The organism is Streptomyces sp. NPDC042102 (assembly GCF_055582305.1).
Genome location: NZ_JBVJDL010000012.1, coordinates 114,639 through 161,633, shown reverse-complemented (window position 1 = coordinate 161,633; position 46,995 = coordinate 114,639). Strand labels below are relative to the sequence as shown.

45 protein-coding genes (1 of these 45 cut by a window edge) are annotated in these 46,995 nt (G+C 72.4%); 28 read left to right on the top strand and 17 right to left on the bottom strand.

All coding sequences use genetic code 11. The annotated features are described in order from the left end of the window. Positions 1–2,454 precede the first annotated feature (2,454 nt). Both ACZ6KO_RS30910 and ACZ6KO_RS30905 read left to right on the top strand, forming a co-directional pair. Positions 2,455–3,171 (top strand): hypothetical protein, encoded by a 717-nt coding sequence (locus ACZ6KO_RS30910; protein ID WP_401456089.1) that lies wholly within the window; start codon positions 2,455–2,457, stop codon positions 3,169–3,171. After that, a complete protein-coding gene (locus ACZ6KO_RS30905; RefSeq protein ID WP_401456087.1) occupies positions 3,168–3,641 on the top strand; it encodes a MarR family transcriptional regulator in 474 nt (157 codons plus the stop codon). The genes ACZ6KO_RS30910 and ACZ6KO_RS30905 overlap by 4 nt, the downstream gene beginning before the upstream one ends. Before the next feature lie 139 nt (positions 3,642–3,780). Here the strand turns inward: ACZ6KO_RS30905 and tpg are convergent, their stop codons facing one another. The 6 genes from tpg to ACZ6KO_RS30875 all read right to left on the bottom strand — a co-directional run bounded on the left by tpg (position 3,781) and on the right by ACZ6KO_RS30875 (position 11,163). After that, positions 3,781–4,335 carry a telomere-protecting terminal protein Tpg gene (tpg, locus tag ACZ6KO_RS30900; protein ID WP_469307290.1) on the bottom strand — a complete coding sequence of 185 codons (555 nt, stop codon included), beginning with the start codon at positions 4,333–4,335 and terminating at the stop codon, positions 3,781–3,783. A 29-nt stretch (positions 4,336–4,364) separates the two neighbouring features. Next, a complete protein-coding gene (gene tap / locus ACZ6KO_RS30895) occupies positions 4,365–6,509 on the bottom strand; it encodes a telomere-associated protein Tap (RefSeq protein WP_469307289.1) in 2,145 nt (714 codons plus the stop codon). Positions 6,510–6,623: 114 nt separating this feature from the next. Further along, on the bottom strand, positions 6,624–7,592 hold the full coding sequence (locus ACZ6KO_RS30890) for a ParB/RepB/Spo0J family partition protein (protein ID WP_469307288.1): 969 nt from the start codon (positions 7,590–7,592) through the stop codon (positions 6,624–6,626). Continuing rightward, complete coding sequence (locus ACZ6KO_RS30885) at positions 7,589–8,836, bottom strand: ParA family protein (protein ID WP_469307287.1); 1,248 nt, start codon at positions 8,834–8,836, stop codon at positions 7,589–7,591. The genes ACZ6KO_RS30890 and ACZ6KO_RS30885 overlap by 4 nt, the downstream gene beginning before the upstream one ends. A gap of 202 nt (positions 8,837–9,038) precedes the next feature. After that, positions 9,039–9,713, bottom strand: a complete 675-nt coding sequence (locus tag ACZ6KO_RS30880; RefSeq protein ID WP_469307286.1) for a ScbR family autoregulator-binding transcription factor — start codon at positions 9,711–9,713, stop codon at positions 9,039–9,041. Positions 9,714–9,915: 202 nt separating this feature from the next. Then, positions 9,916–11,163, bottom strand: coding sequence for an FAD-dependent monooxygenase (locus ACZ6KO_RS30875; protein WP_469307285.1), 1,248 nt, complete (start codon positions 11,161–11,163; stop codon positions 9,916–9,918). Between the two features lie 115 nt (positions 11,164–11,278). Here ACZ6KO_RS30875 and ACZ6KO_RS30870 point away from each other — a divergent pair, with 115 nt between their 5' ends. Continuing rightward, positions 11,279–12,067, top strand: coding sequence for a TetR/AcrR family transcriptional regulator (locus ACZ6KO_RS30870; RefSeq protein ID WP_469307284.1), 789 nt, complete (start codon positions 11,279–11,281; stop codon positions 12,065–12,067). A gap of 39 nt (positions 12,068–12,106) precedes the next feature. Here ACZ6KO_RS30870 and ACZ6KO_RS30865 read toward each other — a convergent pair whose 3' ends face one another. Further along, on the bottom strand, positions 12,107–12,877 hold the full coding sequence (locus ACZ6KO_RS30865) for a glucose 1-dehydrogenase (RefSeq protein WP_469307295.1): 771 nt from the start codon (positions 12,875–12,877) through the stop codon (positions 12,107–12,109). 159 nt (positions 12,878–13,036) lie between these two features. Next, entirely contained in the window at positions 13,037–13,990 is a 954-nt protein-coding gene (locus ACZ6KO_RS30860) for a ScbA/BarX family gamma-butyrolactone biosynthesis protein (protein WP_469307283.1), read from the bottom strand. A 496-nt stretch (positions 13,991–14,486) separates the two neighbouring features. Between ACZ6KO_RS30860 and ACZ6KO_RS30855 the strand changes: the two genes are divergently transcribed. The 8 genes from ACZ6KO_RS30855 (at position 14,487) to ACZ6KO_RS30820 (ending at position 23,473) form a co-directional block, all read left to right on the top strand. Next, a complete protein-coding gene (locus ACZ6KO_RS30855) occupies positions 14,487–15,794 on the top strand; it encodes a cytochrome P450 family protein (protein ID WP_469307282.1) in 1,308 nt (435 codons plus the stop codon). A 157-nt stretch (positions 15,795–15,951) separates the two neighbouring features. Then, positions 15,952–16,695 (top strand): ScbR family autoregulator-binding transcription factor, encoded by a 744-nt coding sequence (locus tag ACZ6KO_RS30850; protein ID WP_469307281.1) that lies wholly within the window; start codon positions 15,952–15,954, stop codon positions 16,693–16,695. A gap of 263 nt (positions 16,696–16,958) precedes the next feature. After that, positions 16,959–17,813 carry a TetR family transcriptional regulator gene (locus ACZ6KO_RS30845; protein WP_469307280.1) on the top strand — a complete coding sequence of 285 codons (855 nt, stop codon included), beginning with the start codon at positions 16,959–16,961 and terminating at the stop codon, positions 17,811–17,813. 275 nt (positions 17,814–18,088) lie between these two features. Further along, positions 18,089–18,913, top strand: coding sequence for an AfsR/SARP family transcriptional regulator (locus tag ACZ6KO_RS30840; RefSeq protein ID WP_469307279.1), 825 nt, complete (start codon positions 18,089–18,091; stop codon positions 18,911–18,913). Positions 18,914–19,045: 132 nt separating this feature from the next. Next, entirely contained in the window at positions 19,046–19,786 is a 741-nt protein-coding gene (locus ACZ6KO_RS30835; RefSeq protein ID WP_469307278.1) for a ScbR family autoregulator-binding transcription factor, read from the top strand. 235 nt (positions 19,787–20,021) lie between these two features. After that, positions 20,022–20,801 (top strand): phosphopantetheine-binding protein, encoded by a 780-nt coding sequence (locus ACZ6KO_RS30830; RefSeq protein WP_469307277.1) that lies wholly within the window; start codon positions 20,022–20,024, stop codon positions 20,799–20,801. 15 nt (positions 20,802–20,816) lie between these two features. Then, positions 20,817–22,691 (top strand): beta-ketoacyl [acyl carrier protein] synthase domain-containing protein, encoded by a 1,875-nt coding sequence (locus ACZ6KO_RS30825; protein WP_469307276.1) that lies wholly within the window; start codon positions 20,817–20,819, stop codon positions 22,689–22,691. Beyond that, positions 22,691–23,473 carry a 4'-phosphopantetheinyl transferase family protein gene (locus ACZ6KO_RS30820; RefSeq protein WP_469307275.1) on the top strand — a complete coding sequence of 261 codons (783 nt, stop codon included), beginning with the start codon at positions 22,691–22,693 and terminating at the stop codon, positions 23,471–23,473. The genes ACZ6KO_RS30825 and ACZ6KO_RS30820 overlap by 1 nt, the downstream gene beginning before the upstream one ends. A gap of 59 nt (positions 23,474–23,532) precedes the next feature. On the opposite strand, the gene ACZ6KO_RS30815 is transcribed toward ACZ6KO_RS30820, so the two are convergent. Next, positions 23,533–24,363, bottom strand: a complete 831-nt coding sequence (locus ACZ6KO_RS30815) for an AfsR/SARP family transcriptional regulator (RefSeq protein WP_469307274.1) — start codon at positions 24,361–24,363, stop codon at positions 23,533–23,535. Positions 24,364–24,601: 238 nt separating this feature from the next. On the opposite strand from ACZ6KO_RS30815, the gene ACZ6KO_RS30810 reads away from it, so the two are divergent. From ACZ6KO_RS30810 to ACZ6KO_RS30785, 6 genes are all read left to right on the top strand, one after another. Beyond that, positions 24,602–25,423: an AfsR/SARP family transcriptional regulator gene (locus ACZ6KO_RS30810; protein WP_469307273.1), complete on the top strand. Its 822-nt coding sequence runs from the start codon at positions 24,602–24,604 to the stop codon at positions 25,421–25,423. A gap of 268 nt (positions 25,424–25,691) precedes the next feature. Continuing rightward, on the top strand, positions 25,692–26,384 hold the full coding sequence (locus ACZ6KO_RS30805; protein ID WP_469307272.1) for a thioesterase II family protein: 693 nt from the start codon (positions 25,692–25,694) through the stop codon (positions 26,382–26,384). Continuing rightward, a complete protein-coding gene (locus ACZ6KO_RS30800) occupies positions 26,381–27,646 on the top strand; it encodes a beta-ketoacyl-[acyl-carrier-protein] synthase family protein (protein WP_469307294.1) in 1,266 nt (421 codons plus the stop codon). The genes ACZ6KO_RS30805 and ACZ6KO_RS30800 overlap by 4 nt, the downstream gene beginning before the upstream one ends. A gap of 161 nt (positions 27,647–27,807) precedes the next feature. Then, positions 27,808–29,031, top strand: a complete 1,224-nt coding sequence (locus ACZ6KO_RS30795; RefSeq protein ID WP_469307271.1) for a ketosynthase chain-length factor — start codon at positions 27,808–27,810, stop codon at positions 29,029–29,031. A 35-nt stretch (positions 29,032–29,066) separates the two neighbouring features. Further along, on the top strand, positions 29,067–29,360 hold the full coding sequence (locus tag ACZ6KO_RS30790) for an acyl carrier protein (protein WP_469307270.1): 294 nt from the start codon (positions 29,067–29,069) through the stop codon (positions 29,358–29,360). Between the two features lie 125 nt (positions 29,361–29,485). Further along, on the top strand, positions 29,486–30,691 hold the full coding sequence (locus ACZ6KO_RS30785; protein ID WP_469307269.1) for an FAD-dependent monooxygenase: 1,206 nt from the start codon (positions 29,486–29,488) through the stop codon (positions 30,689–30,691). Between the two features lie 174 nt (positions 30,692–30,865). Here ACZ6KO_RS30785 and ACZ6KO_RS30780 read toward each other — a convergent pair whose 3' ends face one another. The 3 genes from ACZ6KO_RS30780 to ACZ6KO_RS30770 all read right to left on the bottom strand — a co-directional run bounded on the left by ACZ6KO_RS30780 (position 30,866) and on the right by ACZ6KO_RS30770 (position 32,815). Next, on the bottom strand, positions 30,866–31,693 hold the full coding sequence (locus tag ACZ6KO_RS30780; RefSeq protein ID WP_469307268.1) for an AfsA-related hotdog domain-containing protein: 828 nt from the start codon (positions 31,691–31,693) through the stop codon (positions 30,866–30,868). A gap of 250 nt (positions 31,694–31,943) precedes the next feature. Continuing rightward, on the bottom strand, positions 31,944–32,120 hold the full coding sequence (locus ACZ6KO_RS30775) for a hypothetical protein (protein WP_469307267.1): 177 nt from the start codon (positions 32,118–32,120) through the stop codon (positions 31,944–31,946). Positions 32,121–32,287: 167 nt separating this feature from the next. After that, entirely contained in the window at positions 32,288–32,815 is a 528-nt protein-coding gene (locus ACZ6KO_RS30770; RefSeq protein WP_469307266.1) for a flavoprotein, read from the bottom strand. A gap of 59 nt (positions 32,816–32,874) precedes the next feature. Between ACZ6KO_RS30770 and ACZ6KO_RS30765 the strand changes: the two genes are divergently transcribed. From ACZ6KO_RS30765 to ACZ6KO_RS30735, 7 genes are all read left to right on the top strand, one after another. Then, positions 32,875–33,288, top strand: a complete 414-nt coding sequence (locus tag ACZ6KO_RS30765; protein ID WP_469307265.1) for an SgcJ/EcaC family oxidoreductase — start codon at positions 32,875–32,877, stop codon at positions 33,286–33,288. 115 nt (positions 33,289–33,403) lie between these two features. After that, positions 33,404–33,925, top strand: a complete 522-nt coding sequence (locus tag ACZ6KO_RS30760; protein ID WP_469307264.1) for a hypothetical protein — start codon at positions 33,404–33,406, stop codon at positions 33,923–33,925. A gap of 220 nt (positions 33,926–34,145) precedes the next feature. Next, on the top strand, positions 34,146–35,771 hold the full coding sequence (locus tag ACZ6KO_RS30755; protein ID WP_469307263.1) for a class I adenylate-forming enzyme family protein: 1,626 nt from the start codon (positions 34,146–34,148) through the stop codon (positions 35,769–35,771). Positions 35,772–35,791: 20 nt separating this feature from the next. Continuing rightward, the gene (locus ACZ6KO_RS30750; protein WP_401456030.1) at positions 35,792–36,124 is read left to right on the top strand and encodes an antibiotic biosynthesis monooxygenase family protein; all 333 of its coding nucleotides are present in this window, start codon (positions 35,792–35,794) and stop codon (positions 36,122–36,124) included. Then, positions 36,114–38,159: an FAD-dependent oxidoreductase gene (locus tag ACZ6KO_RS30745; RefSeq protein ID WP_469307262.1), complete on the top strand. Its 2,046-nt coding sequence runs from the start codon at positions 36,114–36,116 to the stop codon at positions 38,157–38,159. Before ACZ6KO_RS30750 ends, ACZ6KO_RS30745 begins: the two co-directional genes overlap by 11 nt. Continuing rightward, the gene (locus ACZ6KO_RS30740) at positions 38,156–38,971 is read left to right on the top strand and encodes an SDR family NAD(P)-dependent oxidoreductase (RefSeq protein ID WP_469307261.1); all 816 of its coding nucleotides are present in this window, start codon (positions 38,156–38,158) and stop codon (positions 38,969–38,971) included. Before ACZ6KO_RS30745 ends, ACZ6KO_RS30740 begins: the two co-directional genes overlap by 4 nt. Next, positions 38,971–39,852 (top strand): SRPBCC family protein, encoded by an 882-nt coding sequence (locus ACZ6KO_RS30735; RefSeq protein WP_469307260.1) that lies wholly within the window; start codon positions 38,971–38,973, stop codon positions 39,850–39,852. The genes ACZ6KO_RS30740 and ACZ6KO_RS30735 overlap by 1 nt, the downstream gene beginning before the upstream one ends. A 389-nt stretch (positions 39,853–40,241) precedes the next feature. Here the strand turns inward: ACZ6KO_RS30735 and ACZ6KO_RS30730 are convergent, their stop codons facing one another. Further along, on the bottom strand, positions 40,242–41,234 hold the full coding sequence (locus ACZ6KO_RS30730) for an AMP-binding protein (RefSeq protein WP_469307259.1): 993 nt from the start codon (positions 41,232–41,234) through the stop codon (positions 40,242–40,244). 309 nt (positions 41,235–41,543) lie between these two features. Here ACZ6KO_RS30730 and ACZ6KO_RS30725 point away from each other — a divergent pair, with 309 nt between their 5' ends. From ACZ6KO_RS30725 to ACZ6KO_RS30710, 4 genes are all read left to right on the top strand, one after another. Then, entirely contained in the window at positions 41,544–42,371 is an 828-nt protein-coding gene (locus tag ACZ6KO_RS30725) for an NAD(P)H-binding protein (RefSeq protein ID WP_469307258.1), read from the top strand. Positions 42,372–42,598: 227 nt separating this feature from the next. Continuing rightward, positions 42,599–43,240 (top strand): hemerythrin domain-containing protein, encoded by a 642-nt coding sequence (locus ACZ6KO_RS30720; protein ID WP_469307257.1) that lies wholly within the window; start codon positions 42,599–42,601, stop codon positions 43,238–43,240. Then, positions 43,237–43,731: an anthrone oxygenase family protein gene (locus tag ACZ6KO_RS30715; protein WP_469307256.1), complete on the top strand. Its 495-nt coding sequence runs from the start codon at positions 43,237–43,239 to the stop codon at positions 43,729–43,731. Before ACZ6KO_RS30720 ends, ACZ6KO_RS30715 begins: the two co-directional genes overlap by 4 nt. Before the next feature lie 106 nt (positions 43,732–43,837). Beyond that, a complete protein-coding gene (locus tag ACZ6KO_RS30710) occupies positions 43,838–44,833 on the top strand; it encodes an AraC family transcriptional regulator (protein WP_469307255.1) in 996 nt (331 codons plus the stop codon). Between the two features lie 28 nt (positions 44,834–44,861). On the opposite strand, the gene ACZ6KO_RS30705 is transcribed toward ACZ6KO_RS30710, so the two are convergent. The 4 genes in view from ACZ6KO_RS30705 to ACZ6KO_RS30690 are tightly spaced (at most 9 nt apart) and all read right to left on the bottom strand, a layout consistent with a single transcriptional unit that may run on beyond the window. After that, the gene (locus ACZ6KO_RS30705) at positions 44,862–45,326 is read right to left on the bottom strand and encodes a GNAT family N-acetyltransferase (RefSeq protein WP_469307254.1); all 465 of its coding nucleotides are present in this window, start codon (positions 45,324–45,326) and stop codon (positions 44,862–44,864) included. A 9-nt stretch (positions 45,327–45,335) separates the two neighbouring features. Next, entirely contained in the window at positions 45,336–45,977 is a 642-nt protein-coding gene (locus tag ACZ6KO_RS30700) for a 4'-phosphopantetheinyl transferase family protein (RefSeq protein ID WP_469307253.1), read from the bottom strand. A gap of 3 nt (positions 45,978–45,980) precedes the next feature. Continuing rightward, positions 45,981–46,817 carry an alpha/beta fold hydrolase gene (locus tag ACZ6KO_RS30695; RefSeq protein ID WP_469307252.1) on the bottom strand — a complete coding sequence of 279 codons (837 nt, stop codon included), beginning with the start codon at positions 46,815–46,817 and terminating at the stop codon, positions 45,981–45,983. After that, on the bottom strand, positions 46,814–46,995 hold the 3' portion of the coding sequence (locus ACZ6KO_RS30690) for an SRPBCC family protein (RefSeq protein ID WP_469307251.1). The gene runs 295 nt beyond the window's last position; the window shows 182 of its 477 coding nt (coding positions 296–477); its start codon lies beyond the right edge, outside the window; it ends in the stop codon at positions 46,814–46,816. Before ACZ6KO_RS30690 ends, ACZ6KO_RS30695 begins: the two co-directional genes overlap by 4 nt.

Sequence of the window (46,995 nt, the reverse complement as noted above, 5' to 3'; positions counted from 1 at the left end):
CCCGCGGAGCGGGTTCCCAAGCGCTGCGCGCTTGGGAGAGGTCGGGCTCGCTCCGCTCGCCCGAAGCCTCCTTCGGAGGCTGGGCCCTCCGCTTCGCTCCGCTCCCCAAGCGCTGCGCGCTTGGGAGGGACCGGGCTCGCTGCGCTCGCCCGGGCTCCCTTCGGGAGCCGGGGCCCTCCGCTTAGCTCCGGGCCCCCGCGCTGCGTGCGGGGGAGAGAACGAGCTCGCTGCGCTCGCTCGAAAGCCCCTTCGGGGGCTTGGGCCCTGCGTTTCGCTCCGGTTCCCCAGCGCTTCGCGCTGGGGAGAGCTCCAGCTCGCTGCGCTCGAGGGAGCTCCCTTGGGGGGCTTGACTCTGTGCTCCGTTTTGGGTTCCAGCGCTGCGCGCTGGGGAGAGACCGGGCTCGCTTCGCTCGCCCGAAACCCTCTTCGGAGGCTGGGCCCTCCGCTCTGCTCCGGGCCTAGGGGCGCCATTCGCCCAGAGAGAACCAGGGCTCGCTGCGCTTGCCCGAGCCCGCTTTGCGGGCTGAAGTCCTCCGTTCCGCTCCCCCAAGAGCTGAGTGCTTGGGGGGAGCTCCGGTTCGCTGCGCTCGACGAAGCCCCCTTCGGGGTTTGGCCCTCCGCTTCGCTCCGGGCTCCCTAGCGCTGCGCGCTTGGGAGAGACTGAGCTCGCTTCGCTTGCCCGAAGCCTCCTTCGGAGGCTGGGGCCCTCCGCTCCGCTCCGGGCCTCTGGGCGCTATGGGCCCAGAGAGAACCAGGGCTCGCTGCGCTCGCCCGAGCCCGCTTCGAGGGCTCGGGTCCTTGGCTGCGTTTTGGCCTCCCAGCGTTGTGCGCTTGGGAGGGACCGAGCTTGCTTCGCTCGCTCGAAGCTCCCGGAGGAGGCTTGGGTCCTCCGCTCCGTTTCGGACCTAAGCGCTGCGCGCTTGAAAGGCAACGGGCTCGCTGGGCTCGCCCGGGTTCCTTCGCGGACTGGGCCGCTACGTACCCCAGGAAAGGACAGAGCTCGTTGCGCTCGCGTGCAGCCGCTTTCGGCTGCTGGACGCTCCGCTTTGCTCCGGACTCCTATGCTGCGCATCGGTAGAGACCGGGCTTGCTTTGCTTGCCAGGGTCCTTTTCGGGGGGTAGGACGCTTGGGAGGGACCGCGTTGCGCTCGAGCGGAGCCATGTTTGGGGGCTGAGCCTTCCGCTCAGCTCAGGTCCCTGGGCGAGTAGAGCCCAGGAAAGAACGGCGCTCGCTTTACTTGAGAGGGAGCCCCATGCTGAGCGCGGGCAGAGTTCGGGCTTGCTGTGCTCGTCGGAAGCCTCCTTCGGAGGTTGGGCCTTTCGCTTCGCTCCAGGTCCTTGGGTGCTACGCATCCAAGGGGGGACGTGCTCGCTGCGCTCGCGGGGAGCCCTCCTCCGGGGTTGAATCCTCCGCTTCGCTTCGGATCCTACTCTGCGCATGTATAAGAGGCCGGCCTCGTTGTGCTCGTCTGAAAACCCCGTTTGAGGACTGGGGTCCTCTGTTCCGCGGCGGACCCCTGTGCTGTGTGCGGGGAGAGACCGTCTGAGCTCTGCTTGTGCGGAGTCCCTTTGCGGGTTGGACCCTCTGTTTTGTTCCGGGTCGCAGTGTTGTGGGTTGGGGAGCGAGTGAGTGCAGTTTGGTTCTTGTGTGTTTCTTGGGGGGTTCCGCTTTGCTTTGGAGCTGAGCGCTACGCGTTGGGCAGTAGCCAGGTTTCCTTGCGTGGACCTGTGTGTGGGGTGTCAGGGCCTTGGTTTGACCTGGGGTTTTGGGGTTGTTGGGGGTCGGCTTGGGTGGGTTGGGGTGGCGGGGTTGGTTTGGGGGGAGTGGGGGCTTGGTGTTCCGGTTGTGGGGGCAACAGGGTGGGGTGGTGGGTGAGTTGGGGGGTGGGTGTTAACGGCGTTAAGGGGGTGGTGGAGGTGTGCTTCAAAGTGAGTCGTGGATAGAGATGGGAATCAGTCAGATTGGGCGGCGTTCTGGACAGTGTGTCCGGGAGGGGGTGAGTGGGGGTGGGTGTCGGGGAAACGTGAGGAACGGTGGGCTCCGGGGGCGTTGGTGACGGGGTTTTGGGGCCGCAGACGGACGGCGGTCGGTGTATAGAGGGTACGGAGATGCGTTGCCGCAGGTCAGGGGCGGTGCGGGGAGAAAGATATGTCCCCTCAGGAGGGACATATCTGGGGGGATGTGTCGCTGCTAGGGGGACACAGCGGCTGCAAAATGTCAGTGAGGCTGACGGTTTTTGGGCAAAAATGTCGGTGGGGCTGACGTTTTGGCGGGGATATGTCGCCGAACTGGTGGGGGGTGCGGTGGGGTTGGCCGTGGGGGCGCGAACGGCGTGCTGAGAGGGGGGTGGCCGAGATGTGTCCCTACTGGGGGGACATAAGACACGCCGAACGTCAACGAGCGTGACATTAGTGTCACCCTTGTTGACATACTGCTCTCTGCAGATCAACGAAGTGGAGAGCATCCTCGTGTCATCAGAGCCACAGCGCCGTCGGCCGAGTCCGGCGCGCGCGCCGCGTCCTGATCTCCCCGTTGATGACGCGATCTCGGCGTGGAGTCAGCCACTGGCTCCGGTCAAGGATCTGGACAGCCTCGCGAGGCGGTATCCGAGCCGGAAGCTCACGCTGGACGGTGAGCGCAAGCCGCTGGAGTTCTACGGGACGCAGAGTCAGCCAAATGCGTTCTCGATGGACAGTCTTGAGTTCTTCCTGGTGATTGCCCAGTACTTCAGGGAAGCCTTGCCCTTGAGGCTCATCCTGCTGCTGATCGCGTGCCAGCGGGCGGGGGGGCGGATTCCACTTACCCAGGAGGAGATGGCTACCATCCTCGACGTCAGTCGGACGAAGACTTCGGAAGCTCTCCACACGGTGATGTCTCATGGGATCGTCTTCAAGGTGCGGCGGGGTGTCTATCAGTTCAACCCGCCCTACAGTTACCGGGTGGCTGAGTTCATCCCGGGGACGGAGACGGCGGGTGAGTTCGTGAAGGTGGAGCAGCACAGCACCATCTCGCAGATTCGCAGCGATACGAGCCTGCCGGACCTGGTGCGGTTCCCGTCGCTGGACCATATGCGGCAGGCCATCGAGGAACTGCGGGCCGAACGGGCCAAAGAGCGCGCTGCGCGTCGGCTGAGCCGGGCACAGCGCAAGGAAGAAGGGACAGCTCAGTGAGCACCTTGCGATTCGCTGCGGTCAACGCCGACGGGCTTCTCTCCGACCTCGACCTGCCGCCGGCGGCCTACCGGGTGTTGCTGAAGCTGCGCTCGCTGAGTGAGCCGGGGGGCCGGATCCTCATCGATCAGGCCACCATCGGCGGGCTGCTCGACCTGAGCCGGCCCAGTGTCAACGCGGCACTGCGGAGCCTGGAGCTGGCGAAGCTCGTACGTAAGGTCCGTAATGGGGTGTACCAGATCAACCCCATGCTGGCCGGGTACAACTCCTTCGAGGACGCGGTGGCCGCGGTGAACGACATGCCCACGGACGAGCGGTTGGACGCCCGCGGGTATGTCGCGAGTTACCACCGGGCGGTGGCGGCGTATCAGGACCAGTTGGCGGAGCAGCGGAAGAAGAGGGCGGCGCAGGCCGCCGCGAAGAAGGCCGCGGAGTCGAAGCGGCGTAGGACGCTGCACGCTGTGGGGTAGTTCGGCAGGCCCCTTGGTCCGTGACTGTTCCGGGCCCTGTGTGGCCGCTGGAGGGGCTTTCGGCCCCCTCTTGACCTCTAGGGGTCGGGAGGGGGCCGACGTGCGTTCTGGGGGGCGTACAGGCGCTTCTGGGGGCTTGTCAGAAGTTGAAGTCCACGTAGTCGATGTCGGTGAACTCGACGAGGAGACCGGTGGCGCGGGCGCCGTTGTCCCGGAAGTAGATCTCCTGGAGCGCCTCGGCGGTGATGTGGCGCAGTTGGGCCTCGGTGGCGCCGGCGTCCTGGGCGGCGAGGAGGCGGGAGGCGTACTCCGGGGGGAGGTGCTGGGTGATGCGGCGCATGCGGCCGTCGTCGGTGGTGCCGGGGGCGGCGGTGAAGCCGAACCGGGCGCGGGTCTCGATGACGATGCCGGTCTGCTTGGCGGCCTGGTCGCGGGCGCGCTTGCGGACCAGGGGCTGCCAGCGGTTGCGGACTTCGCGTTCCAGGCGGGCGGCGAGGGCCGGCTTGGGGTGCTGGATCTGGTTCTTGACGTAGCGCTCGACCGTACGGCGGGAGATGCCGAGGAGATCGGCCACGGCCTTGGTGGACTTGAGCTGCTTGACGAGGAAGCGCATCTGGGCGCCCGCGGACTTGGGGATCGGGCGCGTGAAGTTCTGTTCGTCGGCGCGGGTGAGGCTGTCGTTGATGTCTGCCATGGGTGGGGCTCTTGGTCTCCGTTGTCCGGTTACTCGCCGTCGGCGGCGGCGTCGTGGCCCTTGATGTGGCGGGCGGGGTTGTGGCCTTCGTCGAGCATCTGGACCGCCCAGAGGAGGGGCTGGGTGCCTTCGTGCTTGACCATGCCGGGGCTGACTCCGAGGCGGAAGCCGCCGGGCAGGGGCTTGCCCTCGGGGGTGCGGGGGAGGAAGTCGAGCGGGCTGGGGCCGTCGGAGAGGTAGACCGCGCAGTCGGAGAGGACGGCGATGGGGTGGAGGTCGGCCGCTTCGGCGAGCTTGCGCATCTTGCGGTGCATGTTGACACGGGCTGTCGAGATCAGGGCCGCGCGGATGTCGGGGCGCCAGGTGGGGCGTTCGAGGGCGGGCCAGGACTCGCCGGGGCGGTAGGCGGCGCCCTGGGGGCGTTCGCGGAGCTTGCCGATGCCGCCCTTGACGGTGGACTTGATCGCGGACAGGACGGCCGCGTGGGCGGGACTCGTCCGCTTGTGGTCCTGCATGGCCGTGAGGAAGGCGTCGTCGGTGAGGGCGGTGGTGACGCCGAGGTCGGCCATGGTGGCGAGGTAGGCGTCACGTAGGCGGGTGTACCAGGCGTCGAGGTACGGGGCGTTGTCCGGGCGGACCCAGGCTTCGGTGGGCCGGACGTCGAAGCCGAGCTCGGTGGCGTAGGCGAGGGTCGGGGTCGCGTACCAGGCGGGGCCGGCGGGGGGTCGGCCGTGGGGGGTGAAGGGACTGGGGAGGCGGGGGTCGAGGGAGAGGGGGGAGAGGTCGGCCAGCCAGCTGCCCGGGAGCTTGGGGTCGAAGGCGGGGTTCGTGGTGTGGACGGCCGGGCCGATGCCGACGAGGAGGCGATTGGCCGCGGCGGCGAACGCCATGTTGATGTCGATGCCGACGGCGTGGGTGCGGGTGCACTCGGCGTCGGTGAGGAGTTCGGGGCTGCGGATCCAGTCGTACGCCTCTTCGTCGAGGACCTGGTCCGGGGTGCGCTGGTGGGCGCGGGGGTAGAGGGCGGCGACCACCGGGTGCTCGTCGGGGGCCTCGGGGGGTGCCGGGTCGACGGGGCGGGTGAGCGAGCCGGCGACGGTGGCCGACTCCCATGTCCTGGTGGCGGCGTTGAGGGCGGCGCGGGTGGGCGGGCGCAGGGCCGTCATGAGCTCCAGGCCCGTGACGGCGGTGGAGCCGCGGGGGGTGAGGACGCGGGAGGCGTAGGTGGTGAGCAGCTCGGCGAGTTCGGGGGCGGGGAGGGCGGGGGTGCCCTCGCCCCAGGCGCGGGGGTCGAGCGCGCCCCAGGGGAGGACCGCGAGCTGGACGCACTGGCGGCCGGTGGCCGCGGTGGCGGGGCGGTAGACGCGGGCCCAGGGGCCGAAGCCGCGGCGGGTGAGCTGCCACTTGGCCTTGGTGAGCTGCTTGAGGACGGGGTGGTTGTCGGGGAGACGGAGGCCTCGGCGGTCTTCGAGGACGAGGGGGAGACCGAGGGCCTCGGTGGCGGCGGGGGTGAGGACGAGGAGGGGGTCGCCGTCCTTGCCGTTGCGGTGGAGGCGGGGGGAGTGGAGGTCGGCTTCGGTGAGGGCCCAGGTGATCAGGGTGGGGAGGTCCTTGACGGGGTGGTCGAGGACGACACCGCCGGCGGCATGGGCCTGGCCGGTTCCGTCGAGGACGGCGAGGGGGCCGTTGCCGGTCATGGGGGGGAGGGGGGTGGGCGTGGGGCGGTGGGGTGCCTTGCGGGGGGTGGGGTCAACGGTGTTGACGGGGGGTGGGGTGGGCTGGGACGGCTGTGGCTGTGCGGGGGGTGGGGTGGGTGCGGGGGGTGGCGTGGCGTTAACGGCGTTAACGCTCTCGGTGGTCGGCTGGTGTGGGGGGGTGGGGGAGGGCTCGGCCTTAACGGCGTTAACGCCGTTAAGGGGGTGGAGGGCCGAGAGGCCGTCGAGGAGACGGCTGTAAGCCGCGCGCTTCGGGGGGCGGGGGTCGGTGCGGCCCGTCTCCCAGGAGGTGACCGTTTCACGGCGTACGGAGAGGGCCTTGGCGATCTGGTCCTGGCTGAGGCCGGCGGCTTCGCGTAGGCGCTTGCGCTCGTCGGGGTGGGGGAGCGCGTCCTTGGCGGCGGCTTCTTCGAGCAGGGCGTCCACTGCGGCGAAGAGGCTCTCTTGTTCGTTGGGCATGGGGTACCTCCAGGGCTGAGCCTATGTGAAGCGCACGGTTGAACGCACATGAAACGCACGCGGGGGCGTTAACGGCGTTAAGGCCGTTAGCGCCCCCGGGCGTGGTGCGTACCGCTAGATGCGGGTCATGAGGAGTTCTGTGACGGCCTTCAGGTCATCCGGAGTGAGGTGGGCGGTCAGGGCGTCCGCGACGGTTTCCGGGGAGTCCGCGGCGATGGTGATGCGGCGGCTGGCGGTCTGCGCCGGAGTGGTGGTGGGTGTGGGTGCGGGAGCGGGAGCTGCGGCCGGGGTCGGGGCCGGGGTCGGCGTCGGGGTCGGGGTCGGGGACTGGGGAGCGCTGGTCGCCGGGGACGGGCGGGTGCGCTGGCGCGGGGGGTTAACGGCGTTAAGGGTCTCGTCGGCCGCGGCTGCCTGGTCCTCCTGGGGGAGCCGGCCGATACGGCGAGCCGGTTCCACCTTGAGCTCCCCGGTCTCCACCTTCTCCTGGAGGCTGGGGGTGAGGTTGAGGAGGGTCAGGCGCTGCGAGACCCAGGCGGCCGTCTTGCCGAGGCGCTTGGCGACCTGGGCCTGGGAGCCGTGGACCTCGACGAGTTCCTGAAGGGCCCGGGCCTGGTCCATGGGGGCGACGTCGACCCGGTGGATGTTGGCGATGAGAGCCGATTCGAGGATGTCCGCGGCGCTGGCGGCGAGGCTGTCGTTGACGTGGATCTGGATGGTCTTGAGGCCCGCGAGGTGGGCCGCGGCCAGGCGCCGGTTGCCGTCGATGACGACGTACGGGGCGCGGCCGAGGCCGTCCGTCTGGCCCGGGTGGGCTTCCATGAACGCCATGCGGGTGGCGACGGCGAGTGGCTGCAGCTGACCGCGGACGACGAGGGACTGTGCCATCTCGTCGAGGTCGGTGAGCTCCTCGCGGAGGTTGAAGGGGTTGTGGGCCAGGGCCTCGATGGGCACCTCGGACGGGGGGACCGCGCCGGAGGTGGGGGCACCCGTGGCTTCCGCGATGGCGGCGCGGCGGGGGCTGACGCTGGCGGTCTGGGCGCGGGCGAACGACGCCGAGACGCCGAGCTTGTCGGCCTTGCTCATGAGATCTCCCTGGCGAGTGCGCGCAGTGCGACGGCCTGGTCGCCCTTGGGCGCGTAGACGAACAGCGGCTGCTTCACACGGACGGCTTCGCGCTGTTCCTTGAGGTCGGGTACGACGGCGACGACACGCGGATCCTTTATGTCCATCCAGGCCTGGAGGGAGGATGTGGCGATGTAGCCGCGGCGGCCGTCGTAGAGGTTGACGACGAGGCCGAGGTAGTCGATGTCGAGGCTGAGGTCGTCCCGGAGGTCGTTGATCTGGGAGGTGAGGAGGTCGTACGCGTCGGCGGAGGAGTCCTCGGCCTGTACGACGATCAGTGCTCCGGAGGCGCCGGGCTGTTCCGCGTCGCGGCGGCGGCCGTAGTAGATGGCCGCGTCCATGCTGAGGCCGAGGCTGGGCGGGCAGTCCACGAGGATGACGTCGTACTCGGACTCGACGGGGGCGAGGGCGCGCTCCAGGGCGGCCTCGCGAGCGCGGACCGTGGAGAGGCGGACGTCGAGGAGGAAGGCGTCGGTGCAGGCGGGCAGGAGGTGCAGGCGGTCGCCGAAGCGCGCGTCCGCGACGGGGGCGATGAGGTCCTGCAGCGGCCCCTTGGCCTCGCCGGCCATGTGGCAGGTGAGGCTGTCGCCACCGATGGGGAGGGGCTGCTGTCCGAGCTGCTTGGTGAGGTGGCCCTGCGGGTCGAAGTCGACGAGCAGGACCCGCATGCCGAGACCGGGCAGGTCCTCGCGGTCGAAGGCGCTGGGCTCGGGCTGGGCGTCGTCCTCGGCGAGGCGGGCCAGCTGGCGGGCGATCCGGACCGGGTGGAGGCTCGCCGGGTCCTCGGCGAGGGCCTCGGCGGTGCCCGCGGTGATGGCGGTCTTGCCGACGCCGCCCTTCTGGTTGCACACGATGATGCGGCGGACCACGGAGGGGCGCTGGACGGTGGGGGCCGGGTTCATCTCCAGCCAGAGCTGGACGGCTTGGGCCAGTCCCTGGATGAGGGAGACGCCGCGGTCCTTGGAGTGGGCGCGGAACGACTCCCACTGGCCGGCGGGCAGCCAGGTGGAGAAGGACTCGGCGCCGGAGGTGTCGACGGGGGAGGGCGCCGAGGCGAGGGCGGCCCAGTGGGCGATTCCCTGGTGAACGGCGTCCTGGATGTCGACCCGCAGCTGGGCGGTGCGGATTTTCAACTCCTGGCGGAGCCACGGGGGCAGCTTGGAGACGACCTTCTCGCGGTCGCTCTGGGACGAGGGCGAAGTCATGGGAGGGACTTTACTAACGTTCTTGGGTGGGCGTGTGCGCCACGCTTGAGTTTTGCTAACGGATTGACGCGGAGGGGCCGGTTCGGGCCGGGTGGGTGGCTGGTTGTGTGCGGGTGGGAGGTGGGGACGGCTGAGGGCGGTGACCGTTAACGGCGTTAACGCCGTTAACGGTCACCGCCCTCGGATCGGGGTGGAAGGGCCGTCAGCCGACCGGGACCGCCTGGGGGTTCCGGGGCGGCAGCCCGAGTTCGGCGCGGCATGCGGGGGAGCCGGCCGGGTCGTAGTGGGGCAGCCGGCGGGCGGGGACGACCGCCGGGAGGACGAAGGTCCAGAGGTCGACGATCCGCTCGTGCAGGTCCTCGCGGCTGGTGCGGACGTACGAGGTGACCTGTAGGCCGGTGAACGAGCCGACGAGGTAGGTCGCGAGGTGCGCGGTGTCGAGCGTCTGGAACAGCTCGCCGCGTTCCTGGGCCGGGTCCAGGCAGCTGCGGGTGATGTCGATCCACGTGTCGTACGGGGAGGGGTCCGGCTTTGTGAAGGAGCCGAACTCGACGACGAGGCGGATGGCGGCGCGAACCCGGACGTTGGTGCGCAGACCGTGGGCCATGTGGTGCGTGAGGTCGATGGCCGTCTGGAGGCCGGGCTCTTCGATGCGGGGGAGTAGTTCCGAGATCTGGAACTGCTCGTCCATCAGGGTGCGGGCGAGGGCGTCCTTGGACGGGAAGTGGAAGTACAGGGCGCCCTTGGTGACACCGGCGTGTTTCACGACGTCGCTGAGGCTGGTGCCGCCGAAGCCGGTCTGGTCGAACGCGACGGCTGCGCCGTCGAGGATCGCCTGCCGGGTGATTTCGGCACGTTCCTGCCTGGCCCTCGCCAACGTGGGTCTCCTCGGTGGGGTGGGGGAGTGGTGTGTGCGGTGATCGTTGCGCACGGGGGGAATCTAGCCGGGGCCTGAAGCGGAAAACCAGGCGGAACGTTGTTTCTGGGTGGGTGGGGTGGGGGCGTGTGAGCGTATGGGGGATTTGGGATCTTTTGGTGGGTGGGGGAGTAGGGGGTGGGCGTTAACGGCGTTAACGCCGTTAAGGGTGGGGGTGGCTGGAGGGGGTCAGGTGGGAGGGGGTCGGGTACGAGGGGAGGGGCAATGAGGACACCTTCTGGCCCTCCTTCAGCATCCAGTCGAGGATGCGCGGGCGGCTGAGGAGCCCGTTGCGCAGGCGCAGGCCCGTCCTCGTGGCCGGGGCGAGGAACTGGCCGGTGCGGTCACCGCCCTTCTGGCAGCCCTGGGCGTAGTCGCGCAGCCGGTTCTCGTACCGGGCGAACGCGGCGCGGTGGTCCTGGGGGGAGCGGGCCAGCTCGCCCGCGAGGACGTACGCGGCGACGACGCCCGTGCCGGTTCCCATGCCGCCGAGGGTCGCGCCGCAGGCGGCGTCGCCGACGAGGGCGATCCGGCCGGTGGACCAGGTGGGTACGTCGGCGCGGCTGATGGAGTCGAAGTAGAAGTCGGCGGCGGGGGTGAGCGTGAGGGTGTCGAGGAGGTGGGGGACGTGCCAGCCCAGGCCGGAGAAGGCGCTGGTGAGGATGCGCTTCTGGGCGGCCGCTTCGGCTGTGGCTGTGGCTGTGGCGGTGGGGGTGGGGGGTAGTTGGGGTGAGGCGAAGACGAAGAACGCGCGGGCGCGGGTGGGGTGGGTGTGGTCCCGGCCCACGCTCGCCAGCCGGCCGGGGGCGTTGAGGCCGATGCTGCCGCCGTCGGCGGGGAGGGCGAGGGCGGGGGCGTCGGGGAGGCTCCAGGAGGCGGCGTAGTACCCGAGGTGGGTGACGTGCTCCTCCTCCGGGCCGAAGGCGAGGCGGCGGACGTGGGAGTGCAGGCCGTCGGCTCCGATGACGAGGTCGAAGGAGCGTGGCGGAGCGTGCCGGAAGGTGACGTCGACGCCGGTGGGGGTCTCGGTGAGGCTCGTGATCGAGTCGCCGAAGAGGTACTCGGTGTAGGGGAGCGAGGCCTCGTGGAGGACGCGGGAGAGGTCACCGCGCAGGACCTCGATGTCACCGCCGGCGAACTCGGCGGGGAGGCGGAGGCGGGGCACACCGTTCGTGTCGAGGAAGGTCATGGGACTGCCGCCGGTCTGGAGGCGGCGGAGTGCGTCGAGGACACCCATGCGGTCGAGGACGGTGAGGTGGGTTGAGCCCCGGAAGTCGACGGCCTGGCCGCCGGGGCGGAGAGCGGGGGCGATCTCGACGAGGGTCGGCTCGAAGCCGTGGCGGCCCAGCCAGTGGGCGAGGGTGGGGCCGGCGATGCCGGCGCCGGAGATCAGGACGGTGCGGATGGGCATGAGGGGCTCTCCCTTTCAGCGCGATAACTGTGTCCGTCGGACACTGAAACGATACCGTGTACGGTAGACGCAGTTTTGTTGGGTTGCAAGAAGCACGTGATGTCGGGAGCCGACGATGAGTGAGCAGTGGGGTGCGGCAGCACGGTTGCTCTGGGGGCCGCAGCCGCCGGTCAAGCCGGCGCGGGGGCCGAAGCGGGGGCTCACGCTGGACGGCATCGCGGCGGCCGGGGTGGGGATCGCCGATGCGGAGGGGCTGGGCGCCGTCTCGATGCAGCGGGTGGCCGGCGAACTCGGGGTCACCAAGATGGCGCTGTACCGGTACGTGCCGGGGAAGGCGGAACTGGTCGCGCTGATGGTGGAGGGCGCGTTGGCGGGAGTGCCCCTGCCGGGGGTGGGGGTGGGGGCGGGGCCAGGGCTGCCAGGGGCAGGGTGGCGGGCGCGGCTGGGGGAGTGGGCGCGCGCGCTGCTGGTCGGGTTCCAGCGGCATCCGTGGCTGCTGGAGGCGACGGTCGGCGCACGGGTGATGGGGCCACGGGAGCTGGCGTGGCTGGAGCAGGCGCTGGCCGCGCTGGAGGGATGCGGGCTGAGCGGGGCCGAGGCGATGGACGCGGTAGTGCTGCTGACGGGGCATGTGCGGGGGATTGCCGCGCAGGGGCAGGGGCAGGGCCAGGAGGTGGCTGAGTCCGCGGGTGTGGAAGCGGGTGGCGCGGGAGGGCCCGATGCGCAGCTCACCGCGGTGCTGGGTGAGGTGATGCGGGAGCACGGGGACCGCTACCCCGCACTGGCGGCGGCGTTGGTGTCCGCTGCGGGGGGTGGGGGGCAGGATCAGGCGCTGGAGTTCGGGCTGGAGCGGATCCTGGACGGGCTGGGGCTGCTGATGGAGGAGCGGAAGCGGGGGATGTAGCTCACACGTATGCCGGAGCCCGGTTCGGTGGTGGTGGGGTCAGCGGGTCGTCCAGCCACCGTCCACGGACAGGGTGGCGCCGATGACGAACGAAGCGCGGTCGCTGCAGAGCCACGCGGCCGCCTCGGCGATCTCTTCCGGGGCCGCGATGCGGGGGAGGGGGGCCGACTGGAGGAGGACCTCCTCCATCGCCGGGTTCTCCTTGAGCCAGGCGTCGATCATCTCGCTCCGGGTGGAGCCGGGGGCCAGTGCGTTCACGCGGATGCCCTGGGCGGCGTACTCGGTGGCCGCGGCCTTCGTGAGGCCCAGGACCGCGTGCTTCGAGGCGATGTAGGCGGCCGTCACCGGAGTGGCGACCAGGCCGGCCGTGCTGCTGTTGTTGACGATGGATCCGCCACCCGTGGTGAGCATGGCGCGGATCTCGTGGCGCATGCAGTTCCAGACGCCGCGGACGTTGGTGTCCATCACGCTGTCGTAGACCTCCTCGTCGAGGAGGTGCAGCGGCTTGGGCTCGGCGCCTACGCCGGCGTTGTTGAAGGCGGCGTCCAGGCGGCCGTACGCGGAGACGGCGGCGGCGACGGCGCGGGCCACGTCCTCGGTCCGGGAGACGTCGGCGACGACGTACTGGGCCTGGTGGCCTGCGGTGCGCAGGTCCTCGACGAGGGTGGCGAGTTCAGGAGCGCGGCGGGCGACGAGGGTGACGCGGGCGCCCTCGCGGCAGAAGACCCGGGCGGCGGCGGCGCCGATGCCGGCGCTGGCGCCGGTGATCAGTACGGATCTGTCCGCCAGTAGTAACGAGCTCCCCTCCATCACGGCGCGACCGTAACACGAGGTGATGAACCGTTCGAAGGGGTTGGGCGTGCAGGGGTGTTGTCCGGGCCGTCGTGCGGGTGGCCTGGTTGCGGTGCGTGGCGTGGGGGCCGTCCCGAGCCGGTGCCGGCTCGGGAGGTGTGGGTACGCCGGTGGGACTCAGTAGCCGGTGACCGTCGAGCGGAAGACCGTACGTCCCTCCTGGTGGCCGGTGACCTCGATCTGGCCGGGGGCGGCGGCCGTCGCCTCGACCCAGCAGGGGGTGTCGAGTTCGGCGTAGTGGAGGAACTCGGTGGCGAGTGCGGTGGGACGGAAACTGCCCGGCGGCCGCAGTCCGCAGGCCGCCTGGCGGGCGGCTTCGACCAGGACCATGCCCGGGTGGTGGTCGTTGGCGTGCTCGAAGAGGATCGGGTGTTCCAGGTCCGGGTTCAGCAGCCAGCGCCCGGGCCGGTCCGCGGCGGCCAGGACGACGTCGAACGGCAGCAGCCGGCCGGCGGCGGCCGCAGGGATGGGTGCGCGGCGCTCCAGCGGACGGGTCGAGCCGGTGCGGCCGCGGGTGCCGCGCAGTCTGCGGTACGTGGCGGGGGCGACGCAGGTGAAGCGGGCGGTACCGGTGGCGGCGAGCTCGCCGGAGCGGCGGATCTCGACCTCGAGGAAGCCGGAGAAGCGGTTGCCGCGCCAGCCGAAGTCCGTACAGGTGGCGATCATCTCCAGATCGCTGGGGCTGCGCCCGATGAGGAGCCGGTCGGGGCGGGAGTCGAAGTCCAGGCTCCACAGCAGGACGTTGTGGCCGAGCGGAACGCCGTAGACGGCGTGGCAGAGGTAGAGGCCGACCTGGCGGATGGTCTCGCCGGCCTGGACGGGGTCGTGGCTGGTGCCGTCGGCGCTGGTGAAGAAGGTGTGCGCGCGCGGCCACTGGCCGGTCAGGTAGAACGTGTCGTCGTCGATGCGGTCGCAGCCGGTCAGGAAGACCTCGGCGAGCGAGCTGCGGTGCACGTACTCCTTGGGAACCGTGGTGGTCAGGCGGGGGGCCTCGTTGCAGCGGGTCCAGGGCTCCCCTGTCCGCTGCAGGGGTCGTATCCGAGGGTTCTTCCGGATTGTCAGCATCGTCATGGACCTCTCCGCAGAGCCGTTTCGACGGATGGGATGGGGATGCGTACGCGTCACGCAAGATACGTACTCTCCGGTTTTGTTTGCAAGGTGCCAAAGGTGTCGGCATGTCGGACCTTGGGCCGTGTCAACATGCGAGATGGCGCCCTTGCCCGGGCCCGCACGAGGGCCCACCAGCGAAGTTCCGGACGAAGGCCGTGATGGGGGACGCCAGGGTTCCGTCCCAAGTGGGAGCCAGTCTTCCGGTCATATGCCCCGGTCCGGCCGGGTGTTGGCACGTGCGGTTCGGCGAGGGGAATTCAAGCCGCCGTCGAGCGCTCGCCGACTTGCGGGGGTTTGCTGGCGGACCATGGGGGCCGATGCGAAACTTGGGACCGCCACCGGTATGTTCAAAACCGGATGGGCGGTTTGAAATACGGGGTGTGGAAGCTCCTTCGCACCCTGTCGCCGAGGTACCGCCGCTCTCCTGCCGCCCCTCACCGACCATCTGGAGCTCTCGATGACACGTCAGTGCCCGTACGCGATCGACCCCACCGGTGCGGACATCCACGCCGAGGCCGCCCACTTGCGGGAGCAGGGAGCGGCGACCCCGGTGACGCTGCCCGGCGGTGTCACGGGGTGGGTGGTCAGCGGCAGCGAGACGATCCGCCGGATGCTCGTCGATCCGCGCGTGTCGAAGGACGCGTACCGGCACTGGCCCGCGTGGATCGAGGGGAAGGTCGGTGCGGAGTGGCCGCTGGCCATCTGGGTCTCCGTGCAGAACATGATCACGGCGTACGGCGCCGAGCACACCCGGCTGCGCAAGCCGGTGGCCGCCGCCTTCACCTCGCGCCGGGTGGCGGGGATGCGGCCGCGGATCGAGCAGGTCGCCGAGGAGCTCCTGGACCGGCTCGCGGCGCTGCCCGAGGGGACTCCGGTCGACCTGCGCGACGAGTTCGCGCACCAGCTGCCGACCCGGATCGTCTTCGAGCTCTTCGGGATACCGGAGCGGTCGTGGGCGCCGCTGCACCGGATCATCAAGGGCTTCTTCGACACGGCGATCAGCGCCGAGGACGCGCAGGCCAACGCGGAGCTGCTCTACGTGACCATGGCCGACCTGATCGCGTACCGGCGGGAGCACCCCGGCGACGACATGACCACCGCGCTCATCTCGGCGCGTGACGAGAGTCTGGGTGGGGGAGAAGGGGCGGGGCTGGGGCAGGGGGACGGGGAGAGGGGTGGGGGTGCGGCGTTGAGTGAGAAGGAGCTGATCGACAATCTGATCCTGCTCTTCACCGCCGGCTACGAGACCTCGGTCAACCTGATCTGCACGTGCGTCCTGGAACTGGTGCGCAACCCCGCCCAGTTGCGGCTGGTGCGGGACGGGCTGGCGTCCTGGGAGGACGTGGTCGAGGAGGCACTGCGGATGGAGCCGCCGGCGACGTACGCGCTGCTGCGCTTCGCCGTCGAGGACATCGAGGTGGGGCAGGGTGAGCAGCGCGTGGTCATCCCCCAGGGCGACCCCATCGTGATCTCCTTCGCGTCGGCCGGGCGGGACCCGCAGGTGCACGGGCCGGACGCAGACCGCTTCGACGTGACGCGGGCGACGCGCGGCGAGCACCTGTCGTTCGGGCACGGGACGCACTACTGCCTGGGCGCGACGCTGGCGCGGATGGAGTGCGCGGTGGGTGTGCAGCGGCTCTTCGACCGGTTCCCGGACCTGGAGCTGGCCGTCGCGCCGGAGGAACTGCCGAGGGTGGAGTCGTTCATCTCCAACGGGCTCCGGAAGCTTCCGGTGCGGCTGGGCGCGGAGCGGCGGGTGGGGTGAGGGTCGGAAATGTGAGGGACCGGGGAAGGGTTGAGGGTTGGTTGTATGGTGCTTGATAAAATACGGACCTTCTGGTTGGTTTTAGTGGGGGTGGTGGATCCTGTAAGGGATCCAGCCGGAGCAAGACCCCATGCACAACGGAGGCAACGGAGGCACCGTGGCACGGCAGGAGCGTGCGGTCCGTACGCGTCGCGCGATCTTGGAGGCGGCGGCCGCGGTCTTCGACGAACGCGGTTATGACGCGGCCACCATCGCGGACATCCTTTCCCGGGCAGGCGTCACGAAGGGCGCCCTGTACTTCCACTTCTCCTCGAAGCAGGAGCTCGCACAGGGTGTCCTCGACGAGCAGTTCGGCGAGGCCGGGGTGCCCGCCCGGACCAGCAAGCTGCAGGAACTCGTCGACGTGGCGATGGTGCTGGCGTACCGGATGAAGCGGGAGCCGATGCTCAGCGCCGGGGCGCGGCTGTCGCTGGGACCCGGGATGCGGGAGATCTTCGGCGGCGGGTCGGTGCCGGGGTGGATCGAGTTCACCCGGAGACTGCTCGTCGAGGCGAAGGAGCAGGGTGAACTGCTGCCGCACGTGGACCCGGGCGAGACCGCCTGGATCCTTTCCGCCTGTTGGGCGGGGGCGCAGATCTACTCGCACACCCTGAGCGACAGGGCGGACATCGAGCTCCGGGTCTCGGCCGTCTACCAGCACATCTACCCGAGCATCGCGACGCCGGCGGTGCTCGCGCGGATCGACATGGCGCCGGACCGCGGGGAGCGCGTGAGCGGGGAGATGGCGGCCTCGCGGGCGGGTTCGGACGTGAGCTCGGGTGTGGGCTCGGGTGGCGCCGGTGTCGGTGCGGGGGCTGGAGCTGGGGCTTCGGCCGCGTCCGCGGGGCGCGGGATGTCGTGACCGGAGTCCGCTGAGTCGGGGCCGGGTTGTGTGGGGGGTGCTGTGGATGCGCCTTCTGCGGGGTATCCGGGTGAGGGGTCGTGCATCACCTGGCGTCCGCCTCTGTTTCGGTGTCCGTCCGCTGTCGCTTCACCTTCTGTTCGATGTTCCTCTGTCCGCCGATTCCGGCCGGCCTCGAGCCCGCCTCCAGTCCAGCCGCCGACTGTGTCCGCGAAATCTTGTACCCCCCCGGGCAAACCGCGAGGGCGGTTTGTGGAGAGTCCATGGCCAAGCAGGAGCGTGCTGCCCGCACGCGTGAAAGTCTCGTCCGTGCCGCTGCGGAGGTGTTCGCCGAGGAAGGGTTCGTCACCGCGTCGATCGCGGCGATCAGCAGAAGGGCCGGAGTGAGCACCGGCGGGCTCCACTTCCACTTCGAGAGCAAGACCGTGCTGGCCGGGGCCGTGGAGGACCGGGCGGTGGAGGCGCTGCGGCGCATCACCGTGGGGCGGCGGGTGGGGGTGGGGGGCGCTGTGGGCGCCGGTGCGGGGACGGGTGGCGGTGCGGGTGCCGGTACGGGTGCGGGAGTCGTCGGTGCTGAGGGTGCCGGTGGTTCCAGCGGTTCTGGTGGGTCTGGTGGGGAGGGTGTCGGGGGCGCCGGTGGCGGCCTCGGCAACTCGTTGCAGGTGCTGGTCGATTCCACGCATGCGCTGATGGCGCTGCTCGCCGGCGATGTGGTGGTGCGGGCCGGCTTCGGGCTGTCCGCGGACGCGGCCCGCGAGAGCGGGGTCGACCTGCGCAGGCAGTGGGGCGTGTGGGTCGAGGACGTGCTGCGGGCCGCGGGACGGGAGGGGGCGCTCGCCGAGGGGGTCTCTCCGCAGGACGCCGCGAGGGCGGTCATCGCCTCGACCGTGGGCCTGGAGGTACTCGGCGCCGCCGAGCGGGACTGGGTCTCGCCGCACACGCTCACCCGGTTCTGGACCTTGATGCTGCCGCGGCTGGCCGCGCGCGGGACGCTCGGTGGGCTGGCGGCCGAGGGGACGGGAGCGGCGGCTTTGGCTGCTGCGGGTGCGGGGGCGGGTGCGGCGGGTTCTGGGGTTGAGGCCGGTGCGGGGTGTGGGCTCTCTGTCGGTCCGTCATAACAGACTGACTGGTCTCTTTTAGTAGGTCGTCGGGCGGGGGCTGTGGTCCTCATCTAGGGGGGATCGAGGGGTGGAGTGTCCCCTTCGGTGGCGTGGAACTCGTACGAACTCCCAGGTCAGAGAGGTTTCTTGAGCGATGCTGGGGTCTTGCTGGTCCCCAAAACAGCACGACCGGTTTGATATTGACAAACCGTCGGTCCTGTTTTCTACTGAACAAGCGACTCATCCAATGACTGGGGTCACCTCCCAGCGGTAGCTGGGGGAGGGAGTACGGCGTGGACATCGATGTACTGGGCGCACTGGCCGTGCGGGAGAACGGGGTATCCATCACGCCGACCGCTCCGAAGCCCCGGCAGGTCCTGGCACTGCTGGCGCTCCATGCCGACCAGGTCGTCCCCGTCTCGGCACTGATCGAGGAACTGTGGGCGGGTGAGCCGCCGCGCAGCGCGCGGACCACCCTCCAGACGTACGTCCTGCAGTTACGCGCGCTCATCGCCACCGCCCTGGAGGCGGGTGACGCCGACGGCCGTACCGCGAAGGACGTGCTGGTCACCCTGCCCGGCGGATATCTGCTCAACAGCAACGGTGGTACCAGCGACGTCCGCGAGTTCGACCGGCTGGCCGGAACCGGCTACCGCGCGATGGACGCCGGGGACTTCCCGGGTGCCGCGCGGCTGCTGCGCGAGGCGCTGGCCCTGTGGTCCGGGCCCGCCTTCGCCGACGTACACGGCGGCGTGCAGCTGGACATGGAGACGCGGCGGCTCGAGGAGACCCGGCTGTGCGCGCTCGACCAGCGCATCGAGGCCGATCTGCGACTGGGCCGGCACCGCGAGCTGCTGGCCGAGCTCACCGTGCTCGCGAGCCGGTACCGCACGCACGAGAACCTGCACGGTCAGTTCATGCTCGCCCTGCACCGTTCCGGCCGGCGCGGCGAGGCGCTGGACGTCTACCAGCGGCTGCGCGGCACGCTCGTGCGCGAACTCGGACTGGAGCCTTCGGCGGCGCTGCGGCGCCTGCAGCGCTCGATCCTCATGGCCGGCCCGGAGAATCCGGCGGAAGCGGCGGTCGAGGCGGGCGGGGAGCGGCTCGTCCGGGTGTGACCTCCTTCTTCTTCCTCCTTCTCGGTGGTTCGTCTCCTTCTCCTTCTGCGTTCGCTGGGGGCGGGGTCGGTCCGGGAGGAGGCTGCCGGAGGTCCGCTGGAGCGACTCGCGAGGGCGAGAGGAGACGACTCGGTGCAAGAGAGGTCGGAGCGGACCCGGAGGCGGTTGGTATGCGCCGGGGCCGAGTTGTTCCACCGCAACGGCTATGCCAACGCGACCCTCGGGGACATCGCGGGCGCGGCCGGGGTGACGAAAGGGGCGCTGTACTTCCACTTCGCCTCGAAGGACGAGCTTGCGGAAGCCGTGCAGCAGCGCGGGTGCGCGCTGCTGCACGACTCGGTACGGGCGCTGCGCGAGGCCGGCGCCTCGCCGCTCCAGGCACTGATCGATACGACGCACTGGCTCGCACGGACGCTGTACGAGGACCCGGCGATCCCGGCGAGTTTCCGGATCACCAAGGAGTGTGCGGGGCAGCAGCCGCCGGTGACGGACTTCCACGCGGCGTGGATCTCGGTGGTGTGCACGCTGTTGCGGCAGGCGCGGGACGCGGGTGAGCTGCGGGGGACCGTCGCTGGTGCTGGTGCTGGTGCTGGTGCTGGTGCTGGTGCTGGTGGTGTGGGTGTGGGTGCGCGGGAGCGGGGCGGCTGGGAGGGGACCGAGTCGCTGGTGGCGGCCGCGGCCTGCGGCATCGAGGTGATGTCCGGGACCGGCGTTCCGTACGGCGAGCTCCAGCGGAAGGTGGCGGCGCTGTGGGCGCTGTTGCTGCCGACCTTGGTCGCGCAGGGGCGCGAAGGGGAGTACCGGACCGTGCCGCGGGGGGAGCCGGCCGTGGTGTGGACCGGGGTGGCCGAATTCATGGGGAGCGGGGTCTGAGGTGGGCGTGGGTGTGGGCGTGAGTGTGGATGTGGACGTTGAGGTCGGGCGCGGACGTAGAGGTGCTGGCTAAGGGTTCCGAGAGTAGGAGTGGTCCGCGATGAGCGGTGAGAACGTGGTTCCGTTGTGGTCGGCGCCCTTACCCGCGACTGCGAGTACGGCGGCAGTGGCCGCGGCTGCGGCCGCGGGAGGCGGTGCCGGTCGTGGTGGGACGCGGGGGGATGTGCTCGCGGACGTGATCGCCGTGCTGGGCGACGTCCTGCGGGTGAAGCCGGAGAAGATCGATCCCGAGCAGACGTTTCAGTCGCTCGGGCTGGACTCGTTGCTGACGGTGGAGTTCGTGGCCGTCGTCAACGCGCGGTACGGGACGCAGGTGCCGGCCACCGAGATCGCGGATCAGCCGACGCCGGTGGCGTTCGCGCGGCAGGTCGCGCGGGAGGCCGGAGTCGGGGGCCGGGGTGCGGTCGGGGCCGGGGCCGGGCAGGGCGGGGCCGCGCTGGCCGCAGTCGGGTCGGCGGGGGCTGTCGGTTCCGTGGGCTCCGCGGTCGGCGGGGCTCGGGGTGCGGCGGTGGGCGTCGGGGACGTCAGGGATGTCGTCGAGGTGTTGCGGGAGCAGCTCGCCGCGATCCTGTGCTGCGACGCGTGGGACATCGATCCCGGTGAGGCGTTCGGGGTGCTGGGGCTGGACTCGATCCTCGGCGCGGAGTTCGTCTCGGTGGTGAACCGGACGTTCGGACTGCGGGAGCGGTCGGTGGTGCTCTACGACCACCCGAACCTGACGGCCATGGCGGCGTACGTCGCGGAGCGCGCGGGGCTGGGGTCGCGGGGCGGGGCCGGGGGCCGGGACGGTGTCGGGTCTGCGCTCGGGGCCGGAGTCGGAGTCGGGGTCGGGGCCGGGTCGGTCTCGGCGCTGGCGGCGCGGGTCGCCGAGCTGGACGTCGTACTGGACGCGGTGCGGGACGAGCGGTTGACGGTGGACGAGGCCCTGGTGTTGCTGGGGCGGCGCGGCGCGTAGGCGGGTGCGGGCGCGGTGGACGAGAAGGAGATCCTGACCCGGTTCAAGAACGGGACGCTGGACCGGGGGCAGGCGACGGCGTTGCTGGCCGGGGTGCGGCGGGTGGACCGCGGTGGGGGTGGGGGTGCGGGGCTCGTTGCCGTGCCTGGTCCTGGTCTTGGTCCCGGTTTTGCTGCTGGTGCCGGGGCTTCGGGGGGCTTTGCCGTGGCCGTGGTCGGGATGGCCGGGCGGTATCCGCAGGCGGCGGACCTCGAGGCGTACTGGCGGCTGGTGGGTGAGGGGCGGGACACCGGGGCCGTGATGCCGGAGGGGCGGCCGGGGGCGGCGGGCGGCGGGGCCGGGGCTGCCGGGGTCTGCCGGGTGGTGGGGCATTGGCTGGAGCGGGTGCAGGACTTCGACCACGAGTTCTTCGGGATCGGGGCCGATGAGGCCGCGTTGATGGATCCGCAGGAGCGGCTGTTCCTCGAGACGGCGTGGGAGGCCTTCGAGGACGGCGGGTGTGCGGGGAGTCGGCTGGATGCCCTGCGGTGTGTGGGCGTGTACGTGGGCGTCGGGGCCGGGGACTACCGGCTGTGGGGGGTTGGAACGGGCGCGGGCGAAGGTGTGGAGGCGGGTGCCGGCGCGGAGGCTGCTGGGAGCAGCTGGGGGGTCGCGAACCGGGTTTCGGCGGTGCTCGGGCTGACCGGGCCGAGCCTGTGCGTGGACACGGCGGAGTCGTCGGTGCTGGTGGCGTTGCACCAGGCGGTGGCCGCGATGCGGGCCGGGGAGTGCGAGGCGGCGCTCGTCGGGGGCGTGAGCGTGCGGGTGCATCCGTCGAGTTGGGGGGCGCAGGGCCCGGCGGGTGTCGGGGAGGGCGTGGGGGCGCTGCTGCTGAAGCCGTTGGAGCGGGCGGTGGCGGATGGGGACACCCTGTATGCGGTGGTGCGGGGGAGTGCGGTGGGGTTCTGCGGGGCGGGTGTTCGTGATGCGGCCGGTGTGCGTGATGCGGTGGGTGTTCGTGACGCGGCGGTGAAGGCTGCCGGGGGTGGTGGCGCCGGGGTGTGCGCCGGAGGTGAGGTGGTGGCACCGGTGGTGGGGCGGCGGGCCGGGGCTGCGACGGGGGCTGCGCTGGTGACGTGGGGGGTGCTGGGGCTGTGGCACGGCGGGGTGCGGGGGGCTCGGAAGACGGGGGCTGAGGAGGCGGGCTCCAAGGAGGCGGGGGCTGACGGGACCGCTGGGGCTGCACGGGTGTCTGTTGGGGTGCGCGGGGTCGGTGGGGCGGAGGCGTGGGTGGTGCTGGAGCCGTACGGGGGTGTGGGTGGAGGCCCTGCCGGTTCGCTTTCCACCCCGGCGGGCGTTGCGCGCCCCGGGGGCTCCGCCGCGGGGCGCGGGCCCGTGGCGCCGGCGGACGGTCGGGCCGGGATGGGCAGTGGGTCGGCCGAGCCGGGAGGTGCGGGGGGTGCGGGGGAGTTGGTGGTGCTGTCCGGGCCCAGCGCGGGGCATGTGGAGGCCACTGCCCGGCGGCTGCGGGAGTGGGTGGGCAGGGGCAGCGGTGAGCGGGTGGGGCTGGCCGGGGTTGCGCGGGGGCTGAGGGTCGGGCGGGCGGCTATGGGGTGGCGGTGGGCCGTGGTGGTGAAGGACATGGAAGAGCTCGCGCAGGCGCTGGAGGAGACGTCCTGTGTGGAGGTGACCGGCGGCGGAGCCGGACCGATGGGGCTGGGGCGGGTACCCGAGACGCGGGAGTTCGTCGCCGCCCTGTGGCGCGGCGGGCGGCTCGCGCAGGTGCGGGAGTTGTGGCTGGCCGGGGTCGACGTGGACTGGGCGGCCCTGGAGACCGTGCCCGGCGTTGGAGCGGTGTCCGTACCGTTGCCCGCGTCGGCGTTCTTGCGGACGCCCCTGTGGCTGCCCTGATGCCCATCAACTTGTGGTTCTGCCCGAACGAGGACCTCGCGCCGGGGATCGCGGCGACACTGGCCGCCTACTGGCTGGACGAGCACGAGCGCGAGATCGCCGGACGGTTCCTGTTCGAGCGGGACCGGCGGCAGTACCTCGTCGCGCACGCGCTCGTACGGCGGGTGCTGGCGCTGGAGACGGGCATACCGGAGGCCGAGGCCGTCATCTGGCGCTCCTCGCGCGGCCGGCCGTACCTGCAGACGCCGGAAGGCGGGCTGCCGCGCGGCGGGGACGGGCTGGACTTCAACCTCTCCCACGCCCACGCCTACAACCTGCTCGGCGTGGCCCGCAGTTGCCGGATCGGGGTGGACGTCGAACGCCTCGACCGGGGTGAGCAGCAGGGCTTCGAGGTGATCATCGAGACCTTCACCGAGGGCGAGCGGGAGTGGATCGGGCGCGCTGCGGCCGGCCGGCCGCGGGACCGGCGGGTGCTGCGGCTGTGGACGCTGAAGGAGTCGTACGCGAAGGCGCGCGGGCTGGGCCTGTCGCTGGCGTTCGACTCCTTCTCGTTCACGCTGGCCGAGGACCGGGGCGTGATCGAATTCCGGCCGCCCGCCGACGATCTCGCCGGGCGGTGGCGGTTCCTGGAACTGGAACCGGTACCGGAAGTGGTGGCTTCCGTCGCTGTCGAAGTGGTCGAGGTGGAGGCGGCGGATCCGCCGGCCGTCTATTTGCGGCACGGGTTTCCCTGGGGACGGGCCACGCCTCGGCGGCTCACTCTGGAGGCTCCCCTGCGGTAGCTTTCAGCGGCTCCAGGGGAATTCCATGTTCCGTGCTCTGTTCGGCGCTATGTTCCGTGCTATGCGTTCAAGCGGACGCTGAGGTTCTCTATTTGGGTGCGGAGCCGCGCTATTTCGCTGCCCAGGTCGAGAAGTGCGGCCGGCGTTCCCGGTACGTCGAGAATTTCCGCGACGCGGGCGCGCAGTGCCGGGCCCGGTTCGACGCCGAGTTCCGTACGCAGCCGGTGGCGGGCGCGTTCGTAGACCCCCAGTGCCTCCCACTGCCGGCCGCCCCTGCACAGCGCGACCATCAGCAGGTCGTAGAGCCGCTCGCGCGTCGGATGGTCGGCGGTGAGGCGTTCGAGCGTGTCGGCCAGGGGGCGTGGGTCGGTGTGCGGGATGCGCAGCCGGGCCTCGTGGAGGGCCTCCTCGGTGACCAGGCGCAGCTCGGCGAGGCGGTCGGCCTCCGCCGTGCACAGGGGGCCGCCGGTCGCGCCGTCGAGCGGGGCGCCGCGCCACAGGGTCAGTGCCCGTCGTAGCAGGTCGCAGGCGTGCACCGGGTCCGTGGGGAGGACGGCGCGGCCCTCGGCGGAGAGGCGGTGGAAGGCCTGTGCGTCGCTGCTGGGGGCGGGCAGGCGGTAGCCGCGGGGGCTGGTCGTGATGTGGTCCGCGCCGTCGACCCCGTGCAGCAGCCGGCGCAGCCGGGTGACGTGGGCCTGGAGGGCGTTGGCGGCGGCGGTGGGCGGGGCGTCGCCCCAGAGCTCGTCGATGAGCCGGTCGGTGGAGAGCAGCTGGCCGGAGCGGGACACGAGCGCACCGAGGAGCGCGCGCTGCTTGGCACCCGAGGGCGCGCCACGGGCACCCGTACGCGGGTCGTGGACCTCGACCGGGCCGAGGACAAGGAATTCCATGATTCCGATGGCTCCTTGGCGACCTTGGTGTGGCTGCCGTGAAAGTGAACCTGTGGTGAACCTGTCCGGGCTTCCTTCGCGTGGAATGTAGCAGTTGATATGCGGCTCGGAAATCCTGAGCTTGGAGGTGGGCTCGAAGTGGGCTCAAGAATTCGGGGACATTGCCCTGGGCCCGGCTACCGTGCGTCCAGTCGCAGGCTGAAATTCGAGAGGGACTCGACGACATGCGGAGGAGACCGTGAAGATTCAGGTTCTGGGTCCGTTGAGTGCCGAGGTCAACGGGGGCTCGATTGTTCCGACGGCGCGTAAACCGCGGCAGATCCTGACACTCCTTGCGCTGTACCCGGGGCGGGTGATGCCGGTCCCGACCCTGATGGAGGAGATCTGGGGCACTGACCTGCCCCAGAGCGCACTGACGACCTTGCAGACGTACATACTCCAGCTGCGCCGGCGGCTCGGTACGGCCATGGGGCCGGGCGGGCCGGGTGGCGCGAAGGAGGTACTTGCCACGCGGCACGGCGGCTATCTGCTGCAGATTCCGCCGGAGTGCGTGGACGTCCACGAGTACGAGGGACTGGTCGCCCGCGGGCAGGCGGCCTTCGAGGAGGGCGACGACGAGAGCGCGGCCGCGCAGTTGCGTCAGGCGCTCGCGCTGTGGCAGGGGCCGGCGCTGGTCGACGTACGGGTGGGGCCGATCCTCGAGATCGAGGTGATGCGGCTGGAGGAGAGCCGGCTGGTCACGGTGGAGCGCCGGATCGACGTCGACCTGCGGCTGGGCAAGCACACGGAGCTGATCGCGGAGCTCACGGAGCTGATCGCGCGCCATCCGCAGCACGAGGGGCTCCACTCGCAGGCGATGGTGGCGCTGTACCGGTCGGGCCGGCAGGCGACGGCGCTGGACGTGTACCGGCGGCTGCGTACCCGGCTGATCGAGGACCTGGGTGTGGAGCCGTCGCCGCAGTTGCAGCGGCTGCACCAGGCGATGCTGACGGTGGATCCGGCGCTGGACGTCCTGGCGGGGCCGAAGCGGGGGTCGACCTTCGACTTGTACGCCGCCTAGGGGCTGTTGGGGCCTGCTGGGCCTGCTGGGGCTGCTGGGGCTGCTGGGGCTGCTGGGGCTGCTGGGGCTGCTGGGGCTGCTGGGGTTGTTTGGGTTGGGTGGGTTGGGTGGGTTGTTCGGCCCGGTCGTCCTCTCCAGTACCTCTCCACCGTCCCCCGGCAAGGTGGCGGGAGCGCCGTGTCGGCCGGTAGCGAGTGTGGATCGGGAGCGCCTGGATCGGGAGCGAGAGCGAGTCTGGATCGGAAAGGGCGGGGTTTCGTTGAGGGTGGTGTGCTTCGCGCATGCCGGGGCCGGGGTCTCGGCCTTTCACCGGTGGCCGGAGCTCGTCGGGCCCGGCGTCGAGGTCGTGCCCTGGCTGCTGCCCGGGCGGGACCGGCGGCGGCGGGAACCCCGGGTGGTCAGCCGTGAGGGGCTGCTGACGGAGCTGGCCGGGGTGGCCGGAGCCGTCGCCGGGCAGCCGTACGCGCTGTACGGGCACAGCCTCGGCGGGCTCGTCGCCTACACGCTGGCCCGGGGCGCGCCCGAGGTCGGTCTGCCGGCGCCCGCGCTGCTGGCGGTCGGCGCGCTGCCGCCGCCCGACGGGGTCGCCGCCCTGATCGGGGGCGGGGAGCTGGCCGAGGACGAGCTGGTCGGCGTACTGCGCGGGTTCGGGGCCGTACCGGAGGACGTGACTCCGGGGGACGTCTGGCACCGGTCCGTGCTGCCGGTGCTGCGGGACGACCTGCGGCTGGCCACCGCGTTGCGCGGCGCCGCGGCCGGGCCCGTCGGCGTACCGGTGCTGGCCGTGGCCGGCCGGGAGGATCCGCTGGGCCGGCCCGAGGCGGTGGCCGGCTGGCGGCGCTGGACGACCGAGCGGTTCGTCCACCGGACCGTCCCCGGTGGGCACTTCTTCGTACGTGACGCGGTGGTGCCCCGGCTGCTGGGGCGGGCCGCGCGGGTCGTGGCGCGGTGCGCGCGGTGAGGCGGGTCGTGGTGACCGGCCTCGGGGTCGTCGCGCCGGGCGGGGTCGGAGTCAAGGACTTCTGGGCGCTGCTGACCGACGGCCGGACGGCGACGCGGGCGATCACCCGGTTCGACGCCGGCGGCTTCCGCTCCCGGGTGGCCGGCGAGGTGGACTTCGATCCCGCCGGTCACGGTATGGCGCCGGGGCTGGACCGGGTCGCGCAGTTCGCCCTCGCGTGCGCCGGGGAGGCGCTCGCCGACGCCGGGCTGGACGCGGACCGGCCGGAAGGGCCCCGTACCGGGGTGTGTCTGGGTACGGCGCTCGGCTGCGCCTCCGCCATGGACGATGCGTACCGGCGGGCCAGCGGCTGCGGGGAGGCGTGGGTCGTCGACCACGTGCTGGCCGGACCGCGGTTGCGCGACTGGCTCGCGCCGGCCTCCCTGGCCGCCGAAGTGGCACGCGAGACCGGGGTGGAGGGGCCGGTGTCGGTGGTGTCCACCGGGTGCACGGCCGGGATGGACGCCCTCGGGCACGCTGCCGAGCTGATCCGCGAGGGCAGCGCCGACGTGATGCTCGCCGGGGCCAGCGAGGCGCCGCTCTCGCCGATCACGGCCGCCTGCTTCGACGCGATCAAGGCGACCTCGCGGCACAACGACAGCCCCGCCACCGCCTCCCGCCCCTTCGACCGGACCCGCGGCGGCTTCGTCCTCGCGGAGGGGGCCGCCGTACTGGTCCTGGAGGAGTACGGGCGGGCGCGGCGGCGCGGTGCGCACCTGTACGCCGAGATCCTCGGGTTCGGTGCGACCAACAACGCGTACCACATGACCGGACTGCGGGCCGACGGCGTGGAGATGGGCGAGGCGATCCGCATCGCCCTGCGCGAAGCCCGGGTCGCGGGTGCTGATGTGGATCACGTCAACGCCCATGGCTCGGGGACCCGGCAGAACGACGTGCACGAGACCGCCGCCCTGAAGCTGGCGCTCGGCGAGCACGCGTACCGCGTCCCGGTCAGCGCCATCAAGTCGATGATCGGGCACTCGCTGGGTGCCATCGGTGCGCTGGAGACCGTCGCCTCGGTGCTGGCCATCGAGCACGGCACCGTGCCGCCCACCGCCAACCTGCACGAGCCCGACCCCGACTGCGACCTGGACTACACCCCGCTCACCGCCCGCGAGCACCGTACGGACGTGGTGCTGACGGTCGGCAGCGGCTTCGGGGGGTTCCACAGCGCGATGGTGCTCGGGCGCCCCGTCCGACGACGAGCCGAGGAGGCCGGATGACTGCTTCAGGGACTGTTTCGGGGACTGCTTCGGGGAGTGTCTCGGGGGCCGCTTCGGGGAGTGTTTCGGGGGCTGCTTCGGGGGCTGCTTCAGGGACTGCTTCGGGCAGCGTTTCGGGCAGTGTTTCGGGGACTGCCTCCGTGGCGGGCGTACCCGGCGTTGTGGCGAGGGCAGCGTCGACCGCCGTCGTGACGGGCATCGGGGTGGCCGCGCCCAACGGACTGGGCACCGAGGCCTGGTGGGAGGCCGTACTGCGCGGCGAGAGCGGGATCGGGCCCGTCACCCGCTTCGACGCCTCGTCGTACCCGGTACGGCTGGCCGGCGAGGTGCCCGGCTTCGTCGACGAGGACCACGTGCCGAGCCGGCTGCTGCCGCAGACCGACCGGGTGACACGGCTGTCGCTGGCAGCGGCGAAGGAGGCCCTGGACGACGCGGAGGTCGACCTGGAGCGGCTGCCGGAGTACGCGGCCGGGGTGGTGACGGCGGCGTCGTCGGGCGGGTTCGAGTTCGGGCAGCGCGAGCTGCAGGCGCTGTGGAGCAAGGGCAGCCAGCACGTGAGCGCGTACCAGTCCTTCGCCTGGTTCTACGCCGTCAACAGCGGTCAGATCTCCATCCGGCACGGTCTGCGCGGGGCGAGCGGGGTCCTGGTCAGTGAGCAGGCGGGCGGGCTGGACGCGGTGGCGCAGGCGCGCCGGCAGCTGCGCAAGGGCGCCCGGCTGGTGGTGACCGGCGGGGTGGATTCGGCGCTGTGCCCGTGGGGGTGGGCGGCCCATCTGGCGGGCGGGGAGATGACGACCGAGGGCGATCCGGCCGTGGCGTACGTGCCCTTCGACGAGCGGGCCCGCGGGCACGTGGTGGGGGAGGGCGGGGCGCTGCTGGTCCTGGAGGACGCGGAGGCGGCGCGGGCGCGCGGCGCGCGCCGGGTGTACGGGAGCGTGGTCGGCCAGGCCTCGACCTTCGATGCCGATCCGGCGGCGCCGCGGCTGCGGGCCGCCGCCGAGCAGGCGCTGGCTGAGGCGGGCGTCGGACCGGCGTACGTCGATGTGGTCTTCGCCGACGCCGCCGGCAGCCGGGATGCCGACCGGGCGGAGGCGGAGGCGATCGCGGGGCTGTTCGGGCCGCGCGGGGTACCGGTGACCGCTCCCAAGACGATGACCGGCCGGCTGTCGGCGGGCGGCGCCTCGCTCGACCTGGCGGCCGCGCTGCTGGCCCTGCGCGACCAGGTGGTGCCGCCGACCGTCGGGACCGTGCGGCCGGCCGCGGACTGTCCGCTGGACCTGGTGACCGGCACGCCGCGGCGGGCGCGGCTGCGTACGGCGTTGGTGCTGGCCCGGGGGCGGGGCGGCTTCAACTCGGCGGCCGTGGTGCGCGCGGGGGTGGCCTGATGGCAGGGAGACATGGTGACGGCGAGGAGGACACGATGGAGCAGGGGGAGCATATGGAGCGCGTGATGCAGATGGAACTGGGTGATCTCGCCCGGTTGCTGAGCGAGTGCGCGGGGGAGGCCGAGGGCGTCGACATGAGCGACCCGGCCAACCTCGACAAGGACTGGATGGACCTGGGCTACGACTCGATTTCCATCATCCAGACGACCAGCCGGATCGAGCGGGACCACGACGTCCTGCTCGACGAGGACGAGCTGGGGGACGCCGACACCCCGCGGCGGTTCCTGGAGATGATCAACGCTGCCCTGTCGGCGCGCGCGGGGGTGTGAGGCGGGTGGCCGCGGGTGCGGGCGTGGGTGCCGGTGCCGGTGCTGGTGCCGGCGTCGGCGCGGGAGTCGGTGCCGGGGGCGGGGACCGGGGCTGCGGCCGAGATGGTGCGGGGGTTCGCGCCGACGTGTGCGTGGTCGGGGGCGGGCCGGCCGGACTGGCGCTCGCGCTGATGCTCCTGCGGTCCGGGATGCGGGTGGTACTGGCGGAGAAGTCCACCGGGCTGCGTCGCGAGTTCCACGGCGAGATCCTCCAGCCCGGCGGGCAGCGGGTCCTGGACGAACTCGGGGTGCTGGGCGCGGCACGGGCGCGCGGGGCGTGCGTACTGGACGGGTTCCAGGTGGTGGAGCGGGAACGGGTGCTCCTCGACATCGACTACGGACGGCTCGATGCCCCGTACGACCATCTGCTGGCCCTTCCGCAGCCGCACCTGATCGCCGAGCTCCTCGACGCCTGTACGCGGCTGTCCGGGTTCACGTACCTGGAGGGGCACCGGATCTCGGCCCTCGTCGAGCAGCGGCCCGGTGGCCCGTACCGGGGTGCGGTGCTGCGCGGGCCTGACGGCGGGCGCGTGACCGTGCACGCGCCGGTGGTCGTCGGCGCGGACGGACGGTTCTCCAAGACCCGGGCGCTGGCCGGTATCGGCGCGGGGCGGGCGGAGTCGTTCGCGCAGGACGTGGTGTGGTTCGCGCTGGAGGCGCCCGGGCGGGCCACCGGCAAGGTCCGGGTGCACCGGGCGGGCGGCAGTGCGGTACTGGTCCACGACGCGTACCCGGACCGGCTGCGGATCGGCTGGACCCTGCCGCACGGTGGGTGGAGCGGTGCGGTGGAGCGGGGGATCGAGGCGATCAGGGACGATCTGGCCGCCGTACTGCCGCACGTGGCGGACCTGCTGCACGCGCAGCTGACCTCACTGTCGCGGTTGAGCCTGCTCGACGTGTTCGCGGCGCACGCCACGGAGTGGGTGCGGGACGGGCTGGTGCTCATCGGGGACGCGGCGCACACGCACGGGCCGATCGGGGCGCAGGGCATCAACCTGGCGTTGCAGGACGCGGCCGTGCTGCATCCGCTGCTGGTGGAGGGGCGGCCGCTCGCGGGGTACGTCGCCCAGCGCGCGCCGGTGGCGGAACGCGTCCACCGGATGCAGGTCATGCAGGCGCGGGCGATGCTGGGGCCGGCGGCGGGACCGGTGACCTCGTTCCTGCGGGCGGGGGCGGCGTCGCTCGTGACGCGGACGCCGATCGGGGCGAAGCTGACGCGGACCATCGCCCAGGGGCCGCGGGTGGTGCCGGTGCGGACGGACCTGTTCACGGCGGGGGTTGCGGCCGCCTGAGGCGGACGCGTAGGTCAGCTTTTATCGGTTTTGAGGCTTTTACGGCTTTTGGTTCGTGGGTCCTCGTGGTTCCTCGCGGTTCCTTCCTTCCGGCGTGCCGCCGCATGTCACGTTCCGGGGTCCTCGATGCATATAGGGGTAGGACCGGAGCGGAAAGGAGGGCCGAGATGGGGGCTAGGAGGCGAGGAGGAGTTCCACCGAGGTCACCTCGGCGGTGGCGGTGGCGGCGAAGACCAGCTGGCCGTGCTGGCGGGCGGTCACCCGGATCTGGAGGCGGCCGTCCGGCTCCCAGATGTGCGGGGTGACCTGGGTGTCGATCGCGCAGGGCGCGTCGGGGTCGGCGAGCAGCAGGAACTCGACGGCCATGCCGCTGAGCATGCCGCCGTGGGGGTGGGCGGCCTGCTGGGCGGCGCGGCGGGCCGCCTCCATAAGGGCCATGCTCGGGGTGCGGTCGGTGGTGATGCCGGTGTTGTCGGCGCCGACCGTGGTGAGGGCCGGCCGGATGGTGAACGCGGCCTCGGCGCCGCCGAGGAGGACACCGTCGCGGACGACGGCGACATGGGTGGTCAGCCCCGTGAGGCGGCCGCGCCGACGGGTGATGTCGGCGCAGCCGATGTGCAGTTCGACCTGCGTGGGGAGCGGGTCGGAGGTGCGGGCGGCAGGGGCGAGGGCGGTCGTGGTGGGGGCGGTTGTGGTGAGGGCGGGTGTGGTGGGGGCAGTCGTGGAGGGCGCAGTCGTGGTGAGGGCGGCGGGTTCGACGGCGTAGATGAAGCGGTCCCAGAGCTGGTCGTGGGCCGGCGGGACGCCGTAGGCCTCGCGGCAGAGCAGCGTGATGGCCTGGCGGACGGTCTCGGCGAGGAGCAGGGGGTCGTGCGCACCGTCGGCCGAGGGGTAGGCGGGGTGGTCGTGCGGCCATCGGGCGGTGACGACGAAGCGGTCCCGGCCGGTGGGGCGCCAGCCCGTCAGCAGCTCCTGAGCGGTGGCGGCTTCGGTTGTGGTCACGGGCGTGGTCCCCCTGCGCGGTTCGGCTGGAGCGGTGAGGAGTGCGGCGGCATGGCGTGCGGCGGCATGGCGTGCGGCGGTATGGCGTTGGGCGGTGCGACGACCCTCATAACGTAGAGAACGTTCTGTTTTTTGTCGAGGAGTTCGAAGGGAGACAGGGGGTGGTCAGGGGGCGGCAGGGGTGAGGGGGAAACGGGCGTGGTGTCCGGCCTGGTAGGGCTCGACGATGCGGTGGGCGGAGACAAGCACCTCAGCGGCCGTGGGGGCGGTTGCGGTTGCGCACCTGGCGAACCCCGTCGACGAGGAGAGTGGTGCCGGCGAGGACGGCGAAGATCGAATACGGGACGGTGTCGATGACCTCGGACAGGTAGAGGGTGAGCAGTGTGACGCCGGCCGCGATGGCGGCGTACGGTATCGCCCTTCTCATGGCGGCTCCTCCTGGTGCGTGAACGGGCGTGCGGGGAGAGGGGGAAGGGCGCCGTTCGTGTGCGCCTCATCCATCGCGAACGGGTAGGGCGAGGCCAGCGGCGGCTCGAAGGAATGCTGTGGGTGATCCGGATCCGGATCCGGATCCCGAAGGGGCCGGCCGCAGCGCTAGGCGGAGACCGCCTCCAGGGCGATCGGCCAGGGGAAGGACGCCGGGGCGTCGGGGCCGGCCGGGCCCGGGAGGAACCCGCCCTCGCCGAAGCGGACGTCGACGCCGGCCGTGCGCAGGATGGCCAGGCTCTGCTCGAACTGCGGGTGCGCGGCCAGTGCGGTGTTGGTGCACGGCATCGTGACCGTCGGGGTGCCCTTGCCGAGGGCTTCGGCGGCGACGCCGACCACGAAGCGGTCGGTGAGACCGAGTGCCCAGGCGTTGATGGAGTTGAAGGTGGCCGGGGCGAACAGCAGGGCGTCGGCCGGGGGCCAGACGTCGGGCTCGCCGGGCAGCTTGTACTGCCAGCGCACCGGATGGCCCGTCAGGGCCGCCAGGCCGTCCAGACTCCCGGCCAGCCAGTGCGCCGCCGTCGGAGTCAGCCCCAGGCATACGTCCCAGCCGCGCGCCTGGGCGTCCTCGATCACATGGGCCACGTCGAACACGGGCGGTGCGGCGGAGCAGAGCAGGTAGAGAGTCCTCGTCATGCCCCCATGTGATCATATCGCTTGACCTCCACCATGCTTGAGGTACGAGTGTGGTGCCCATGACCACCGAATCCACGGCGCACGCCGCCGACATCGAAGCCATCCGCCAGGTCGTCGCCACCGTTCAGCGCACTCAGCGGGCCCGTGACGCCGAGGGGTTCCTCGCCCTCTTCCACCCCGACGCGTTCTGGACCACCGGGCACGGCAAGGTCCTGCTCGGCTTCGACGCGATCGCGGAGTTCACCCGCGAGGTCCTGCCGAACGCCGACGGGGTGGACGGAGCCGGCTACGAGGTCACGCACGTGCAGTTCCTCCGTCCGGACGTGGCCGCGGTCAAGGTCCGCCAGGTCTACCGGGGTGCGGACGGCGCGGTGGAGGGCCCCGAGGGGACGCCGCTGTACGTGATGACCAAGCAGGGCGACGGCGGGCGCTGGCTGCTGACGGCCTGCCAGAACACGCAGGTCCACGACTGAGGGGAGTGGGCGCGGGCTAGGGACTTTTACAAAGTTCAGGTCAGCTCTTGCACTTAGTTCAAGTGGTGGGCTAACTTCGTCTTGTACGCAGTTCAAGTCGAAGAGGAGCCCCACCATGAACGCCTTCGTCGCCATCCTGCAGCTGCTCGTCGCCGCGGCCTTCCTGAGCATCCCGGTGGTGCGCGCCCGCTACGGGGCCACCGCGACGGCCGGCGCCGAGGCCGAGCTGGAGCGCCAGGGCGTGCGGAAGACGGTGCTGGCGGAGAACGGCATGCGGTTCGACGCCGGCGGTCACGAGACCTGGGCCCCGGTCGGGATCGCCACCGCGCTGGCGGCGGTGGCCGTGGTCAACCTCTTCGCCGGATCGGGTTCCTGGGGCGGGCCGCTCACCTGGGCCGTCCAGTCGATCGTGCTGGCCATCAACTGCGTGATCCTCTACAGCAACCTGACCGCCGTGACCTCCGTGCGCGCCGCCTTCGCCCGCAAGGGCGGCGAACTCGCCCGGATCGACGTCCCCGCCCTCCTCAAGGCGGCCGAGGACGGCTTCCCCGCCTGGGTCTGGGTCCTGCAGAACGTCCGCCACGTCGTCGTCTTCGGCGCCTCCCTCGGCGTCATCGGCGCGCTGATCGCGGCCTGAGGCCTGAGGCCTGAGGTCATGGGTGGGGCAGCGCCCCCCGGTCGGGAGTCCCCGGCCGGGGGCTTCCCCCTTTCCGGCCCCCTTTCCCGCCCCCGCTCCGGGTGGGTTCGCGGCCGGTTCCGGGGCGCGGGGTCTCCGGCGGTCGTCGAGCGGGTGTCCAGGGCGTCTCGAGTGCTCGTGGGGACCGTGGGGGGAGCCGCGTCCCCAGGAGGGCAGAGACGTGCCGGTCTTCTCGTACCCCGAGCTCCCGCTCGACGGGCTGCTGCGCCGCGCCGCGCGCCGCGCTCCGGACGCGGCGGCGATCCGGTACGACGACGGGCGTCCCGCCGTCACGTTCGCCGAACTCGACGCGCAGGCCGACCGGATCGCCGGACACCTGGAGCACACGGTGGGGCGGCGCGGGGCACGCGTGGGCGTCGCCAACGTGCTCGACGCCTCCTTCGCCGCCGCCTACTACGGCACCGCGCGCAGCGGGAACACCGCCGTCCTGGTCAATCCGCTGATCAAGGAGGCCGGGCTGGCGCACGTCTTCGCCACCGCCTCCGTGGAGGTGGCCTTCGTACCGGCGGCGACCGCACGGCTGCTGGAGTCCCTCTCCGGCCGACTGCCCCACCTGCACACCGTCGTCGTCACCGACGGGGCCGGGCTTCCCCGGTGGCCCGCCGGACCCGGGGCCGCCCCCGCCCCCGCCCCCGGTTCCGGAACCGGGGCGGAGCCCGATGACCTCGCGTGCATCCAGTTCACGACGGGTACCACCGGAAACCCGCGCGGAGTGCGGCTCACCCACCGCAACCTCGTCGCCAACGCCGCCCAGACGGCGGCCGCGCACGACCTGCGGCGCGACTCGGTCGTGCTCAACCACCTGCCGCTGTACCACGTCATGCACCTCAACTCGGCCGTGTACGCCGGGGCCTGCCAGGTGCTGTGCACCCACCCCGACCCGCTCGTCTCGCTCGCCGTCGCCGCCCGTGAAGGGGCCAGCCACTACTACGGCCTGCCCGCGCGGCTGCACCGGCTCGCCGTCCAGCTGCGCGACGCGCACGACGTGAGCATCGAGGGCGTTCCCGCCGGTCCGCGGCTGACCGCCGTCCTGTCCGGCGGGACCGCCCTCCACCCGTCCGCCGCCCGCACCCTGCGCGAGCGGCTCGGCGTACCCGTCGTCCAGGGGTACGGCATGGCCGAACTGTCCCCGCTGAGCCACTGCCAGCGCCCCGGCGGCGGCCGCTCCGACGCCTACGACGCCCATGACCGGCCGCGCAGCACCGCCGTCGGCCAGACCGTCCCGGGCACCGAGTGCCGCATCGTGCACCTGGACACCCGGCGCCCGCTGGCCCCGTACTCCACGGGGGAAGTGCAGGTCAGGGGGCCGCAGCTGATGGCCGGCTACCTGGACTGCCTGGGGCCCGCCAAGGTCGAGTACGGCGGCTGGTTCTCCACCGGCGACGTCGGCTACGTCAACGCCGACGGCGAGCTGTTCCTCGTCGACCGGCTCGGCGACGTCTTCAAGTACGACAACGAACTCGTCTCGCCGACCGCCGTCGAAGCCGTCGTCGCCGCCGACGAGCGGGTCGCCGACTGCGTGGTGGCCGGCTGGCCCGACCCCGTCCACGGGGCCGTCGTGTGGACCGGGATCGTGCTGCGCGATCCCCGCCCGGCCGGCGGCCCCGGGCTGCTCGACGTCCTCGACTCGATCGTCGAGCGCGCCAACGAACGCCTCGCTCCCTTCGAGCAGATCCGCCGCGTCGAAGTCATCGACGCCGTGCCCCGCACCCCCGTGGGCAAGCCCGCCCGCCGGGGCCTGCTGATGAGCATCCGTACCCGCGCGGCCGTCGAGACGGCCGCCTAGCCCTCCCCCTGGAGATTCCTGTGGTGACCTTCGTCAACAAGCTGACCGTGCACGGCGACGTCGAGGAGTTCCTGGCCGCGAAGGAGCGGATCTCCGCCTTCATGAGCGCGCAGCCCGGGCACATCGCGCACCGCACGCTGGGCTCGCTGGGCGAGCCGAACGTCTTCATAGAGATCGCCGAGTGGCTGGACGCCGCCTCCCACCAGGCCGCCATGCGCAGCGAGACCTTCCGTGAGCTCGTCGGCCCGCTCGCCGCGCTGGCCACTCCCGAACCGGGCCTGTTCCGGACCCTGGAGGCGGAGCCGTGGCGCACCGAGCCGGTGCGGCTGCAGGAGCCTGCCCGTGCCGCGTGACATCGCATCGGACGTCGGCGGCGGCAGCGCCGCCCCTGACGGTCCCGTCGACGGCACTGCAGCGGCCGCGTCCGCCGTCGATGCCGTCCCCGTCCCCGTCCCCGTCCCTGCCGCCGCCGCCGACGGCCAGGTCCTGGTCGTCGGCGCCGGACCCGTCGGGCTCACCGCCGCGCACGAGCTGGCGCGGCGGGGCCTGGCGGTCCGGCTGATCGACGCCGCGTCCCGGCCGGCCCGCACCAGCCGGGCCGTCGCCGTCCACCCGCGCACCCTGGAGACCTTCGACCAGATGGGCGTGATCGGCCCGGTCCTGGAACACGGACGCCACAACCGGGCGTTCACCATGTACGGCAGCGGGCGGCGGCTGGTGCGGCTGGAAGCCGACTACGCCTCGATGCCCACGCGCTACCCGTACACCGTCATCATCGAGCAGACCCGGACCGAAGCGGTCCTGCGCGAGGCCGTCGCCCGGCTGGGCGTGCAGGTCGAGTGGGGCGTACGGCTGGCCTCCTTCGAGCAGTCCCCCTCCGGCGTACGGGCGGTGCTCGCGCACGCCGACGGGCGCGAGGAGCAGCACGTCACCGGCTGGCTGGTCGGGTGCGACGGCGGACACAGCACGGTGCGCAAGCAGCTGCGGCTGCCGCTGATCGGGGAGTCCAGCGAGACCTGGGAACTCGCCGACGCCCCGGTCGACGTCGACCTGCCGCCGGACACCATCTACTGGGCGCACACCGGCGGTCAGGCGCTGATGATGGTCCCGTACCCCGAGCAGGGTCGCTGGCGGCTGCTGGACACCGCGCCCACCGGACCCGGAGCCGATCCGCGGCCGGTGGCGGAGCGCTTTTCGGCCAAACTGTCGGCCGGGCTCGGCACCGAGGTACGGGTCGGGGAGCCGACCTGGACCTCCCTGTTCACCTTCCAGCAGCGGATGGTGCCGCGCATGCACGACGGACGCTGCTTCGTCGCCGGCGACGCGGCGCACGTGCACAGCCCGGCCTCCGGCCAGGGCATGAACACCGGCGTGCAGGAGGCGTACAACCTCGCCTGGAAGCTGGCCATGGTGGCGCACGGCTGGGCGGGGCGGGAGCTGCTGCACACCTATGGCGAGGAGCGGGTGCCGGTGGGGCAGGCGCTGCTGGGGTCGACCAAACAGGCCACGTTCCTGGTCCAGTTCAAGAACACGCTCGCCGGGCTGGCCCTGCCGGTCGTGATGGGCGTCGTACGCAATGTGGGACCGCTGCGCCGCGCGATCCAGCGCAAGGTGCTGGGGGGCATGTCGGGGCTGCGCCTGGGCTACCCGGAGAGTTCCCTGACCACCCCGGCCGCGGGCATGGGCCTGCCGGCCGGCTCGCGGGCGGCGGCCGCCGTGGCCACCGCGGCCGCCGCGGCCCGGCACGCGGACGACCCGGGGGCGGCGGCGCTCCGCGCCGAACTGCGCGACGTGCGCTGGTCACTGCTGTACGTGCCCGAGGGCACCGGGGAGGCCGCCGATACGGCCGCGGGCGCCGGCGCCCGGCACGAGGCGTGGCTGTCGGTGCGTACGGTCACCGGCGCCGGCGGCGCCATCGGTGTCGGTGGAGTCGGCGAGGGCGGTGACGGCGAGGGCGGGCCGCGGGCGTTGGCCGATCCCGACGGGCTGCTGCGCCGGGCGCTCGGCCTGTCGGCGGGCGGCTGGCTGCTGATCCGGCCGGACGGGTACGTCGCGTCGGGCGGCACGGAGCTGACCGAGGAGGCGCTGGCGCGGGCGCTGGCGCCGCTGGGGGTGGCCGCGCGCGAGGAGGCCCGTCCCGCACGGCGGGACCCGGCCGGGGAGACGGCCCGGCCGTCCGCCTCGTCCCGGCCGTCCCCGTCGTCCCCGTCGTCCTCGGCGGCCGGGTCTTCGACGGCGTCCCCGCCGCCCGAGGCAGCAGGGGCCGCGGCGGCTCCGGCACGCCGTCGGCGGGCCCGGCGGACCTCGCCCCACCCCTCTTCCGGTGCGCCCCGAGTGGGATCGGGCACCGTCGAAGGGCCGACGCGATCGATGGAGGGCGCCCGATGACGACACAGCCGGTGCAGCGGACAGGCAAGGCCCCCGAGCGGCCGGTGGCCCTGGTCACCGGAGCCACCAGCGGGATCGGGCTGGCCATCGCCCGGGACCTGGGGGAGCGCGGACACCGGGTGTTCCTGTGCGCGCGGACCGCGGCGGACGTCAAGCAGACCGCCGAGGACCTACGGGCCGAGGGCCTGGCCGTCGAGGGGCTGGCCGCCGACGTGACCGACCGCGGTGCCGTCGAGGACCTGGTCGCGGCCGCCGTCGCCACCTACGGGGCGCCGGTCAGCATCCTGGTCAACAACGCCGGGCGCAGCGGTGGCGGCGCCACCGCCTCGATCACCGACGAGCTGTGGCACGAGGTCATCAACACCAACCTCAACAGCGTGTTCCTGCTGACGCGGGAGGTCCTCAACAGCGGCGGCCTGGGCAACGCCCCCTGGGGGCGGATCATCAACATCGCCTCCACCGCCGGCAAGCAGGGCGTGCTGCTCGGCGCCCCGTACTCGGCCTCCAAACACGCGGTCGTCGGCTTCACCAAGGCCCTCGGCAAGGAGCTCGCGCCCACCGGGGTCACCGTCAACGCGGTCTGCCCCGGGTACGTCGAGACGCCGATGGCGGCGCGCGTGCGCAGCGGCTACGCGGCGGCGTGGGACACGACCGAGGAGTACGTGCAGGAGCAGTTCGAGGCCAAGATCCCGCTCGGCCGCTACTCCACCCCCGAGGAGGTCGCGGGCCTGGTCGGCTACCTGACCACCGACCTGGCCGCGTCGATCACCGCCCAGGCGCTCAACGTGTGCGGCGGGCTGGGGAACTTCTGATGCCGCTCGCCCCCCGGGTGTGGGAGGCGGAGGTCGCCGCGCCCGCGGGGGTCCTGTACGGACTCCTCGCGGACGCGGCGCGCAGCCCGCTGTACTTCCCGGCGCCCGTCCACGTGGAGCGGCTCACCGGGGACGGCGTGCGGGACGAGTGGCTGGTGTGGTCGCTGACGGGGGACGCCGGCGGGGGCACGCGTGAGGGCGCGGGCCTGGACGCCGGACCTGGTTCCGGTGTGCCGGGTGCTCCCGGATCCCCCCGTGGCCTCGTCGGCGCGGGCTGCCCCGCGGGCGGCACCGTGGCGCTGCGCACCGAGCACCGGGTGCTCGATCCCGCGCGGCGGCGCGTCGGTTGCGCGGCCGGCGAGTGGGCCGTCGAGGCGCTCGACGGTGGCGACCGTTCGCGCGTCACGCTGACCGGTCCGCACGAGCAGGCCTGGCGGGACGCCCAGGACCTGCTGACGCTCGCGTCGCACTGGGAACGGCTCGACGACCTCGTGCTGTGCTTCGAGGACTCCGTCCGGGTCGCGGCGCCGCCCGCCCGGACGTACGGCCGCCTGGCCGCCCGGGCCGGCGACTGGCCGTACCGCGTGTGCTTCCCCGAAGCCGCCTCCGGGCGGGTCGTCGGCAAGCGCCCGCAGGCGCCGGACGCGCTGCTCGCCACCCACACCGGGACCTGGACGGTGGACGCCACCGGGCTGGTGACGGTCCGCCACCACGTGGTCCTGCGGCCCGGTGCCGTACGTCCGCACCTGGGCGATACGGCCGACCTCGGCGCGGCCCGGCGCGTCGTGCGCGAGTCCCTGGGGCGGGCGGGCGAAGAACTGCTGGCGTCCGTACGCCGGGAGGCGGAACGGTCCCCGGACCCGGTGGCGCACAACGCGTGACGCGGTACCGGCCGGACGGGCGTTCCCGGGGCCCGGTCGGCCCGGGCCGTGCGCTGCGGCCGCCCGTGGCGTGCCGCGCCATGCCCCGGTCGGCACCGGGCGCCGGTCCGGACCGGGCGTCGGGCACTGCCGGGCCACATGCCGGTCCGGGCGTCGGGGCGGGTCGAGACGTCGGCCGTGTCATGTGCCGGGCCGGGCAGGTGGGGTCGTGGCGGTGCTGGACGCGAGCCGTGCGTCGGGCCGGGTCGTGTGCCGGGGCGCGTCATGTGCCGGGCGGGTCTGGTTGTGTTGGGCCGGGCGTGGGGCGGCGCTTCGTTCGGAGGGGTGGGGCATGGTGTGGCCGAGGGGCCCGGTGGTGGGTGGGGCCCCTCGGCCGGGGGGAGGGGGCGTCAGAGCCTCACCGGGGAGCCGGTGACGTCCCAGAGGGCCGCCTCGGGGGCTGTCGGCGAGGACTTCCAGGCCGCCAGGGACGCGGGGTCCACCGGTTCGTCGGACAGCAGGACGTGCCGCAGAGCCGGCAGGGTGGTGCCGCGGGCCGCCTCCGCGAGGCGGGCGAACGCCGACGGCAGCTGCGTCAGCACGCTCACCCGGTGCTCCGCCAGGACCCGGGCGAACTCGCGCGCCTCGGAGGCGGTGTCCCGGTCCACGATGATGGCGCGGCCTCCCGACAGCAGGGGGCCCCAGATCTCGCGCATGCCCAGGTCCAGGCTCAGGGAGTGGAAGTACGTCCACACCTCGTCCGGCCCGGTCTCCAGCATCGGGAGGCACACGTCCAGCCAGGACAGCACGTCCAGGTGCGTCACCGGCTCCACGGCCAGCGCCCGCCCCGGGTTCCCGCCCGCCGGCAGCGCCAGGAACGCCGTCCGCTGCGGCAGTTCGCGCCGTACGGCCTGCTCCGGACGCACGGCGATGACGAACCGGCCCGCCTTGGCCACCGGGATCTCGTCCCGCAGCAGCCCGCCGTCCGAGATGACCATCTCGGCGCCGGCGTCCCGCATCAGGAACTCCTGCAGACCCGGGTTGTGCCCCGGCTCCAGGGGCAGTACGGCCGCCCCCGAGCGCAGCACGCCCACCACGGCGCCCGCCGCCATGCACGAGCGCCGGGCCCGTACCGCGACGGCCTGGCCCGGCCCGGTACGCCCGCTCAGCCGGCGGGCGATGTCGTCGGCGAGCCACTCCAGTTCCAGGTAGGTCGCCGAGTCCTCCGCGTCCTGGGCGGCGACCTTGCCCGGATGCCGGGCGGCCGCGGCCGCGAAGCGGATGTCGATCCGGTCCCGGCGCGTGGGCCGCTCGCCGGCCGGGTCGAGCCCGATCCGTCCGAGCAGCCCGGCCAGATCGGCGGACAATTGGTCGAGCTCCGGACGCTCCGGAGTGGGGTTCATCTGGCCTCCCGGACAACGGGTCGCAACTCCTGGTCCGATCGTGTCGGGAACGCTTGGAGGCCCGCTCGAGTCTCGCCGTACAGGACCGGTCCAGGACCGCTCAAGAGGCGCTCGACACGGGGTCCATGAGGAGTCGAGAGCCGCTCGGGATGCTGTGGCCCACCCCGTGAAGGCATGCCTACGATTCTCGGGCTCATGCCGCAGCCGCACTCTCCGCGCCGCTTCGAGGTGACCTCTCGTAGACGCAGGCGTATGGAACTGAGCTTTGTGGCTATGGCCCGTCTCGCGAGACTGGACTTGACTGTACTCATGACTCAGAACACGCAGAACACGCAGATCACCCTCGTCATCGGTGGAAACGGCAAGACCGGCCGCCGCGTGGCCGAGCGCCTCACCGCGCAGGGCCGCCAGGTGCGCATCGGTTCGCGCAGCGGGTCGCCGGCCTTCGTGTGGGAGGACTCCTCCACCTGGGACGCGGCGCTCGAGGGCGTCGACCGTGTCTACATCACCTACTACCCCGACCTCGCCTTCCCCGGCGCCGCCGAGCAGGTGGAGGAGTTCTCCCGGGTCGCCGTCGCCAAGGGCGCGCGCCGTCTGGTGCTGCTCTCCGGCCGCGGTGAGGAGGCCGCCGAGGTCAGCGAGAACAACGTGAAGGCCTCCGGCGCCGACTGGACCATCGTCCGGTCCAGCTGGTTCAACCAGAACTTCAACGAGAGCTTCTTCCTGGAGCCCGTCCTGGCCGGCGAGATCGCCCTGCCGACCGGTGACGCCGTCGAGGCCTTCGTCGACGCCGACGACATCGCCGACGTGGTCGTGGCCGCGCTGACCGAGGACAAGCACATCGGCAAGACCTACGAGCTGTCCGGTCCGCGGCTGCTCAGCTACACCGACGTGGCGGCGGAGCTGTCCAAGGCGACCGGCCGCGAGATCAAGTACATCTCGGTCACCAACGAGCAGTACCGCGCCGTGCTCCGCGAGAACGGCCTGCCGGAGGACTTCGCCGACCTGTTCACCATGATCCTGGACGGGCGCAACGCGCACCTGGTCCACGGTGTGGAGGAGGCCCTGGGCCGCAAGCCCAAGGACTTCGCCGAGTTCGCCCGCGAGGCCGCGGCGACGGGCGTCTGGAACGTCTGAGCCAGGGCGTACCGGGCACGAGGTACGAGGTACGAGGCACCACCGGCATCCCGTGACCGGTCGGGCGGCGACTCTGGTACGGCCGCCGCCCGCCCGGGAACCGGGGACCGGGAGCCCCACTCGTACGACCCGCACCATCCGTACGACCGCACCACCCCGCACCACCCCGCACCACCGCGCCGCGGCACGCACCACCGCACCGCAGCGCCGACCGGCAGGAGGTCCCGATGACCGCGCCCAAGCCGTCCTTCTCCAGCGAGCACGGGCTGGACTCGCTCCCGCCCCACTTCCACGGATTCGCCCTCATGCACATCGCGATGAGACGCGACGCGGCCCGGCTGCGCGCGGCCGCGCCCGCCTGGCAGGGCACCGGCGGCGCCGAGTGGTGGCAGCGGCTGCGCGAGGTCATCGAGTGGCACCACACCAGCGAGGACGACGTGCTGTGGCCCGGACTGCGCGGCCGCGACGCCGACTTCGACGCGCAGGCGCGCGAACTGCACGAGGACCACGAGTCGCTGGACACGGCCATGGCCGCGGTCTCCACCGCGATCGCCCACGGCGGCGACGGCCTGGTCAAGGCGTCCGCCGACTTCGAGACCGTCCTGCGGGACCACCTGCGGGACGAGGAGCAGGTCGTCTTCCCCGTCTTCGACCGGCTCGGGGAGCGGGCGTACCTCGCCGAGGAGCGCAAGCTGATCGGGACCGCGCCGATGCGTGTGATGACGTACCTGCAGCCGTGGATGTTCGACGGAGCCCCCCGCTCCTCCGTCCGTCACGTCTCGGCGACCATTCCCCCTCCTGTCCGACTGATCGGTGCGACGCTGTTGCGCAGGCGATACGAGCGCACACTGAAGGGAATCCTGAAGTGACGAGCACGAGTACTCAATCCGCGACCCTGGTGGCGGCGACCGTCGGCACGGGCCTGATGGCCGGCCTCTACTTCGCGTTCGACATCTCGGTGATGCCGGGCCTCGGGCGCGGCGACGACCAGACGTACGTGACCGCGATGCGCAACATCAACGAGGCCATCGACAACGGGCTGTTCGGGCTGCTCTTCCTGGGCGCGTTCCTCGCGACGGGCGTCGCGGCCGCCCAGCAGCAGCGCGGCGGCCGGCTCGACACCGCGCGCTGGGGCTGGCTGGCCTTCGCGCTGTACGGGCTGTCGCTGGCGGTGACCGCGGTCATCAACATCCCGCTGAACAACCAGCTGGCGAAGGCGGGGCCGGACCTGTCCGCGGCCCGTTCCCGCTTCGGCGGCCGCTGGGCATCGGGCAACGTGGTCCGCACGGTCGCCTGTACGGCGGCCCTCGCGGCCCTGGGACGGGCGCTGACCCTGCACGGGCGCGGCTCGGCGGTCTGAGCGCCACGGCACCACCAGGCACCACCCCCGTGAACGGCGTCCGCTCTCTCTTCCGTCCCCCGCGGGAGAGCGGACGCCTCGGCGCGTCGTCGGAGAGGATGTACCCATGGACACTCTGACCGGCTTGCTGGAAGGCCCCAAGGCCCGCGGTGCCTTCCTCCTCAAGTCCGTCTTCAACCCGCCCTGGTCGCTGCGGGTCGAGGACCACGCGCCGATCTCGGTGGTGACGATGGTCCGCGGCGAGGCCTGGCTGCTGCCCGACGAGGCCACACCGGTCCTGATCCGCCCCGGCGACGTGGCCGTCGTACGCGGCCCCAAGCCGTACACGGTCGCGGACGCCCCCGACACGGCCGTCCAGATCACCGTGGGCCCCGAACAGCGGTGCAGCACCGAGGACGGCGAGGACGTCACCGAGTCCATGTCGCTGGGCGTGCGCACCTGGGGCGACACCTTCCAGGACGACGGCTCGGCGGTCATGCTCAGCGGCACCTACCAGGCGCCCAGCGAGATCGGCCGCCGGCTGCTGAGCGCGCTGCCGACGCTGCTGGTGCGCCCGGCGGAGTCGGCGGACAACACCCTGATCAGCCTGCTCGCCGCGGAGATCGGCAAGGACGAGCCCGGCCAGGAGATCGTCCTGGACCGGCTGCTGGACCTGCTGCTGATCGGCGTGCTGCGCACCTGGCTCGCGGCCCCGGGCAGCGGTGCCCCCTCCTGGTACCGCGCCCAGGGCGACCCGGTCGTGGGCCCGGCCCTGCGGCTGCTGCACGAGAACCCCGCGTACGGCTGGACCGTCGAGGAGCTCGCCCTCAAGGTCGGTGTCTCCCGGGCCTCCATGGCCCGCCGCTTCACCGACATCGTGGGCGAGCCCCCGGTCGCGTACCTGACGGGCTGGCGCCTGGCGCTGGCCGCCGACCTGCTGCGCGAACCGGACGCCACGGTGGCCACGGTCGCCCGCCGCGTCGGCTACAGCTCGGCCTTCGCCCTGTCGACGGCCTTCAAACGGGTCCGCGGCGTGAGCCCGCAGGAGTTCCGTACGGGCGCCGCCCCGGCCGCCCCGGAGGCCGCGGCACCGCCGAGAACCGTGGTGCTGCCGCCGCAGTAGGCCCTGGACGGCAGCACCGCACGGCGGCTCACAGGGCGCGCACGCCCACCGTCTGATTGCCGCTCAGCTCGCCGGTGCGGCGGAAGCCCAGGCCCAGGTAGAAGGGTTCGGGGGTGTGCGTGCCCGTGTCCCAGGTGACGTAGGCGCGGCTGACGCCGCGGCCGCGGAGCTCCGCGCATATCGCCTCGACGGCGAACCGGCCGTAGCCCTTGCCCTGGTGGCCGGCGGAGATGTTCAGACGCCAGATGCCGAAGCGGACGTCGTCGGGGTTGTCGTCCCAGGCACAGTCGAGGAAGGCCATGACGAAGCCGACGACGGTGTCGTCGTCGACGATCGCGCGGGGCCAGGCGACGGCCGGATGGACGTAGGCCTCGGCCAGGGACTTGACCACCGGGGAGACCAGGTGTGCCTGGTCGGGGCGGACGGAAACGGCGCAGACGGCGTCGAAGTTGGCGGCGGTGACCGGCTCCAGACGCGGGTTGGACGTACTCATGGCCGCACCTTAACCGCGCGAGACCGCCGTGATCACCAAAGTGGACGTGGCCAGCCAGCGGCCCTCGTAGAACGGCGAGACCGGCGGCGGGTCCGCGGGGTGCAGCCGGGCCGTGAACGTGCCCTCCGGGCGGAGCGTCACGGTGGCGTCGCGGAAGCCGAGCCAGATGCCCGTGGCCGGGTACCAGGCCTTGTAGACCGCCTCCTTCGCCGAGAAGAAGACCCGCTGCCAGGGCACCTCGGGGCCGGCGGCCTCGAGAGCGGCGAGGTGGTCGCGCTCCGCCGGGGACGTGATCAGGCCGAGCACGCCCCGCGGGAGCGGGCCCGCCGGTTCCGCGTCGATGCCGAGGGCGCCCACGGTCTCGGAGGTGGCCGCCACCGCCGCGCGGTAGCCCTCGCAGTGGGTGATGCTGCCGATCACCCCGGCCGGCCACTGCGGGGCGCCGCCCGGACCGGGCAGCAGCGGGACCGGATAGCGGCCCAGCTCGGACAGGCAGCGCCGGGCGCAGGCGCGGGCGGTGGCGAACTGGCGGCGCCGGCGCGCCCGGCGGCCCTCCATCAGGGCGGCCTCGGCCGGGAACAGCGGGGCGGGCGCCGCGTCGTCGAAGGCCTCCGACGACGTGACGCCCGGCGGGAGAAGCGTTTCGATCACGGGTCAGCGGGCGGCGAGCTCGGCGACCGCGGAGACCGCCAGCAGCGGCCGCTCCAGGGGCAGCATGTGACCCGCGTCCGGGACCGCCTCGAAACGGGCGGCCGGCAGCACGTCCGCGAGGATCTTGGCCAGCTCGATGTCGATGACCTTGTCCCCCTCGCCGTGCAGGACCACCGCCGGGATCCGCACCGGCGCCAGCGCCTGGCGGACGTCCCAGCCGCGCGTGCAGCGGAAGAAGTCCGCCCGCACCCGCGGGACGGTGGCGGAGAACAGCTGGCGGTTGATCTCCCGGGACCACTTGTCGGCGGACTTGCCCATCGTCGACGACAGCAGCTTGCGGCCCAGCCCCGGACGCGCCAGCGCCCAGCTGAACAGGCCGCTGCCCATCATCTTGACCTCGCTGTCCGGGGTGTCCTGGCCGTGCGCCGCCGTGCCCAGCAGCACCAGGCCCCGCAGCCGGGCCGCCTCCGGATGCGCCGCGGCGTACGCCAGGGCGGCGAACCCGCCGCCCGAGTGGCCGACCACGACCGCCTCGCGCGCGGCGCTCTCGCCCAGGACCGCCGCCAGGTCGGCGCCGAGCCGCTCCACCGACACCGGCGTACGGCCCAGTGTCGAGGCCCCGTGGCCGCGCTGGTCGTACAGCACCACCCGGTGCCCGGCCCGGATGAGGCGGTCGGCGACCGTGCCCCAGGCGCGCCGGGCGTGCGCCCAGCCGTGCACCAGGACCACGTCGCCGGCCGGGACCGTCCCGCCGATCGGGGCGAGGACCGTCACGGCGAGCTCCGCGCCGTCGTCCGTACGGACCGTCAGTTCGCGGGTCACGTCCGCTGCCGTGGTCATGCCCGGACCCCCGCCGACAGCTGCCGGCCCAGCGCCTCGAAGGCGGCGAGGGTGCCCTTGGAGTGCTCCGCCGCCAGGTCCGCGACCTTCGACAGCAGCTTCAGCCAGCCGTGCGGACCCGCGGCGAAGTGCATGGACAGCCGGGTGCGGCCGTCGCCCAGCGGCTCCAGCAGGAAGG

Bases quoted from the DNA above. Each gene is read 5' to 3' on its own strand.
- tpg (WP_469307290.1), bottom strand. From the start codon at position 4,335: ATGGCAGACATCAACGACAGCCTCACCCGCGCCGACGAACAGAACTTC.
- ACZ6KO_RS30790 (WP_469307270.1), top strand. From the start codon at position 29,067: ATGGAGCAGGGGGAGCATATGGAGCGCGTGATGCAGATGGAACTGGGT.
- ACZ6KO_RS30760 (WP_469307264.1), top strand. From the start codon at position 33,404: ATGAACGCCTTCGTCGCCATCCTGCAGCTGCTCGTCGCCGCGGCCTTC.
- ACZ6KO_RS30735 (WP_469307260.1), top strand. From the start codon at position 38,971: ATGCCGCTCGCCCCCCGGGTGTGGGAGGCGGAGGTCGCCGCGCCCGCG.
- ACZ6KO_RS30865 (WP_469307295.1), bottom strand. From the start codon at position 12,877: ATGGAGGGGAGCTCGTTACTACTGGCGGACAGATCCGTACTGATCACC.
- ACZ6KO_RS30765 (WP_469307265.1), top strand. From the start codon at position 32,875: ATGACCACCGAATCCACGGCGCACGCCGCCGACATCGAAGCCATCCGC.
- ACZ6KO_RS30730 (WP_469307259.1), bottom strand. From the start codon at position 41,234: ATGAACCCCACTCCGGAGCGTCCGGAGCTCGACCAATTGTCCGCCGAT.
- ACZ6KO_RS30770 (WP_469307266.1), bottom strand. From the start codon at position 32,815: ATGACGAGGACTCTCTACCTGCTCTGCTCCGCCGCACCGCCCGTGTTC.
- ACZ6KO_RS30855 (WP_469307282.1), top strand. From the start codon at position 14,487: ATGACACGTCAGTGCCCGTACGCGATCGACCCCACCGGTGCGGACATC.
- ACZ6KO_RS30845 (WP_469307280.1), top strand. From the start codon at position 16,959: ATGGCCAAGCAGGAGCGTGCTGCCCGCACGCGTGAAAGTCTCGTCCGT.
- ACZ6KO_RS30870 (WP_469307284.1), top strand. From the start codon at position 11,279: ATGAGTGAGCAGTGGGGTGCGGCAGCACGGTTGCTCTGGGGGCCGCAG.
- ACZ6KO_RS30705 (WP_469307254.1), bottom strand. From the start codon at position 45,326: ATGAGTACGTCCAACCCGCGTCTGGAGCCGGTCACCGCCGCCAACTTC.
- ACZ6KO_RS30775 (WP_469307267.1), bottom strand. From the start codon at position 32,120: ATGAGAAGGGCGATACCGTACGCCGCCATCGCGGCCGGCGTCACACTG.
- ACZ6KO_RS30725 (WP_469307258.1), top strand. From the start codon at position 41,544: ATGACTCAGAACACGCAGAACACGCAGATCACCCTCGTCATCGGTGGA.
- ACZ6KO_RS30695 (WP_469307252.1), bottom strand. From the start codon at position 46,817: ATGACCACGGCAGCGGACGTGACCCGCGAACTGACGGTCCGTACGGAC.
- ACZ6KO_RS30815 (WP_469307274.1), bottom strand. From the start codon at position 24,363: ATGGAATTCCTTGTCCTCGGCCCGGTCGAGGTCCACGACCCGCGTACG.
- ACZ6KO_RS30820 (WP_469307275.1), top strand. From the start codon at position 22,691: ATGCCCATCAACTTGTGGTTCTGCCCGAACGAGGACCTCGCGCCGGGG.
- tap (WP_469307289.1), bottom strand. From the start codon at position 6,509: ATGCCCAACGAACAAGAGAGCCTCTTCGCCGCAGTGGACGCCCTGCTC.
- ACZ6KO_RS30720 (WP_469307257.1), top strand. From the start codon at position 42,599: ATGACCGCGCCCAAGCCGTCCTTCTCCAGCGAGCACGGGCTGGACTCG.
- ACZ6KO_RS30890 (WP_469307288.1), bottom strand. From the start codon at position 7,592: ATGAGCAAGGCCGACAAGCTCGGCGTCTCGGCGTCGTTCGCCCGCGCC.
- ACZ6KO_RS30885 (WP_469307287.1), bottom strand. From the start codon at position 8,836: ATGACTTCGCCCTCGTCCCAGAGCGACCGCGAGAAGGTCGTCTCCAAG.
- ACZ6KO_RS30875 (WP_469307285.1), bottom strand. From the start codon at position 11,163: ATGCCCATCCGCACCGTCCTGATCTCCGGCGCCGGCATCGCCGGCCCC.
- ACZ6KO_RS30740 (WP_469307261.1), top strand. From the start codon at position 38,156: ATGACGACACAGCCGGTGCAGCGGACAGGCAAGGCCCCCGAGCGGCCG.
- ACZ6KO_RS30710 (WP_469307255.1), top strand. From the start codon at position 43,838: ATGGACACTCTGACCGGCTTGCTGGAAGGCCCCAAGGCCCGCGGTGCC.
- ACZ6KO_RS30860 (WP_469307283.1), bottom strand. From the start codon at position 13,990: ATGACGATGCTGACAATCCGGAAGAACCCTCGGATACGACCCCTGCAG.